Annotated in this window: 52 protein-coding genes, 1 pseudogene and 1 riboswitch (2 of these 54 only partly in view); of the genes and pseudogenes, 19 read left to right on the top strand and 34 right to left on the bottom strand. The window is 71.2% G+C overall.

The annotated features are described in order from the left end of the window. The 4 genes from ABT154_RS06220 to ABT154_RS06205 form a co-directional block, all read left to right on the top strand. A protein-coding gene (locus ABT154_RS06220) for a thiazole synthase (protein ID WP_351853509.1) crosses the window boundary here: on the top strand, positions 1–643 show its 3' portion. It extends 152 nt beyond the left edge of the window; 643 of the gene's 795 nt are visible here — the last part of the coding sequence; its start codon lies beyond the left edge, outside the window; the stop codon is at positions 641–643. Positions 644–775: 132 nt separating this feature from the next. Then, entirely contained in the window at positions 776–2683 is a 1908-nt protein-coding gene (gene pknB, locus ABT154_RS06215) for a Stk1 family PASTA domain-containing Ser/Thr kinase (protein WP_351853507.1), read from the top strand. A 6-nt stretch (positions 2684–2689) separates the two neighbouring features. Then, positions 2690–3541 carry a deoxyribonuclease IV gene (locus ABT154_RS06210; RefSeq protein WP_351853505.1) on the top strand — a complete coding sequence of 284 codons (852 nt, stop codon included), beginning with the start codon at positions 2690–2692 and terminating at the stop codon, positions 3539–3541. Positions 3542–3626: 85 nt separating this feature from the next. Next, positions 3627–4232, top strand: a complete 606-nt coding sequence (locus ABT154_RS06205; protein WP_351853502.1) for a DUF4396 domain-containing protein — start codon at positions 3627–3629, stop codon at positions 4230–4232. A 48-nt stretch (positions 4233–4280) separates the two neighbouring features. On the opposite strand, the gene ABT154_RS06200 is transcribed toward ABT154_RS06205, so the two are convergent. Then, positions 4281–4925 (bottom strand): sulfite oxidase-like oxidoreductase, encoded by a 645-nt coding sequence (locus tag ABT154_RS06200; protein ID WP_351853499.1) that lies wholly within the window; start codon positions 4923–4925, stop codon positions 4281–4283. Between the two features lie 177 nt (positions 4926–5102). On the opposite strand from ABT154_RS06200, the gene bfr reads away from it, so the two are divergent. Next, positions 5103–5579, top strand: a complete 477-nt coding sequence (bfr, locus tag ABT154_RS06195) for a bacterioferritin (protein WP_317876746.1) — start codon at positions 5103–5105, stop codon at positions 5577–5579. 42 nt (positions 5580–5621) lie between these two features. Here bfr and ABT154_RS06190 read toward each other — a convergent pair whose 3' ends face one another. Continuing rightward, positions 5622–5858, bottom strand: coding sequence for a (2Fe-2S)-binding protein (locus ABT154_RS06190; protein WP_351853496.1), 237 nt, complete (start codon positions 5856–5858; stop codon positions 5622–5624). 137 nt (positions 5859–5995) lie between these two features. Then, positions 5996–7348, bottom strand: coding sequence for a class II 3-deoxy-7-phosphoheptulonate synthase (locus ABT154_RS06185; RefSeq protein ID WP_351853494.1), 1353 nt, complete (start codon positions 7346–7348; stop codon positions 5996–5998). 154 nt (positions 7349–7502) lie between these two features. Between ABT154_RS06185 and ABT154_RS06180 the strand changes: the two genes are divergently transcribed. From ABT154_RS06180 to ABT154_RS06170, 3 genes are all read left to right on the top strand, one after another. Further along, positions 7503–10280 carry an N-acetylmuramoyl-L-alanine amidase gene (locus ABT154_RS06180; RefSeq protein WP_351853492.1) on the top strand — a complete coding sequence of 926 codons (2778 nt, stop codon included), beginning with the start codon at positions 7503–7505 and terminating at the stop codon, positions 10278–10280. A 105-nt stretch (positions 10281–10385) separates the two neighbouring features. Beyond that, positions 10386–10442: a trp operon leader peptide gene (locus ABT154_RS06175; protein ID WP_079044853.1), complete on the top strand. Its 57-nt coding sequence runs from the start codon at positions 10386–10388 to the stop codon at positions 10440–10442. A 98-nt stretch (positions 10443–10540) separates the two neighbouring features. Then, positions 10541–12463 (top strand): anthranilate synthase family protein, encoded by a 1923-nt coding sequence (locus ABT154_RS06170; protein ID WP_351853490.1) that lies wholly within the window; start codon positions 10541–10543, stop codon positions 12461–12463. Between the two features lie 28 nt (positions 12464–12491). Here ABT154_RS06170 and ABT154_RS06165 read toward each other — a convergent pair whose 3' ends face one another. The 5 genes from ABT154_RS06165 to ABT154_RS06145 all read right to left on the bottom strand — a co-directional run bounded on the left by ABT154_RS06165 (position 12492) and on the right by ABT154_RS06145 (position 17086). Continuing rightward, positions 12492–13274 carry a S1 family peptidase gene (locus ABT154_RS06165; protein WP_351853487.1) on the bottom strand — a complete coding sequence of 261 codons (783 nt, stop codon included), beginning with the start codon at positions 13272–13274 and terminating at the stop codon, positions 12492–12494. A gap of 50 nt (positions 13275–13324) precedes the next feature. Then, a complete protein-coding gene (locus ABT154_RS06160; RefSeq protein ID WP_351853484.1) occupies positions 13325–14350 on the bottom strand; it encodes a 2-hydroxyacid dehydrogenase in 1026 nt (341 codons plus the stop codon). A gap of 69 nt (positions 14351–14419) precedes the next feature. Then, entirely contained in the window at positions 14420–15067 is a 648-nt protein-coding gene (locus ABT154_RS06155; protein WP_351854229.1) for a response regulator, read from the bottom strand. Between the two features lie 20 nt (positions 15068–15087). Continuing rightward, positions 15088–16299, bottom strand: a complete 1212-nt coding sequence (gene macS / locus ABT154_RS06150; protein WP_351853482.1) for a MacS family sensor histidine kinase — start codon at positions 16297–16299, stop codon at positions 15088–15090. A 55-nt stretch (positions 16300–16354) separates the two neighbouring features. Then, entirely contained in the window at positions 16355–17086 is a 732-nt protein-coding gene (locus ABT154_RS06145) for a lysophospholipid acyltransferase family protein (RefSeq protein WP_442809816.1), read from the bottom strand. A gap of 189 nt (positions 17087–17275) precedes the next feature. Here ABT154_RS06145 and ABT154_RS06140 point away from each other — a divergent pair, with 189 nt between their 5' ends. Both ABT154_RS06140 and ABT154_RS06135 read left to right on the top strand, forming a co-directional pair. Beyond that, a complete protein-coding gene (locus tag ABT154_RS06140) occupies positions 17276–18058 on the top strand; it encodes an alpha/beta hydrolase (protein ID WP_332434507.1) in 783 nt (260 codons plus the stop codon). Beyond that, positions 18051–18779, top strand: coding sequence for a hypothetical protein (locus tag ABT154_RS06135; RefSeq protein WP_351853478.1), 729 nt, complete (start codon positions 18051–18053; stop codon positions 18777–18779). Before ABT154_RS06140 ends, ABT154_RS06135 begins: the two co-directional genes overlap by 8 nt. A gap of 48 nt (positions 18780–18827) precedes the next feature. On the opposite strand, the gene ABT154_RS06130 is transcribed toward ABT154_RS06135, so the two are convergent. From ABT154_RS06130 to ABT154_RS06105, 6 genes are all read right to left on the bottom strand, one after another. Further along, positions 18828–19574, bottom strand: a complete 747-nt coding sequence (locus ABT154_RS06130) for an endonuclease/exonuclease/phosphatase family protein (RefSeq protein WP_351853475.1) — start codon at positions 19572–19574, stop codon at positions 18828–18830. An 83-nt stretch (positions 19575–19657) separates the two neighbouring features. Then, positions 19658–20599 carry an ROK family glucokinase gene (locus ABT154_RS06125; RefSeq protein ID WP_317878682.1) on the bottom strand — a complete coding sequence of 314 codons (942 nt, stop codon included), beginning with the start codon at positions 20597–20599 and terminating at the stop codon, positions 19658–19660. A 66-nt stretch (positions 20600–20665) separates the two neighbouring features. Beyond that, complete coding sequence (locus ABT154_RS06120; RefSeq protein WP_351853471.1) at positions 20666–21163, bottom strand: DUF5304 domain-containing protein; 498 nt, start codon at positions 21161–21163, stop codon at positions 20666–20668. Between the two features lie 42 nt (positions 21164–21205). Beyond that, complete coding sequence (locus ABT154_RS06115; RefSeq protein WP_351853468.1) at positions 21206–22336, bottom strand: ArsA family ATPase; 1131 nt, start codon at positions 22334–22336, stop codon at positions 21206–21208. A 63-nt stretch (positions 22337–22399) separates the two neighbouring features. Continuing rightward, entirely contained in the window at positions 22400–22843 is a 444-nt protein-coding gene (locus ABT154_RS06110) for an SRPBCC family protein (protein ID WP_317878430.1), read from the bottom strand. A 90-nt stretch (positions 22844–22933) separates the two neighbouring features. Beyond that, positions 22934–23701, bottom strand: a complete 768-nt coding sequence (locus ABT154_RS06105; RefSeq protein ID WP_351853464.1) for a metallophosphoesterase family protein — start codon at positions 23699–23701, stop codon at positions 22934–22936. Positions 23702–23957: 256 nt separating this feature from the next. On the opposite strand from ABT154_RS06105, the gene ABT154_RS06100 reads away from it, so the two are divergent. Further along, positions 23958–25754 (top strand): AMP-dependent synthetase/ligase, encoded by a 1797-nt coding sequence (locus tag ABT154_RS06100; RefSeq protein WP_351853461.1) that lies wholly within the window; start codon positions 23958–23960, stop codon positions 25752–25754. A gap of 67 nt (positions 25755–25821) precedes the next feature. On the opposite strand, the gene ABT154_RS06095 is transcribed toward ABT154_RS06100, so the two are convergent. Beyond that, on the bottom strand, positions 25822–26964 hold the full coding sequence (locus ABT154_RS06095) for a glycosyltransferase family 4 protein (RefSeq protein ID WP_351853458.1): 1143 nt from the start codon (positions 26962–26964) through the stop codon (positions 25822–25824). An 88-nt stretch (positions 26965–27052) separates the two neighbouring features. Here ABT154_RS06095 and ABT154_RS06090 point away from each other — a divergent pair, with 88 nt between their 5' ends. Further along, entirely contained in the window at positions 27053–28327 is a 1275-nt protein-coding gene (locus ABT154_RS06090) for a glycosyltransferase 87 family protein (protein WP_351854226.1), read from the top strand. Between the two features lie 55 nt (positions 28328–28382). Here ABT154_RS06090 and ABT154_RS06085 read toward each other — a convergent pair whose 3' ends face one another. The 5 genes from ABT154_RS06085 to ABT154_RS06065 form a co-directional block, all read right to left on the bottom strand. After that, positions 28383–29606, bottom strand: coding sequence for a hypothetical protein (locus tag ABT154_RS06085; RefSeq protein ID WP_351853455.1), 1224 nt, complete (start codon positions 29604–29606; stop codon positions 28383–28385). Between the two features lie 47 nt (positions 29607–29653). Next, complete coding sequence (locus ABT154_RS06080) at positions 29654–30670, bottom strand: C40 family peptidase (protein ID WP_351853453.1); 1017 nt, start codon at positions 30668–30670, stop codon at positions 29654–29656. A 190-nt stretch (positions 30671–30860) separates the two neighbouring features. Then, complete coding sequence (locus tag ABT154_RS06075; RefSeq protein WP_317878567.1) at positions 30861–31898, bottom strand: C40 family peptidase; 1038 nt, start codon at positions 31896–31898, stop codon at positions 30861–30863. Positions 31899–32155: 257 nt separating this feature from the next. After that, entirely contained in the window at positions 32156–33520 is a 1365-nt protein-coding gene (locus ABT154_RS06070; protein ID WP_351853450.1) for an NYN domain-containing protein, read from the bottom strand. Positions 33521–33553: 33 nt separating this feature from the next. Beyond that, on the bottom strand, positions 33554–33796 hold the full coding sequence (locus ABT154_RS06065) for a hypothetical protein (protein ID WP_017238847.1): 243 nt from the start codon (positions 33794–33796) through the stop codon (positions 33554–33556). 159 nt (positions 33797–33955) lie between these two features. On the opposite strand from ABT154_RS06065, the gene ABT154_RS06060 reads away from it, so the two are divergent. Further along, positions 33956–34690 carry a rhomboid family intramembrane serine protease gene (locus ABT154_RS06060; protein WP_351853447.1) on the top strand — a complete coding sequence of 245 codons (735 nt, stop codon included), beginning with the start codon at positions 33956–33958 and terminating at the stop codon, positions 34688–34690. Further along, on the top strand, positions 34687–34968 hold the full coding sequence (locus tag ABT154_RS06055) for an Lrp/AsnC family transcriptional regulator (protein WP_030205672.1): 282 nt from the start codon (positions 34687–34689) through the stop codon (positions 34966–34968). The genes ABT154_RS06060 and ABT154_RS06055 overlap by 4 nt, the downstream gene beginning before the upstream one ends. 70 nt (positions 34969–35038) lie before the next feature. Here ABT154_RS06055 and ABT154_RS06050 read toward each other — a convergent pair whose 3' ends face one another. The 6 genes from ABT154_RS06050 to ctaE all read right to left on the bottom strand — a co-directional run bounded on the left by ABT154_RS06050 (position 35039) and on the right by ctaE (position 42384). Continuing rightward, on the bottom strand, positions 35039–36520 hold the full coding sequence (locus ABT154_RS06050) for an aminotransferase class V-fold PLP-dependent enzyme (RefSeq protein ID WP_351853444.1): 1482 nt from the start codon (positions 36518–36520) through the stop codon (positions 35039–35041). A gap of 246 nt (positions 36521–36766) precedes the next feature. Further along, a riboswitch (SAM riboswitch) is annotated at positions 36767–36883 on the bottom strand. Positions 36884–36991: 108 nt separating this feature from the next. Next, a complete protein-coding gene (trpD, locus tag ABT154_RS06045) occupies positions 36992–38056 on the bottom strand; it encodes an anthranilate phosphoribosyltransferase (RefSeq protein WP_351853441.1) in 1065 nt (354 codons plus the stop codon). Between the two features lie 131 nt (positions 38057–38187). Then, complete coding sequence (gene qcrB / locus ABT154_RS06040; protein WP_351853438.1) at positions 38188–39834, bottom strand: cytochrome bc1 complex cytochrome b subunit; 1647 nt, start codon at positions 39832–39834, stop codon at positions 38188–38190. Further along, on the bottom strand, positions 39831–40883 hold the full coding sequence (qcrA, locus tag ABT154_RS06035) for a cytochrome bc1 complex Rieske iron-sulfur subunit (protein WP_351853436.1): 1053 nt from the start codon (positions 40881–40883) through the stop codon (positions 39831–39833). The genes qcrB and qcrA overlap by 4 nt, the downstream gene beginning before the upstream one ends. Continuing rightward, positions 40880–41689 carry a cytochrome bc1 complex diheme cytochrome c subunit gene (qcrC, locus tag ABT154_RS06030; protein ID WP_351853435.1) on the bottom strand — a complete coding sequence of 270 codons (810 nt, stop codon included), beginning with the start codon at positions 41687–41689 and terminating at the stop codon, positions 40880–40882. Before qcrC ends, qcrA begins: the two co-directional genes overlap by 4 nt. 74 nt (positions 41690–41763) lie before the next feature. Continuing rightward, positions 41764–42384, bottom strand: coding sequence for an aa3-type cytochrome oxidase subunit III (gene ctaE / locus ABT154_RS06025; RefSeq protein ID WP_351853432.1), 621 nt, complete (start codon positions 42382–42384; stop codon positions 41764–41766). A gap of 202 nt (positions 42385–42586) precedes the next feature. Between ctaE and ABT154_RS06020 the strand changes: the two genes are divergently transcribed. Continuing rightward, positions 42587–42988, top strand: a complete 402-nt coding sequence (locus ABT154_RS06020; RefSeq protein ID WP_351853430.1) for a DNA-binding transcriptional response regulator — start codon at positions 42587–42589, stop codon at positions 42986–42988. A gap of 129 nt (positions 42989–43117) precedes the next feature. Here ABT154_RS06020 and ABT154_RS06015 read toward each other — a convergent pair whose 3' ends face one another. The 4 genes from ABT154_RS06015 to ctaC all read right to left on the bottom strand — a co-directional run bounded on the left by ABT154_RS06015 (position 43118) and on the right by ctaC (position 47587). After that, a complete protein-coding gene (locus tag ABT154_RS06015) occupies positions 43118–44371 on the bottom strand; it encodes a L,D-transpeptidase (RefSeq protein ID WP_351853428.1) in 1254 nt (417 codons plus the stop codon). A gap of 122 nt (positions 44372–44493) precedes the next feature. Then, entirely contained in the window at positions 44494–44892 is a 399-nt protein-coding gene (locus tag ABT154_RS06010; protein ID WP_351853426.1) for a cytochrome c oxidase subunit 4, read from the bottom strand. Next, positions 44889–46625: an aa3-type cytochrome oxidase subunit I gene (gene ctaD / locus ABT154_RS06005; RefSeq protein WP_351853424.1), complete on the bottom strand. Its 1737-nt coding sequence runs from the start codon at positions 46623–46625 to the stop codon at positions 44889–44891. The genes ABT154_RS06010 and ctaD overlap by 4 nt, the downstream gene beginning before the upstream one ends. Continuing rightward, positions 46622–47587: an aa3-type cytochrome oxidase subunit II gene (gene ctaC / locus ABT154_RS06000; RefSeq protein WP_351853421.1), complete on the bottom strand. Its 966-nt coding sequence runs from the start codon at positions 47585–47587 to the stop codon at positions 46622–46624. Before ctaC ends, ctaD begins: the two co-directional genes overlap by 4 nt. A 345-nt stretch (positions 47588–47932) precedes the next feature. Between ctaC and ABT154_RS05995 the strand changes: the two genes are divergently transcribed. Next, entirely contained in the window at positions 47933–49321 is a 1389-nt protein-coding gene (locus tag ABT154_RS05995) for a cysteine desulfurase/sulfurtransferase TusA family protein (RefSeq protein ID WP_351853419.1), read from the top strand. Positions 49322–49426: 105 nt separating this feature from the next. On the opposite strand, the gene ABT154_RS05990 is transcribed toward ABT154_RS05995, so the two are convergent. Continuing rightward, entirely contained in the window at positions 49427–50401 is a 975-nt protein-coding gene (locus tag ABT154_RS05990; protein ID WP_351853417.1) for a carbohydrate kinase family protein, read from the bottom strand. Between the two features lie 134 nt (positions 50402–50535). Here ABT154_RS05990 and ABT154_RS05985 point away from each other — a divergent pair, with 134 nt between their 5' ends. Next, complete coding sequence (locus ABT154_RS05985) at positions 50536–50742, top strand: hypothetical protein (protein WP_056560431.1); 207 nt, start codon at positions 50536–50538, stop codon at positions 50740–50742. Positions 50743–50808: 66 nt separating this feature from the next. After that, complete coding sequence (locus ABT154_RS05980; RefSeq protein WP_351853414.1) at positions 50809–52314, top strand: hypothetical protein; 1506 nt, start codon at positions 50809–50811, stop codon at positions 52312–52314. A gap of 89 nt (positions 52315–52403) precedes the next feature. Here ABT154_RS05980 and ABT154_RS05975 read toward each other — a convergent pair whose 3' ends face one another. Further along, positions 52404–52760 (bottom strand): HesB/IscA family protein, encoded by a 357-nt coding sequence (locus ABT154_RS05975; RefSeq protein ID WP_015033024.1) that lies wholly within the window; start codon positions 52758–52760, stop codon positions 52404–52406. 249 nt (positions 52761–53009) lie between these two features. Here ABT154_RS05975 and nadA point away from each other — a divergent pair, with 249 nt between their 5' ends. Then, on the top strand, positions 53010–54206 hold the full coding sequence (gene nadA / locus ABT154_RS05970) for a quinolinate synthase NadA (RefSeq protein WP_351853411.1): 1197 nt from the start codon (positions 53010–53012) through the stop codon (positions 54204–54206). Between the two features lie 74 nt (positions 54207–54280). On the opposite strand, the pseudogene ABT154_RS05965 reads toward nadA, so the two are convergent. Further along, positions 54281–57402, bottom strand: a pseudogene (locus ABT154_RS05965) (efflux RND transporter permease subunit). Between the two features lie 176 nt (positions 57403–57578). After that, positions 57579–57671 carry the 3' portion of a response regulator gene (locus tag ABT154_RS05960; protein ID WP_351853408.1) on the bottom strand. The gene runs 597 nt beyond the window's last position, so 93 of the gene's 690 nt are visible here — the last part of the coding sequence; its start codon lies off the right edge, out of view; it ends in the stop codon at positions 57579–57581.

The following is a 57671-nucleotide window of genomic DNA, read 5'->3' as shown; positions in this document are numbered from 1 at the left end:
GACCGTCCAGGGCTCGGTCCTCTCCGTCCTGGACCGGCTCGGCATCCGGGTCCTGCCGAACACGGCGGGCTGCTACACGGCGGGCGAGGCCGTCCTCACGGCCCGGCTGGCCCGGGAGGCGCTCGGCACCGACTGGATCAAGCTGGAGGTCGTCGCCGACGAGCGGACCCTCCTCCCCGACGGGGAGGAACTCCTCGCCGCCGCCGAGACCCTGGTCGACGACGGTTTCACCGTGCTCCCCTACACCAACGACGACCCGGTCCTCGCGCGCAAGCTGGAGGACGCGGGGTGCGCGGCGATCATGCCGCTCGGCTCCCCCATCGGCTCCGGCCTCGGCATCCGCAACCCGCACAACTTCCAGCTGATCGCGGAGCGGGCCGGGGTGCCGGTGATCCTCGACGCGGGCGCGGGCACCGCATCGGACGCGGCACTCGCGATGGAGCTGGGGTGCGCGGCGGTGATGCTGGCCTCGGCGGTGACCCGGGCGCAGGAGCCGGTCCTGATGGCCGCGGCGATGCGGCACGCGGTCGAGGCGGGCCGGCTGGCCCACCGGGCGGGCCGCATCCCCCGCCGCCACTTCGCCGAGGCGTCCTCGCCGGTGGCGGGCCGCGCCGCCCTGGACCCGGAACGCCCGGCGTTCTGATCCGGAGGGCCGCCGGGCCCGTACGCCCCCGCGCGGTGCTCGTACGGTGCCGGTGCGGCGCTCGTCACAGCTGCGCTGCAGTACCGGGGCATCCGCGCGGGGGCCGGGTCCACGGCTCGTAGACTCGACGCCGTGGACACGACCCTTCAGGACCCCCTCGTCGGGCGGCTGCTCGACGGCCGCTACCGCGTCGACGCGCGCATCGCCGTCGGCGGGATGGCCACGGTCTACCGGGCCGTCGACACCCGCCTCGACCGCGTCCTCGCGCTCAAGGTGATGCACCCGGCGCTCGCGACCGACGCCGCCTTCGTCGAGCGGTTCATCCGCGAGGCGAAGTCCGTCGCCCGGCTCTCCCACCCCAATGTCGTCGGGGTCTTCGACCAGGGCGCCGAGGGCGCGTACGTGTACCTGGCCATGGAGTACGTCGCCGGCTGCACCCTGCGGGACGTGCTGCGCGAGCGCGGGGCGCTCGCGCCCCGGGCCGCCCTGGACATCCTGGAGCCGGTGCTCGCCGCGCTCGGCGCCGCGCACCGGGCCGGGTTCGTCCACCGGGACATGAAGCCGGAGAACGTCCTGATAGGGGACGACGGCCGGGTGAAGGTCGCCGACTTCGGTCTCGTACGGGCGGTGGGCTCGGCGACCGCCACCACCGGCTCGGTCCTCGGGACCGTCTCCTATCTGGCGCCGGAGCAGATCGAGCACGGCACCGCCGACACCCGCGCCGACGTGTACGCCTGCGGTGTCGTCCTGTACGAGATGCTGACCGGCGGCAAGCCGCACTCCGGCGACACCCCCGCGCAGGTGCTCTACCAGCACCTCCACATGGATGTGCCCGCCCCCTCCGCCACCGTCCCCGGGCTCGCCCCGGAGCTGGACGGGCTGGTCGCGGCGGCCACCGCCCGCAACCCCGACGTCCGCCCGCACGACGCCGTCGCCCTGCTCGGCCTGGCCCGCGAGGCCCGCTCCCGGCTCGGCGACGCCCAGCTGGACGCCGTACCCCCGCAGGCGCGGTCCGAGGACCGGAGCACCACCGAGGACCGGACCAGTGTGATCGCCCGGGCCGTACCGGCCGAGGCGGACGCCCAGGAGGTGCTGCACACCAACCGGATGCCGGAGCCGGAGCCGCCCCCGGCGACCGCCCGCCGCCGCCGGCCGCCGCGCGGCCCGCTCCTCCTCGTCGTCGGCGTGCTGCTCGCCCTCGGCCTGGGCACCGGTGTCTGGTACATCAATTCCGGCCAGTTCACCCGCGTCCCCGCGGTGCTCGGCCAGACCGAGGCCGTCGCGACGAAGCGGATCGCCGACGCCGGCCTGGAGGTCGGCACGACGAAGCGCGCGTTCAGCGAGGTGTACGAGCGCGGCACCGTCATGGCCGTCGACCCGGCACCCGGCGAGCGCCTCCGGGGCGGCGGCGCGGTCACCCTGACCCTCTCCCGGGGCCCGGAGACCGTGAAGGTGCCCAACCTCAGGAACAAGCCGCTCGCCGAGGCCCGACGCACCCTTGAGCAGCAGGGCCTGGCGGTCGGGGTGATCACCAGCTCGTTCAGCGAGACCGTCGACCAGGGCTCCGTGATCGGTTCCGACCCGGAGCCCGGCACCGAGCGCGCACCCGACTCGGCCGTGGCCCTGGTGGTCAGCAAGGGCTCGCCGATCGATGTGCCGGACATGACGGGCGAGACGGTCGAGGACGCCACGGCGACGCTCCAGGAGGCCGGGCTCACCGTCCGGGTCGCCCCGGAGCGGGTCAACTCGCCCGAGGACGCCGGCGCCGTCGCGGCCCAGTCCCTCGCCGAGGGCAGCCGGGCCGCCGAGGGCGACACGATCACCCTGACCGTCTCCAAGGGCCCGAAGCTGGTCCCGGTCCCGGACGTCACCGGCAGTTCGACCGACGAGGCGCGGACGGCGCTGGAGGACGCGGGCTTCGAGGTGGAGGTCAAGAAGTCCTTCCCCTACCTCGGCGACACGGTCTCGGGCCAGTCCGTGGAGGGCGGCTCCACCGCGCCCGAGGGCTCCACCGTCACGATCACGATCAAGGGGCTGTAGGAACTGATGCGCAATCCCGTCGGCGGCCACGTCCCGGTGGCGGGTGGCCTCGCCACCGTCGGCCTCGGTTACGCCCGCGAGCTGGGCGCGGAGACCGTGCAGGTCTTCGCCGCCAATCCGCGCGGCTGGGCGACCCCGGCCGGCAGCCCGGCCCAGGACGAGCGGTTCCGGGCCGAGTGCGAGGCCGAGTCGATCTCGGCCTGGGTGCACGCCCCGTATCTGATCAATTTCGGCTCCCACACGGAGGCCACCGCCGAGAAGTCGGTCGAGTCGATGCGGCACTCGCTGCGGCGCGGCCGGGAGATCGGCGCGAAGGGCGTGGTGGTGCACACCGGCTCGGCGACCGGGGGCCGCACGCGCGCGGTGGCGCTCGCGCAGGTCCGGGAGCTGCTGCTGCCGCTGCTCGACGAGCTGACGCACGACGACGACCCGTTCCTGCTCCTCGAATCGACGGCGGGCCAGGGCTTCTCGCTCTGCTCGCGCGCGGAGGACTTCGGTCCGTACTTCGACGCGCTCGACCGGCACCCCAAGCTCGGGATCTGTCTGGACACCTGCCACATCTTCGCCGCGGGCCACGATCTGACCGGCCCGCACGGCGCCGCGCAGACGCTCGACCAGCTGGTGGAGACCGTGGGCGAGGGACGGCTGAAACTGATCCACGCCAACGACTCGCAGGACGTCGTCGGCGCGCGCAAGGACCGGCACGCCAACATCGGCGTGGGCCACATCGGCGAGGACGGCTTCCGGAACCTGCTCCGGCACCCGGCGACCGACGGCGTCCCCCTGATCATCGAGACGCCCGGCGGCAAGGCGGGTCACCTCGCGGACGTGGAGCTGCTCAAGAAGCTGAGGGACTGACCCCGATTTCGCGTTGAGGAATACCCCAGGGGGGTATACGGTTCCTGTAACGGCAGGAACCGCTACCCGACCTTGGGGGCACCCGATGCAGCACGACGCGCACGCCCATCACGAACACGGCACCGACACCACCGACCACGCGGGGCACACCGACCACACCAGCCACGCGGACCACAGCGGTCACATGGTGGGACACGAGGGGCACGCCGGCCACTCGGCGGGCGAGCAGCACGGCGCCCACCACGCCCCCGGCAAGGTCTCCTGGTCCATGGCCGCGAAGGCCACGCTGCACTGCCTCACCGGCTGCGCCATCGGCGAGATCCTCGGCATGATGATCGGCACCGCGCTCGTCTGGAGCAACACCCAGACGATGATCCTCGCGATCGTCCTGGCCTTCTTCTTCGGCTACGCGCTCACCCTGCGCGGCATCCTGACCGCCGGCGTCGACTTCAGGACGGCCTTCAAGGTCGCGCTGGCCGCCGACACCCTCTCCATCGCGGTCATGGAGATCATCGACAACGGCGTCATCGCCCTCTGGCCCGGCGCCATGGACGCGCACCTGGACGAGCCGCTCTTCTGGATCGTGCTCGCCATCGCGCTCGCCGCCGCCTTCGTGATCACCACCCCGGTCAACAAGTGGATGATCGGCCGCGGCAAGGGCCACGCGGTGGTCCACCAGTACCACCACTGAACGGCCCGCACGCCACCGGACGACGACCCCACCGCACGGCCCGGAGCGCTACAGCTCCGGGCCGTCGCCCGGTTCCTCCTGGTACGAGTAGCGCTGCTCCGCCCACGGGTCACCGAGGTTGTGGTAGCCGCGCTCCTCCCAGAAACCCCGGCGGTCGGCGGCCATGTACTCCACGCCCCGGACCCACTTGGGCCCCTTCCAGGCGTACAGGTGCGGGACGACGAGACGCAGCGGGAAGCCGTGCTCGGCGGTGAGCAGCTCCCCGTCCTTGTGGGTGGCGAAGATCGTGCCGTCGGCGGCGAAGTCGGCGAGCCGCATGTTGGCGCTGTAGCCGTACTCGGCCCAGACCATCACATGGGTCGCCGAGGGCGCGGGCGGGGCGAGCTCCAGTACCGTGCGGGCGGCCACGCCGCCCCACTCGGCGCCGAGCATGCTGAACTTCGTGACGCAGTGCAGATCGGCCACGACCGTGGAGAAGGGGAGGGCCGAGAACTCCTCGTGGTTCCAGCACCGCTTGTCACCGTCGGCCGTCGCGCCGAAGACGCGGAACTCCCAGCGGTCCGGCTTGAACTTGGGGACGGGCCCGTAATGGGTGACCGGCCAGCCGCGCTGGAGCCGCTGACCCGGCGGAAGGTCCGGCGAACGATCCGGCTGACCCGCTTCCCGGTGTGCTCCGCTCTCCGGCTGACCCATGTCATCCATGGTGACAGACCGCGAGGGGTGGTCATGACCAGGCTACCTTCCGGGCGTCATGATTCGGGCAACTCCCACTAAGCCTGCACTTACTGGACGCCCCCCATTCGGGGTGCGAGGATGCGGCCATCCCGCCCGGTGACGGCATAGACACGGAACGTGGAAGGAGCCTCTGCGATGCAGGGCGACCCCGAGGTCCTCGAGTTTCTCAACGAGCAGCTGACCGGCGAGCTGACGGCCATCAACCAGTACTGGCTGCACTACCGCATCCAGGACGACAAGGGCTGGACGAAGCTCGCCAAGTACACCCGCGAAGAGTCCATCGACGAGATGAAGCACGCGGACAAGCTGACCGAGCGCATCCTGATGCTCGACGGCCTGCCCAACTACCAGCGGCTCTTCCACGTACGGGTCGGCCAGACCCTCACCGAGATGTTCCAGGCGGACCGCCAGGTCGAGGTGGAGGCGATCGACCGGCTGCGGCGCGGGATCGAGGTCATGCGCGCCAAGGGGGACGTCACGTCCGCCAACCTCTTCGAGGAGATCCTGGCCGACGAGGAGCACCACATCGACTACCTGGACACCCAGCTGGAGCTGATCGAGTCCCTGGGTGAGGCGCTGTACATCTCGACCCTGATCGAGCAGCCCAGCTGACCGAGCGGACGGGCCGGGCCGACGCCGGCCGGGCGGTCGGGGCTAAGCGGCTTCCGGCAGTTCGACGGCCTCCGCCGTCAGGGCGGGCATCCCCTGGTCCACGAGTTCGCGGCGCGGGCAGTTGCCGCGTCCGAGAATGGCCTGAATGCGACGGACGCAGGATCCGCAGTCCGTACCGGCCTTGCAGGCCGAGGCGATCTGGCGGGGCGTGCAGGCGCCCGCGTCCGCATGGTCCTTGACCTGCTTCTCCGTCACGCCGAAGCACGAGCAGACGTACAACGCGGTTCACCTCCCGCCGTGATCGATTAGGCTAACCTAACCTAACCTTACCCGGCACGGCGGGAGCCGCAAAAGACCGGATACGACGATGGGGCGCGGATCACATCGATCCGCGCCCCGTCGTCGTAGGTATCCGCTTACTGATCGCGGTACATCTCCGCCACCAGGAACGCCAGGTCCAGGGACTGGCTGCGGTTGAGACGCGGGTCGCAGGCCGTCTCGTAGCGCTGGTGCAGGTCGTCGACGAAGATCTCGTCGCCGCCGCCCACGCACTCGGTGACATCGTCACCGGTGAGCTCGACGTGGATGCCGCCCGGGTGGGTGCCCAGCGCCTTGTGGACCTCGAAGAAGCCCTTCACCTCGTCGAGCACGTCGTCGAAGCGGCGGGTCTTGTGGCCGGAGGCGGCCTCGAAGGTGTTGCCGTGCATCGGGTCGGTGACCCAGACGACGGCCGCACCGGAGGCGGTGACCTTCTCGACCAGCTCGGGGAGCTTGTCGCGGACCTTGTCGGCGCCCATGCGGACGATGAAGGTCAGCCGGCCCGGCTCGCGGTCCGGGTCGAGACGGTCGATGTACGTCAGCGCCTCGTCCACCGAGGTGGTCGGGCCCAGCTTGATGCCGATCGGGTTCGCGATGCGCGAGGCGAACTCGATGTGGGCGTGGTCGAGCTGGCGGGTGCGCTCACCGATCCAGACCATGTGGCCGGAGGTGTCGTACAGCTTGCCGGTGCGCGAGTCCGTACGGGTGAGGGCGCCCTCGTAGTCGAGCAGCAGCGCCTCGTGGGAGGCGTAGAACTCGACGGCCTTGAACTCGGCCGGGTCGGTGCCACAGGCCTTCATGAAGTTCAGCGCGTTGTCGATCTCGCGGGCGAGCGCCTCGTAGCGCTGGCCCGAGGGGGACGACTTCACGAAGTCCTGGTTCCAGGCGTGCACCTGGCGCAGGTCGGCGTAGCCACCGGTGGTGAAGGCGCGCACCAGGTTGAGCGTGGAGGCGGACGCGTTGTACATCCGCTTCAGGCGCTCGGGGTCCGGGATGCGGGACTTCTCGTCGAAGGCGAAGCCGTTGACCGAGTCGCCCCGGTAGGTCGGCAGGGTCACGCCGTCGCGGGTCTCGGTGCCCTTGGAGCGGGGCTTCGAGTACTGGCCGGCGATGCGCCCGACCTTTACCACGGGCACGGAGGCCGCGTAGGTGAGGACGGCGCTCATCTGGAGCAGCGTCTTGAGCTTGGCCCTGATGTGGTCGGCGGACACGGCGTCGAAGGCCTCGGCGCAGTCGCCGCCCTGGAGCAGGAACGCCTCGCCACGGGCGACGGCTCCCATCCGGGCGCGCAGCTGGTCGCACTCGCCGGCGAAGACGAGCGGAGGATACGACTCGAGGTCCGCGATCACATCGCGCAGAGCCTCGGCATCGGGGTACTCGGGCTGCTGCGCCGCGGGCAGGTCTCGCCAGGTCGCCTCGGCGACGGCGTGGGAATCAGCGTTCACGGTCACGTGCACCACATTACGGGGTTCTTCGTCCAGTCCTGTCCGTCTGCCCAGTGACTGAGACGCGCGCCCGGTATGTCCCCCGCCGATCTTCATGCCATCGAGTGGTGTTACCCTCTGGCCCGTTTCACAACACAACAGTCGAACCACAGGGGTGGGCGTGACCCAGAGGCACCGCAGGGACCGCAAGAAGAAACGACTCCTGTACGGAGCGGCGGCGGCTGTCGTCGCCACCGCCACGATCGGCACCATCGCGGTCGCCTCACCGGGCCTCCTCGGCGCGGCGGGCGACAAGACGTCCGCGAGTGACGCTTCCCTCCAGGCGCAGTTCGCAAACGCGGCGCGTGAGTTCGACGTGCCGCAGAGCGTGCTGATGGCGGTGTCGTACCAGCAGACCCGCTGGGAGTCGCACGACGGAGAGCCCAGCACCACCGGCGCGTACAACGTCATGGGTCTGACGAAGGTCGACCCGGACGACGTGGCCCAGAAGGTCACGGACGAGCAGATCGACCACTTCAACGGCTCCGGGCGCCCGGAGATCGAGAAGAAGTTCGACCGCGCGCTGGTCCGCCGCATCCTGGAGAAGGCCGTCGTCGACACCGACGACCCGCGGCTGCACACTCTGGACAGGGGCGCCGAGCTGATCGACAGCTCCACGGAGACCGTGCAGAACGACACCGCGGCCTCCATCCGCGCCGGTGCCGCGCTGCTCGCCGACTACCAGAAGCAGGCCGGCGCCGAGCTGTCCGACGACCCGGGCGACTGGTACCCGGCCGTGGCCCGGTACAGCCAGTCCCCGGAGCGGAAGGGCGCCGACCTCTTCGCGAAGCGCGTCTTCGCGTCGATCAAGAAGGGCGAGCGGGCGCTCACCCTGGACGGCGAGCAGGTCGCGCTGCCGGCCGACCCGTCGGCCGAGCCGGTCAAGCCCTCGAACGTCCCGCTGGCGGCCACCTTCGCCGCCACGACGGCGACCCCGACCCCCGAGTGCCCGACGAGTCTGAACTGCTCCTTCGTGCCGGTCCGCACGGACCCGGGCGGCGCGCGCAACTACACGCCCGCCGACCGCCCCAACCAGGGCGTCGACATCCGGCAGATCGTCATCCACGACACCGAGGGCCCCTTCCAGGGCTCGCTGGACACGCTGACCGACCCGAAGGGCGCGGGCAGCGCGCACTACCTGATCCGGGCCCAGGACGGCCAGGTCACCCAGATGCTGGAGAACAAGCAGCTGGCGTGGCACGCGGGCAACTGGACGCTCAACATGCACGCCATCGGCGTGGAGCACGAGGGCTTCGCCATGAAGGAGGGGAGCTGGTTCACCGAGCCCCAGTACCGCTCCTCCGCCGAGCTGGTGAAGTTCCTGGCGAGCAGGTTCGGCGTCCCGATCGACCGCGAGCACATCATCGGTCACGACGAGGTGGCGCTCCAGACCGACAACCGGGTCGCGAGCCTCCACTGGGACGCGGGCCCGTACTGGGACTGGAACTACTACATGTCCCTCCTGGGCGCCCCGCAGGGCGACAAGGGCGCGGGCGGTCTGCTCCGGGCCGGCCAGGTGGTCCGCGTGGTGCCGCCGTTCACCACGGCCAACCAGCCGAAGCTGACCACGGGCACCACCACCGCCACCCCGCGTCCGGCCAACTTCGGCTACCTCTACACCTCGCCGTCGACGAGCGCGACGACGCTGAAGGACCCGTACTTCACCTCGCTGTGGTCCGAGGGCTCCAACTACGGCAACAAGGTCCGCGCGGGCGGCTCGTACGTGGTCGCCGAGTCCCGGACCGACTGGACCGCGATCTGGTACGCGGGCCAGAAGGCCTGGTTCTACAACCCGGGCGGCCAGTACACCGTGCCCGTGAGCGGCGCCACGACCGTGAAGGTCAAGGCCGGGCTGAACTCGACCGCCGTCTTCGGCCGCGCCTTCCCCGACACCGCCGCCTACACGGCCGCCGGCCTCGCCGCCCCGGGCGACGAGAACGCCTTCCTGACGAAGTTCACCTTCGCCGCCGGCCAGTCCTATGTGAAGGCCGGCCCCGCCGTGAAGGGCGACGACTGGTTCGGCTCCGCCCAGCGGAACGTCGTCGGCAGCACGCTGTTCGTGCCGATCCGCTTCCACCACAAGATCACCTGGGTGAAGCAGAGCGACATCGTGGAGGCGGCCGGCACCGCCCCCGTCGCCACGAACAACCGCTACAACCTGCTGGCCCGTGACACCTCCGGTGTCCTCTGGCAGTACCAGGGCAACGGCACCGGCGCGTTCCTCTCCCGCTACCGCGTCGGCGGCGGCTGGAACGCGTACGACACCATCACGCCCCTGACCGCGCTGCGCGCCGACGGCACCGGTGACGCGGTGGCCCGCGAGGCCGCCGGCACGCTCTGGTACTACCAGGGCAGCGGCAACCCCGCCTCGCCGTTCAAGGCCCGGCTCAGGACCGGTGGCGGCTGGCAGGTCTACGACCGGATCCTCGGCATCCGCGACCTGAACGGCGACTCCAAGCCGGATCTGATCGCCCGGGAGAAGTCGGGCGTGCTCTGGTACTACCAGGGCACCGGCAACCCGGCCGTCCCGTTCGCCACCCGGCTCCGGGTCGGCGGTGGCTGGCAGACGTACAACCAGCTCATCAGCACCGGTGACCTGAACGGTGACGGCAGGGCCGACATGGTCGCCCGCGACACCACCGGCGTGCTCTGGTACTACCAGGGCACCGGCAAGCCCGCCACGCCGTTCGCACCCCGCGTCAGGGTCGGCGGCGGCTGGGGCGCCTACAACAGCATGGTGGGTCCGAGCGACCTGGACGCCGACGGCAAGGTCGACCTCGTCGCCCGGGAGTCCAACGGCGCGATGTGGTTCTACAAGGGCACCGGCAAGCCCACCGCCCCCTTCGCCGCCCGAGTGCAGGTCGGCCCCGGCTGGCAGATCTACAACATGATCTTCTGATCGGATCGGGTACCGCAGCAGTCGAACGGCTCACGGGGCCCGGCTCGCACCGTCCACGGTGCGGACCGGGCCCCGTTCCGCGTGCCGCTGGGCTACAGTGCTCGCATGTTCGCGCCTCAGATCCAGAACTGGTGGTGGACCGCTCCCCCGGCGGCCCACTGATCGCGCGTACACCGAACGCACAGGCCGCCCCGAGAGGGCGGCCTTTCTCGTACCCGGGGCCGTTCCTCTCCGCACACCGACGGAAGGAACGACGGACCATGGACCTCTCCCGTCTCCTCGACGACTCCTGCCCGCCCTTCGCCCTGCTGCGCCGCCGCACCCCCGGCCGCGACCACGACACCGTCGAGATCCTGATCGGCCGGGTCCACGAGGCCGAGCGCCTCGCGGACCTGCCCGTGGGCACCCGGCCGACACTCGCCCTGGTGCCCTTCCGACAGATCAGGGAGCGCGGCTTCGACGTCCGCGACGACGGCACCCCGCTCTCCGTCCTGGTCGCCGACGAGACCCACGAACTGCCGCTCGCCGAGGCCCTCGCGCAGCTTCCGGCGCACGACGTGACCGTCGAGGACGGCGGCTTCGACATCAGTGACGAGGAGTACGCCGGGATCGTGCGGCGGGTCATCGACGAGGAGATCGGCTCGGGCGAGGGCGCCAACTTCGTCATCCGGCGCACCTACACCGGGCAGATCCCCGGCTTCGGCCGCGCCGACGCGCTCGCCCTCTTCCGGCGGCTGCTCTCCGGCGAGCGGGGCGCGTACTGGACCTTCGTCGTGCACACCGGCGACCGGACGCTCGTCGGGGCCAGCCCCGAGGTGCACGTCCGGATGACCGGCGGCACCGTCGTGATGAACCCGATCAGCGGCACGTACCGCTACCCGGCCGGGTCCGCCCCGACCGCCGACGGCCTGCTCGCCTTCCTCGCCGACCGCAAGGAGACCGAGGAGCTGTCGATGGTGGTCGACGAGGAACTCAAGATGATGTGCACGGTCGGCGACATGGGCGGGGTGGTGATCGGACCGCGGCTCAAGGAGATGGCCCATCTCGCCCACACCGAGTACGAGCTGCGCGGACGCTCCAGCCTGGATGTGCGCGAGGTGCTGCGCGAGACGATGTTCGCGGCGACCGTCACCGGCTCGCCGGTGCAGAACGCCTGCCGTGTGATCGAGCGTCACGAAGCGGGCGGGCGCGGCTACTACGCCGGGGCCCTCGCCCTCCTCGGCACCGACGCGAACGGCGCCCAGACCCTGGACTCCCCCATCCTGATCCGTACCGCCGACATCGCCCCCGACGGGGGCCTGCGGGTGCCGGTCGGTGCCACGCTCGTCCGGCACTCGGACCCGGCGGGCGAGGTCGCCGAGACCCACGCCAAGGCGGCGGGGGTGCTCACCGCGCTCGGGGTCCGGGAGGGCCGCCCGGCCGGCGGGGCGGCACCGGCCGCCGCCGCGCTCGCCGACGATCCGCGGGTACGGGCCGCCCTGGACGCGCGCCGGGCGGACCTCGCGCCGTTCTGGCTGCGGATGCAGGCCCGGTCGGCCGAACTGTCGGGCCACGCACTGGTCATCGACGCCGAGGACACCTTCACGGCGATGCTGGCGCACGTGCTGCGCTCCTCGGGCCTGGAGGTGTCGGTGCTCCGCTACGACGAGCCGGGGCTGCGCGAGCTGGCGCTCGCCCACGAGGGGCCGGTGGTGCTGGGCCCCGGGCCCGGCGACCCCTCGGACGCCGCCGACCCGAAGATGCGCTTCCTGCGCGGCCTGACGGCCGAGCTGGTGCGGGAGCACCAAGGGCCCACCGGTCGCCCGACCACCGCCCCTCATCGAGGCCCTGCGGGCCGCCCCTGTCTGTTGGGCGTCTGCCTCGGCCATGAGCTGATCGCCGCCGAACTGGGCCTGGAGATCGTCCGCAAGCGCACCCCGTTCCAGGGGGCCCAGCTGCGGATCGACCTCTTCGGGCAGGAGCGGACGGTGGGCTTCTACAACAGCTTCACCGCCCGCTGCGACGACCGGACGGCGACGGAGCTGGCGCTGCACCGGATCGAGGTGAGCCGGGACGCGGAGACCGGCGAGGTGCACGCGCTGCGCGGGCCGGGCTTCGCGGGGGTGCAGTTCCACCCCGAGTCGGTGCTGACGACGGAGGGCGCGGCGCTGACGGCCGCGCTGCTCGCGGGCGTACTGGTCTGAACGTCCGACGGTGTCCTGGGCCGCCGGCTCAGGACACCGTCAGGCCCAGGTCCTTCGCGACCGCGCTGACCCGGGTGAAGACGGAGACCGGGAACTGGTCGTCGCAGTACTTGTTGCCGGTGGAGACGACACCGATGAGCTTGCCCCCGGCGGCCAGCGGGCCGCCGGAGTCGCCCTTGCAGACGCTGTCGCGGGTGCCGGGGGCGGCGGCCCCGCAGACCTTCAGCGCTCCGCTGTCGGTGGGGAAGGTGAAGGGGTCGCAGCTCTTGAGCGGCGCGAGGCGGAGCTCGGCGGCCTTGAGCCGGGTGGCGAGGCTGTCGCGGCCGGTACGGCCCCAGCCGGTGGTCGTCGCCCTGGTGCCGGAGGCGTAGAGCGCCTTGTCCTTCGGTCCCGCGACCGGCAGCGGCTTGTAGGGCATGGGCCGGTCCAGGGTGAGGACGGCCGCGTCGTAGGTGAGCGTGGACTGCTCGAACCGGGGGTGGACCTTGATCGAGGCGATGTGCCGGACCGTGCCCTTGGTGCTGTCCAGGGCGGTGCGCCCGCCGATGACGAGGAGCTCGCGGGGGGCCTCGGCGTCGGCCACGCAGTGCGCGGCGGTGAGGACCTTGGTGGGCGCGACCAGGGTGCCGCCGCAGAACTGGGTGCCGTCCGGGGTCTCGACGAGCATGGCGTACGGGTGGTCCGTCACGGTGGTGGAGCGCCCGCCGTGGACGGCGGCGGCCGGGGTCGCCACGGCCGCCACGCCCCCGGCGGCGGCGAGGACGGAGGCGGTGAGCGCGGCGGCGGTACGGCGCCGGACGGACGAGAACATGTGATCCCCCACGGATGAGCGGCGCGCGGTCCGGTGACCGCGCCGCCTGGTCACGCTGGAGGATGCGCGGACCGGCCGGCGGGTTCCCTGGGGACGAGGACGTTCTCGCTGCGCCGTCCCTCGGTGTAGTCGAGGACGTTGCGGACGGTGGTGTCGATGATCTGGCCGACCGCGTCCACCGTGTAGTACGCCTGGTGGGAGGTGACCACCACGTTCGGGAAGGTCACCAGCCGGGCGAGCGTGTCGTCCTCGACGACCTCCAGGGACTTGTCGAGGAAGAAGAGCCCGGCCTCCGCCTCGTACACGTCGAGGCCGACGCCGGCGAAGCGGCCGGCCCGGAGTTCGGTGACGAGCGCCTCGGTGTCGATGAGCCCGCCCCGGCTGGAGTTCACCAGGATGACGTCGTCCTTCATGGCCTTGAGGGCGGCGGCGTCGATGACGTGCTGGGTGGACGGCAGCAGCGGTACGTGGAGGCTGATGAGGTCGGACTCGGCGAAGAGCCGCTCCTTCTCGACGTACCGCATGCCGAGGGCGAGGCAGGTGGGGTTCTCGGCGACGTCCCAGCCGAGCAGGTTCATGCCGAAGCCGTGGGCGATCCGGGTGAACGCCTCGCCGATCTTGCCGGTGCCGAGGACCCCGACGGTACGGCCGCGCAGGTCACGGCCCATCAGTCCGTCGAGCCGGAAGTCGAAGTCACGGGTCCGGTTGGAGGCGCGGACGATCCGCCGGTTGACGGCGGTGGCGAGGGTCCAGGCGAACTCCGCGACGGAGTACGGCGAGTAGTACGAGACCCGGGCGACGGTGATGCCGAGCCGCTCGGCGACCTCCAGGTCGATGTTGTTGAAGCCCGTGGAGCGCTGGGCGATCATCTGGGTCCCGCCGGCGGCGAGGGTCTGGAGGACCCGGTTGTCCAGGCTGGCGTTGACGCTGGTGGAGATGACCTCGTAGCCGGCCGCGATGGGGGCGGTGTCCTCGGTGAGGAAGACGCCCAGACAGCGGACGTCGTGGTGTCCCGCGAACGCCTTCTCGATCAGTGGCTTCTCGTCCGCCTGCACGCCGAATGCCAGGATTTCCACGCGTTTCCCCTCAACAGGACGATGGGCCGTATACGCGTGAATATACGACCCATCGTCCCGGGCGGCCGCCTAGGCGTCGTCGAGGCCGCGCTCGATGGCGTATCTGACCAGCTCCACCCGGTTGTGCAGCTGGAGCTTGCCGAGGGTGTTCTGCACATGGTTCTGCACCGTGCGGTGCGAGATGACCAGGCGCTCGGCGATCTGCTTGTAGCTGAGCCCCTTGGCGACGAGCCGCAGGACCTCCGTCTCGCGCTCGGTCAGCTCCGGGGCCTTCGGCTCGTCGGCGCCGGAGGCCGGAGCGGGTTCGGAGGCGAGGCGGCGGTACTCGCCGAGGACGAGCCCGGCGAGGCCCGGGGTGAAGACGGGGTCGCCGACCGCGGTCCGCCGCACGGCGTCGATCAGCTCCTCGGTGCTCGCGGACTTGAGGAGGTAGCCGGTGGCGCCCGACTTCACGGCCTCCAGGACGTCGGCGTGCTCGCCGCTCGCGGAGAGCACCAGGACCCGCAGCTGCGGCCGGCCGCCGACGAGTTCCTTGCACACCTGGACGCCCGGCTTCACCGGCAGGTTCAGGTCCAGGACGAGGACGTCGGGCCCGGCCGCGACGGCGCGGCGCACCGCCTGCTCCCCGTCGCCGGCGGTGGCGACGACGTCGAAGCCCGCCTCCGCCAGGTCGCGGGCGACCGCGTCCCGCCACATCGGGTGGTCGTCGACCACCATCACCTTGATCGGCTGCTCGCTCACTTCTCCCCTGCCTTCCCCCGTGGGACCTTCAACTCGACTTCCGTGCCCTGTCCGGGGACCGAGATCAGTTCGGCCTCGCCGCCCAGATCCCGCAGTCTCCCCCGGATGGAGAGGGCGACGCCCATCCGGCCCTCGCCCTCGGCCTGCGCGAGGCGGCCCTCCGGGATGCCGGGGCCGTCGTCCCGGACGGTGACGATCACCTCGTCCGGCCAGTCCTCGACGAGGATCCAGGCCTGCGCCTCCTCGCCCGCGTGCACCCGTACGTTGTCCAGGGCGGCGCCGACGGCGGCGGCCAGCTCGCGCGCGGCGGGCGGCGGGAGCAGCACGGGCGCGCCCGGCTCGGAGAGGGTGATCCGGGCCCCGGCGCGGGGGGCGAGCAGCAGCCTGAGGTCCACGGGCGTGTCGTCGTCCGGTCCCTCGTCCACCTCGACGACCCGGACGACGGCCCCCTCGGACTCGTCCTCGGAGACCAGGCTGGGCCGGGCGAGGCCGCCCGCGACGAGGGTGCGGAGGGCCACTTCCTGGTCGCCCGCCATCCGGCCGAGTTCGGCGGCCTCGCCGCCGAGGGCGGTGCCGCGCCGCTGCACCATGGCGAGGACCTGGAGGACGCTGTCGTGGATGTCGCGGGCGAGCCGCTCCCGTTCCCGGGTGGCGGCCTCGATCTCCAGGGCGCGGGCGAGGGTGCGCTCGGAGGCGCGGGCGACCTCGACGACGTAGCCGATGGCGATGGAGGCGACCCAGACGAGGAGGACGTTGTGGAAGGTGTCCCGGCTGGGGTGGCCGCGCTCGACGATGTTGGCGACGGCGACGACGGAGGAGGCCACACCGGCCCAGCGCCAGCCGCCCTTGATCGCGTACGCCAGGACGGCGCCGGCGGTCCATATCGACGGCAGGGTGGGGCCGTCGACGCTCTGGGCGTGGGCGTCGGCCAGCGGGGTGAGGAGGATGCCGACGACGGCCATGGTGAGGTCGGCTCCGAGGAAGCGCCGGGTGCAGCTGGCCGCGTTCGCCACCTTGGGGAGGGTGGCGAGGGTCCAGACGCACATCACCGCCAGATACGCGACGGCGACCCAGGGCCGCTCGAACCGGTCCCTGCCGAAGACGAACAGCAGGACCGCGTAGACCATGGTCAGAAGTCGGTAGCCGGTCAGGGCCCGCCACAACGGCTGCTCGACCGACATGCGCACGACACGCTCGCGCCTGGCCATCTCCCCCACCCCCGGACGTCCCTCACGGGACGCCTTCTCCACCGGACCCCCGGTGTTACGCGCCGGACTCTTCCCGAGCGGCGATCTCGGCCTTGACGGCCTCCTTGGCCGCCTTCTCCGCGTCCGCCATCTGCCGCTTGGCGGCCGTCGCGTAGATGTCGACGTACTCCTGGCCGGACAGCTTCATGATCTCGTACATGACCTCGTCGGTCACCGAACGGAGGATGAAGCGGTCGCCCTCCATGCCCTGGTAGCGGGTGAAGTCCAGCGGCTTGCCGATCCGGATGCCCGGCCGCATCAGCTTGGGGACCACCTTGCCGGGCGGCTGGATCTTCTCGGTGTCGATCATCGCGACCGGGATCACCGGCGCGCCGGTGGCCAGGGCCACCCGGGCCAGACCGCCGGGCTTGCCCCGGTAGAGACGGCCGTCGGGCGAGCGGGTGCCCTCGGGGTAGATCCCGAAGAGCCCGCCCTTCTCGATGACCTCGATGCCGGCCTTGATCGCCGCCTCGCCCGCGCCCCGGGCTCCCGATCGGTCCACCGGAAGCTGTCCGACGCCCTTGAAGAAGGCGGCGGTGAGCTTGCCCTTCACACCCGGCGAGGTGAAGTACTCCGCCTTGGCGATGAAGGTGACCTTGCGGTCGAGGACGGCGGGCAGGAAGAAGGAGTCGGAGAACGACAGGTGGTTGCTCGCCAGGATCGCGGGCCCCTCGGCGGGAATGTTCTCCAGACCCTCCACCCAGGGCCGGAAGGCAAGCTTCAGGGACCCTCCGAGGGAGAACTTCATTGCGCCGTAGATCAACTCGTCATGCCTTCCGTGTGCCGTCGCGACGACTTTATCCCGTACCGGCGTACGCCCCCCGCTAAGGCCCTGGTCGGTGTCGGTCCGGTCGCGTACCGTGAAGGTCCTTCCCCATGTTCCGTCGCTTCGGCGCACCCGAAGACGGACGCGAAGCCGAGCGAACAGGAGACCCCGGTGACGGTCCTTCCCGGAGCCGAGCCGTACCGCCACGAGGGCGGAGAGGTCGGCGTCCTTCTCTGTCACGGATTCACCGGTTCCCCGCAGTCGATGCGCCCGTGGGCCGAGTATCTGGCCGAGCGCGGTCTGACCGTCTCGGTGCCGCTGCTGCCGGGCCACGGCACCCGCTGGCAGGACATGCAGCTCACCACCTGGCACGACTGGTACGCGGAGGTGGACCGGGCCCTGCGCGAGCTCCTGGAGCGGTGCACGACCGTCTTCGTCTTCGGCCTCTCGATGGGCGGGGCGCTGACCCTGCGGCTGGCCGCCCAGCACGGGGACGCCGTGAAGGGCGTCGTCCTGGTCAACCCGGGCAACAAGGTGCACGGCCTGGCCGCGCACGCGCTGCCGGTCGCCCGTCATCTGCTCCCCTCCACCAAGGGCATCGCCAGCGACATCGCCAAGGAGGGCGTCACCGAGGTCGGCTACGACCGGGTGCCGCTGCACGCCGCGCACTCCCTGCGCGCCTTCTTCCGGCTCGTCGACGCGGAGCTTCCGCAGGTCACGCAGCCGGTCGTCCTGCTCCACAGCCCGCAGGACCATGTCGTGCCGCCGGTCGACTCGGCCCGGATCCTCTCCCGGATCTCCTCGACGGACGTCCGCGAGATCCTGCTGGAACAGAGCTACCACGTGGCGACGTTGGACCATGACGCGGAGCGGATCTTCGACGAGAGCCTGGCCTTCGTCGAGCGTCTCGCCCCGGGGCTGGTCGACGAACAGGGGAGCAGGAGCGGTGGCTGAGCAGCAGGACGGCGGCGAGCGGGAGCCGCAGCCCATCGACGAGGAGGCGGCCTGGGCCGCGATCGTCGCCGGGTACGGCGAGGAGCCCGTGGACCCTCCGGGGGCTAAGCCGTACCGGCCGATCGAGAACCTGGCCCTGCCGGAGCCGGAGGACGAGGCCGGGGACGACGGGGAGGGGACGTCCGGGGAGACCCGGCCGCCGCTGAGACCGAGGCCGACGGTCGGCGAGGGCACGCCCTGGAAGCCGAGGCCGACGGCGGGGAAGACCCCGCCGGAGGGATCCGAGGCGGCTGAGGCCGCCGACGACTCAGCGGGCTCCGAGGCGGACGGGGACTCCGATGCGGGCCCCGAGCGGCCCGCGCTCGGCAGCTCGATCGTCTTCGCGCCCGGCGTCGGCGTGCGGCCCCCCGGGCCCCGGGACTACTCCCCCGCCGAGCCTGACGACGCCACGGGCGGCTCCGACGAGGGGCACTTCGTGCCGCCGGAGCCGCCTCCGCTGCCGGAGGCGGACACCACGACCAAGTTCGCCTGGCTGGCCGTGGTCGGCGGCCCGGTCCTGATGCTGGTGGCCGTGCTGCTCCAGTGGGACATGACCTGGTGGCTGACGACGCTCAGCATCGGCGGCTTCCTGGGCGGCTTCGCCACCCTGGTGGGGCGGATGAAGCACGACGACGAGGATGACGACGGCTTCGACGACCCGGGCCGCGGGGCGGTCGTCTAGTCCGGACGCGGGCCGTGCCGGGATCTTCCCGGCACGGCCCCGGCCGGTTCAGCCGGCCGCCGGTACGCGGACCGCCGCCAGTACCGGAAGGTGGTCGGTGGCGGCCCGCAGGTCGGCAGGATCGAGGCCGGCCGGCACCCCGCAGCCGAGGAACTCGACGCCCGGGGTGGCCAGGATCGCGTCGATCCGCTGGTGCGGGTCCCCGGAGGTCGAGGTGTACTCGCCGTCCCGGGGGCTGGTCTCCCAGCCGTCCCGGAGTGCCGTCGTCAGTCGGCGGAAGGCGGCGCCGTCGGGCCGTTCGTTGAGGTCCCCGCCGACCAGGGCGTACGGGGTCCCCAGGGCGGCGACCCGGTCGAGGACCATGCCCGCCTGGGCGTACCGCTCGTCCTTCCGCAGGCTCAGATGGCAGCTGACGACGCCGACCCGGGCGTCGGCGAAGCGGACGACGGCGGTCGCGAGGCCGCGCCGGTGCAGGCCGGGGGTGAGCGGCAGCAGCACGTCCTCGGTGTGTTCGACGGTGGCCCGCAGCGAGCAGAGCAGCATCGGCCCCGCCGCGGTGGCACCCCCGCTCAGCAGGACGAGTTCGCTCTTCGCGGCGAGCCGGGCGGCGTGCTTGCGCCAGCGGAAGAAGCGTGGGGCCTCCTGGACCATGACGAGGTCCGGGGCGCAGGCCCGGATGACCCGGGCGAGGGCGTCCTCGTCGTCGCGCATCGAGCGCACGTTGTAGCTGAGGACCCGGAGGACGGCCGAACCGTCCTCCTCGGTGCGGGAGTTGGGCAGCTCACTGATCGCCATGGCACGTAACGTACGGCAGCCGCCCGCCGCGTCCGGTGCGGACGCGGCGGGCGGCTGCCGTGATCAGTCCTTCTGCGGGCCGTTCAGCCCTGGCGGGCGAGGTCGGCCGCGCCGACGAGTCCGGCCTTGTTGCCCAGCTGGGCGGCCAGGACCTGGGCGTGTGGCCGCCACTGGCCGCCGATCAGCCAGCGCCGGAAGGACTTGCGGATCGGGTCGAGGACCAGGTCGCCCTCGTCCGAGACGCCGCCGCCGACGATGAACGCCGAGGGGTCGAAGAGCGAGGCCAGGTCGGCGAGACCGGCGCCCGCCCAGCGGGCCAGCTCGCGGAAGGAGTCGACGGCCACCGGGTCGCCCGCGCGGGCGGCCTGGCTGACGTGCTTGCCCTCGATGCCCTCAGGGGTGCCGTCGCCGAGGCCGAGGAGGATCTCCGCGCGCTCCGGGGTGGCGTTGGCGCGCTGCCTGGCGTAGCGGACGAGCGCGCGCCCGGAGGCGTACTGCTCCCAGCAGCCCTGGCTGCCGCAGCCGCAGAGCAGACCGTCCGGGACGACCCGGATGTGGCCGAACTCGGCGGCCACGCCGAAGCGTCCGCGGCGCAGCTTGTTGCCGATGATGATGCCGCCGCCGAGGCCGGTGCCGAGGGTGATGCAGATGACGTCCTCGTGGCCCTGGCCGGCGCCGAACCGGTACTCGCCCCAGGCCGCCGCGTTGGCGTCGTTCTCGACGACGACGGGCAGGCCGACCCGCTGCTCGACCTTGTCCTTGAGCGGCTCGTGGCGCCAGTCGATGTTCGGCGCGAAGAGGACGGTGGCACGCTTGTCGTCGACGTAGCCCGCGGCGCCGATGCCGACGGCCTCGATCGAGTGGCCCTTGCCGGCCTCGGAGACGGCGGCGCTGATCGCGTCGACGATGCCCTCGGGGGTCGGCGGGGTGGGCACCTTGTGCGTGTCGAGGATCTTGCCGTCCTCGTCGACCACGCCGGCCGCGATCTTCGTGCCGCCGATGTCGACGCCGATGGTGAGTCCCATGTGTCCCTCAGTTTTCGGTCGAGCCCCGCTACGGCCCACCGTACCCGAGGGGGGCTCGCCCGTTGATCAGTCGAGGTCGATGTGCTGGCCGGTTCCCGGCCCTTCGTCGCCCTTGCGCTCGTCCTTGTGATCGTCCTCGGGGCCGGCCTCGTGATCGCCCTCGCGCGGCGGCTCCGGGTCGGCGTCCCTGCGCGGGTCGTCGGCCTCGGGCACGGATCCTCCGCGGGTCCAGCGGGTCTCGTGGCTCTCGACGGCGGAGCGGTAGGCGGCGAGCAGTTCGTTCCCGGCGGCGGCGAGGTGGTCGAAGACCTGCGGGTTGCGCTCGATGACGGGCTCGACGACGGACTTCGCCTGGCTGACGAGCTGCTGCACGGTCTGTACGGCCTGGCCGCCGAGCTGCGGATTCCCGAGTCCGCCGGCGACCTTGTCGGCGACGGCCTCGAAGAGCTTGCGGAACTCCTCGGCGGCGGAGCCGGGCTCCGTCCCGCGCTCGGCCCTGCGACGGGCCTTCTCCGCCTCCAGGTCCTCGGCGCACGCCTTGGCCCAGGCGTCCGAATCGCTCATGGCGTACTCCTCAGTGGTGGTACTTCGACGGTACACGCCCTCTCAGGAGGTACGGGGCCAGAGCCCGGGGTCGGGGGTGAAGCGGACCCGGAGGTCCCCCTCGACGAGCCCTGCGCCGGTGACGGTGCAGCGGCGCAGGGCGGCGGGCAGGGGCAGGTTGCGGCGGAAGGCTCCGACGGTGAGCAGCAGTTCATCACCCCTGCGGACGAGGGACAGCTCGTCCTTGACGGCGCCGGGCAGACCGATGTGCCAGACGAGGACGCCGTCCTCCGCCCGCCGGTCCTCGACACTCCACTCCGGTACGGGGACGGGCTCGGCGGCGGGCCGGGCGGGCGCCAGCAGGGCCAGGTCCTCGGGTCCGCGCGGGTCCCGGCCGAGGTGCGGCAGCTCGTCGAGGGTCTCGCCGGCGGTACGGAGCTCCGCCAGGTGCCGGTGCTGCTGGGCGGTGAGTCCGGCGAGCCAGGGGTCCTCGGACGTGGCGGGCAGCAGCCGGTTGGCGACGACGGCGTCGAGGGCGAGGCCCTGGAGGGCGAGGCCGAGGCGGGCGGTGCGCAGGACGTCCGCGGCGGCGGGGCCGGGTTCGAGGACGAGCCGGACGCTGGTGGCGGGGGCGTCGACGACGGCCTGGACGGCGGCCAGCTCGGCTTCCCAGCGCGCGGTGGTCGCGTACAGCCACTGCGCGGGCATGGGGACCCCGGCGAGCTGGGCGAGCATCGGACGCAGGGCGCGGGCGGCCTGCCGTTCCGGGGGCAGGAGGCGGCGCAGATAGCGGCGGAGCTGCTCGGGCAGGGCGAGGATGGCGAGCGCCTCGGGGAGCGGCGGCAGGTCGACGACGGCCAGGTCGTGGTCTCCGGCGGCGGCGTCGCGCAGGGAGCGCAGCAGGGCGAAGTGACGGCTGCCGGGGAGTTCGGTGAGTTCGGCGTCCTCGAAGGGCGCGGCGCCCAGCAGGTCGAGGGCGGCGGCGGAGCGCTCCTGGAGGGCGAGGAACTCGCGGCGGAAGTCCGCGGCGGGTGCGGGCCGCAGGACCCGGAGGCCGTCGCCGCCCAGCAGCGGATCGGCGCCCTCGGAGACGAGCAGGACCCGGCGCCCGGCCCGCGCCTCGGCGAGCGCGGTGGCGGCGGCGACGGTGGTACGCCCGGCGCCGCCGAGCCCGGTGACAAGAATGATCCGCATACGAAGGACGTTACCGGGCCGTGTCGTGGGCGATCGTTCCGCCGGTCGCGACGGCGGGAGCGCCTACGCGCCCGATTCCACCCGCTGCTTGAGGCCCGCGAGGGCGCGGTCGATGATGACCTTCTCCGCCTTGCGCTTGATCATGCCGAGCATCGGGATCTTGACGTCGACGGTCAGCTGGTAGGTGACCTCGGTGTGGGCGCCGCCGGCGACCGGGGCGAGCCGGTAGGAGCCGTCGAGGGAGCGGAGCATCTGGGACTTGACCAGGGTCCAGCTGACCTCGTCGGCGCCGGTCCAGGTGTACGCGAGGGTGTGGTCGTCCTTGATCGCGCCGGCGTCGAGGAGCAGCCGGACCTTCTCGGCGCGGCCGGCGGCGTCGGTCTCCAGGACCTCGGCCTCCTTCACCTCGCCCGTCCACTCGGGGTAGCGGGCGAAGTCGGCGATCACGCCCATGACGTCGGCCGGTGCCGCCTCGATCGTGATGCTCGAGCTGGTGTGTTCGGCCATCGTGGTGGCTCCTCCACTGTGCGGTCCGGCGGAAGTCAAAGGGGCACAGACGTGCCGACGGAAGGCTATCGCGCCGCGAAGCGGGGCCCGTCACCACTCCAGCGCGAAGGGCCTGCCCGTCGAGGCGAAGTGTCCGACGTTCACGCACTCGGTGGAGCCGATCCGCATCCGCCGGGTCAGCGGCTGGTGGACGTGGCCGAAGAGGGCGTACCGGGGCCGGGTGCGGCGGATCGCGTCGAGCAGGGCACGGCTGCCGCGCTCGAAGCGGCGGGCGACGGTGTCGTAGGTCAGCTCGGGGACGTCCGGCGGGATGTGGGAGCAGAGGACGTCGACCTCGCCGAGGGCCTCGACCTTGGCGGCGTACTCCTCGTCGGAGATCTCGTACGGGGTGCGCATCGGGGTACGCAGCCCGCCGCCGACGAAGCCGACGACGAGGCCGCCGAGCTCGATCCGCTCGCCGTCGAGGACGGTGGTCCCGGGCCGGGCGAACTCGGGCCACATCCGGGGGATGTCGACATTGCCGTAGGTGGCGTACGTGGGGGTGGGGAAGGCGGCGAAGAGCGCGGCGTACTGGCGGCGGACCGCGGTCTCGATGGCGGTGTCGCGGTCGACGTCGAGCCCGGCCCAGAGGCGGCGTCCCAGGTCGCGGGCCTCGTCGAAGCGTCGGGCGGTGCGCAGCTCCACGAGCCGGCCGGCGTTCTCGGCGCCGAAGAGCTCGGGGAAGATGCCCCGGCCGTGGTCGGCGTAGTCGAGGAAGAGGACCAGGTCACCGAGGCATATGAGGGCGTCGGCGCCCTCGCCCGCTCGGGCCAGGTCTTCGGCGTTGCCGTGCACGTCACTGACCACATGGACTCGCATGGACCCCACCTTAGGGGGTGTCACCTGCGGTTACTTCCGAGTCGGGAAACCTGTGGATTACTGTGCGCAGAGCACCGTCATGTGTGTGTGACGCACCGAACATCTGGCCGGGACCCCCTATCGGGAACCCTGTACTGGTGGGTAACGTCCGGGCAGTCCAGTCGTGCTCACCCCCACGGAGCACCTGCCAGTTCTTGGACTACACCGGTGCATCACACAGAGCCGTGGCGCCGGCGCCCGATGAGGAGCAGCAGTCTTGCGCGAGTTCAGCCTTCCGGCCCTGTACGAGGTCCCCGCGGACGGCAACCTGACGGATCTCATCCGCCGCAACGCCTCCCAGCACCCAGACGTGGCCGTGATGGGCCGCAAGGTCGACGGCGTCTGGACCGACGTGACCGCCACGGAGTTCCTCGCGGAGGTCCGCGGGGCCGCGAAGGGCCTGATCGCCGCCGGTGTCGAGCCGGGCGACCGGGTCGCGCTGCTCTCCCGTACGCGCTACGAGTGGGTCCTCCTCGACTTCGCGATCTGGAGCGCCGGCGGCGTGACCGTCCCGGTGTACGAGACCAGCTCGCCGGAGCAGATCCAGTGGATCCTCGGCGACTCGGGCGCGAAGCTGGCGCTGGTGGAGAGCGCGGCGCACCGGGAGTCCGTGGAGTCGGTGCGCGCGAACCTGCCGGAGCTCAAGGAGCTGTGGCAGATCGAGGACGACGCGGTCGGGCGGCTCACGGTCTCGGGCGCGGACGTCTCCGACGAGCTGCTGGACGCGCGGATGTCGGCGGCGACCGCCGACGACCCGGCGACGATCGTCTACACCTCGGGCACGACCGGCCGCCCCAAGGGCTGCGTCCTGTCCCACCGGGCCTTCTTCGCCGAGTGCGGCAACATCGTGGAGAGGCTGAAGCCCCTCTTCCGTACCGGCGAGTGCTCGGTGCTGCTCTTCCTGCCGGCCGCGCACGTCTTCGGGCGGCTCGTCGAGGTCGCGTCCGTGATGGCCCCGATCCGGCTGGGCTGCGTCCCGGACATCAAGAACCTCACGGACGAGCTGGCCTCGTTCCGGCCGACGCTGATCCTGGGCGTGCCCCGGGTCTTCGAGAAGGTCTACAACTCGGCGCGGGCCAAGGCGCAGGCCGACGGCAAGGGCAAGATCTTCGACAGGGCCGCGCACACGGCCATCGCGTACAGCCGGGCGCTGAGCACCCCGCAGGGCCCGTCCTTCGGCCTCAAGCTCAAGCACAAGGTCTTCGACAAGCTGGTCTTCGGCAAGCTGCGGGCGGTCCTCGGCGGGCGCGGCGAGTACGCGATCTCGGGCGGCGCGCCGCTGGGCGAGCGCCTCGGCCACTTCTTCCGGGGCATCGGCTTCACGGTCCTGGAGGGCTACGGCCTGACGGAGTCGTGCGCGGCGACGGCGTTCAACCCCTGGGACCGGCAGAAGATCGGCACGGTCGGGCAGCCGCTGCCGGGCTCCGTGGTGCGGATCGCCGACGACGGCGAGGTGCTGCTGCACGGCGAGCACATCTTCTCGCGGTACTGGAACAACGAGGCGGCGACGGCCGAGGCGCTGGCGGACGGCTGGTTCCACACCGGTGACATCGGCACCCTCGACGAGGACGGCTACCTGGCGATCACCGGCCGGAAGAAGGAGATCCTGGTGACGGCGGGCGGCAAGAACGTCGCCCCGGCGGTCATCGAGGACCGGATCCGGGCGCACGCGCTGGTCGCGGAGTGCATGGTGGTCGGCGACGGCCGCCCGTTCGTGGGCGCGCTCGTCACGATCGACGAGGAGTTCCTCGGCCGCTGGGCGGCCGAGCACGGCAAGCCGGCGGGCTCGACGGCGGCCGACCTCCGCGAGGACGCGGACCTGGTGGCGGAGGTCCAGCGGGCGATCGACGACGGCAACGCGGCGGTCTCCAAGGCGGAGTCGGTCCGCAAGTTCCGCATCCTCCCGGCCCAGTTCACGGAGGAGGCGGGCCACATCACCCCGTCGCTGAAGCTGAAGCGGAACGTGGTGGCGAAGGACTTCGCGGACGAGATCGAGGCGATCTACTCGGCGTGAGCCGGGAGCGGTGCACGAAGGGGCCCGAGGCGGACGGATCGCCTCGGGCCCCTTCGTGCGCCGTCCGTCAGAGCAGCTCGCGCAGCCGCTCCGCGAGCAGGTCCCAGCGCCACTTCTCCTCGACCCAGTCGCGCCCCCGCTCCCCCATGCGGGCCCGGAGCTCCGGGTCCAGGAGGAGGGTGGTGACGCGGTCGGCGGTGTCCTCGGCGGACTCGCCCCGGACGACCCAGCCGGTCTCACCGTCGAGGACGGCGTCGGGGGCGCCGCCGGAGTCGCCCGCGACGACCGGGAGGCCGGTCGCGGAGGCCTCCAGGTAGACGATGCCGAGGCCCTCGACGTCCAGGCCGCCGCGGCGGGTCCGGCAGGGCATGGCGAAGACGTCGCCGGCGCCGTAGTGGGCGGGCAGCTCCGACCAGGGGACGGCGCCGGTGAAGCGTACGGATCCGGCCACGCCGGTCTCGTCGGCGAGCCGGTGCAGGTCCTTCTCGTACGGGCCGCCGCCGACGATCAGGAGGACCGCGTCCGGCACCCGGCGCAGGATCTCGGGCATGGCCCTGATCAGGGTGTCCTGGCCCTTGCGCGGGACCAGCCGGGAGACGCAGACGACGACCGGCCGGTCGCTGAGGCCGAGCCGGGCGCGGACCTCGGCGCCGCCCGAGTCCGGATGGAAGGTCTTCTCGTCCACGCCGGGCGGGAGCTGCACCATGCGTCCGGCGGCGGCCGGGGTGAGGGCCCCCGCGATCCGGGAGCGGGTGTACTCGCCGAGGTGGGTGATCGTGTCCGTGCCCTCGCCGATCCGCCGCAGCAGTTGCCGGGCGGCGGGCAGCTGGGCCCAGCCCGCCTCGTGACCGTGCGTGGTGGCGACGAGCCGCCGGGCGCCGGCCCTGCGCAGGGCGGGCCCCATCAGGCCGAGCGGCGCGGCGGCGCCGAACCAGACGGACTCGCAGCCGTGCTCGCGGAGCAGGGCGGTGGCGCGGGCGGTGACCCGAGGTGTGGGCAGCAGCATGGTGGTGCGATCACGGACAACCGTGAAAGGCTGCTCGGCGTCGAACGCGGCCGTCGCCTCGATCCCCTCGCGGCTGCGCTTCCAGGTGGAGGCGTAGACCACGATCCCCTCGGGGTCCAGGCGGAGGGCCATGTTGTGCAGGAAGGCCTGGATTCCGCCGGGGCGTGGCGGGAAGTCGTTGGTTACGATCAGGGTCTTGTGCATCGTGGCCGACAGTACCGCGAGCGCACCCACCGCCCAGCACCACCACTCCCCCGCGCGAGCGGGCCGACCGGAGAAGGACGAGACAGTGATGACGGGCGCAGTGGGGAAGTGGGCACGCACAGGTCTTCGGCTGCCGGTCGGCCTCTGGGGTCTGACCCGGGTCATCCTGCTGGTCTGCGTGTTCAAGATCGTGGTCATCCCCGGCCCCGACGTCACCAGTGACGTCGAGGACATCTACCAGGCCTGGTTCGAGGTCCTCCGGAACGGCACGTATCCGCAGGACGACGTGACCTGGCAGTACCCGCCGGCCGCCGCGTTCGCGATCCTCGCCCCCGGGCTGCTGCCCTTCCTCGACTACTCGGCCGCCTTCTTCGTCCTCGCCTTCCTCTGTGACGCACTCGTCTTCGGGCTGCTCACCTACACGGGCCGCCGGGCGGGGCGTTCGCTGCGCGGTGCCTGGATCTGGATAGCGGCCGTCCCGCTGCTCGGCCCGACCGCGTACGCCCGGTACGACGTGATGGTGACCGCCGTCGCGGTGGCGGCGGTGCTCGCGGCGGGCCGCAGCCCGCGCGTCCTCGGCGCGCTCGCCGGGTTCGGCGCGGTCCTGAAGGTGTGGCCGGTGCTGGTGCTCGCGGGCACGGCCAAGGGCCGGGCGACCTTCCGTTCCTGGTCGACGGCGGTGGGCGCGGCGGCTGCTGTGCTGCTGTTCTGCGTGCTGTGGATGCCGGGGGCGCTCGCCTTCCTCTCCTTCCAGAAGGACCGCGGCACGGAGGTCGAGTCGCTGGGTTCGATGGTCTTCCACGTGGCCCGGCACTTCGGCTGGGGCGGCGAGGTGCGGATGAACTACGGCTCGATCGAGTTCCTCGGCCCGTACGTCTCCGCCGTCTCGACGGCCGCGATGCTGCTCACCTTCGCCGCCTTCGGCTGGCTGCTGCTCTGGCGCTTCAAGGCCCGCCGCTTCACCTCCTCGACCGTGGCGGACGCGGCCTTCGTGGCGGTGCTGCTGTTCACGACGACGAGCCGGGTGCTCTCCCCGCAGTACATGCTGTGGCTGGTCGGCCTGGCGGCGGTGTGCCTGGCGTACCGGTCGAGCCGGATGCAGCGGCCCGTCCATCTGATCGTGTGGGCGACGGCGGTGACGCAGTTCGAGTTCCCGGTGTGGTTCTCGCACGTGACGCGGAGCGACCCGCTGGGCATCGCGCTGCTGTTCACCAGGAACGGTCTCCTGATCGCCGCCACCCTCATCGCCTGCCGCATCCTGTGGCGCCAGACGGTGACGGAGCCGCGCCTCGCGGAGTCGGTGGTCGTGCCCGCGCAGGCGGTGCGCACGGAGCGCGAGAAGACCCTCTCCGGCTCCCGCTGAGGGGCCGCCGGGCCAGGGGTTGCCGGCCGGGGCCCACGGGGTCCGGCCCGGGCCCCTACCCCAGCCGCTCCTCCAGATACGTCCGCCAGTCCGCCGTGAACTGTTCCGGTGTGGTGTCCAGCACCTCGCGCAGTGCCTGTTCCACCGCGCCGTCCCGGGCCGGGTGGGCGCCCACCGCTCGGTAGAAGGCCGTCAGCTTCGTCTCGCCCCAGCGGTCCGCGATCAGCGCGCAGGCCAGCCAGCCGCCCTCGTACGCCCGCGCCAGCGCCTCCGCGTCGCCGCCGAAGGCGAAGTCCCCGTCCACCGGGAGCCGGGCCGGCAGCTCGCCCGCGCGGACCGCGCGGCGCAGCTCGGGGGCCGCCTGCGCGGGGGTGCGGTCGGTGCCCCGGTAGGCGACCCAGTCGGCGAAGCCCTCGGAGAGCCAGACCGGGGTCGACGGGGTGGTGGCGGAGCGGGTGGCGACGTGGACGGTCTCGTGGGTGAGGACCAGCTGCCTGCCGAAGCCGCCCAGCACCCCGTACGCGTCGGGGTTCACGATCACCCGGTCCGCGGGCGCGTCCGGGCCGCCCCGGGTCTCCCCCGTGGTGACGGCCGCGATCCCCCGGTAGGAGGCGCCGGGCGCCCCCAGCAGCTCCCCCATCCCTCCGAGGGAGCCGGGGACGAGGACGACCACCTGCCGGGCCCAGTCGCCGGGCCAGGCGGCGGTGACCGCGGGGACCGCCCGGTCGGCCGCCGCGGCGATCTCCCGGAGCCGTGCGGTGGTCGTGCCGACACCGAGGACGAGTGAGCGGGTGCCCCGGACGGTCACGACGTCGCCCTGCTCCCACAGCTGCCGGGGCGCGCCCTCGGCGGGGCGGTCCCCGGTCACGTACCAGCGGCCGTCCCGCCGGACGAGGTCGAGGACGCGGGCGCCGGTGACGGGCCGCCGGTCGTGGCCGCGGAGCCGGTAGCCGAGGTCGGCGCGGGCGGTGAGCCGGTCGGTGCCGGTGGGGTCGACGCCGGTGACCCGGTACGTCCAGCCGTCGAGCGGTACCGCGGCGAGCCGCCGGTAGACGGTGAGCGCGGCCGGCGCGTACGAGGGGTCGAGGGCGGCCAGGTAGCCGGGCTCGTCACGGTCGAGGAGGGCGCGGGCGTGCCGGTCGAGAAGTTCCTGCGCCTGCCGGGAGGCCGGCTCGGCGGGCGCCTTCGCCCCGCAGCCGACGAGGCCCGTGAGGGCGAGCAGCAGGGCCAGCAGGCAGGCCGTCGCCGATCGCCGCGCTCCACACCCCTGGCCTGCCACGCCCCCGATCGTACGGTCGGAGGGACGGGCCCCGCTCCCGGTACGGCTCAGACCCGGGTGACCGTGATGTGCGACATCATGTTCACCGGGTCGTAGCGGACCCGGGCGCCGGGGTAGGGGGCGTGGATGACCTGCCCGTTGCCCGCGTAGATCGCGACGTGGCTGGCGTCTCCCCGGTAGGTGACGAGGTCCCCGGGCTGTGCCTGCGAGAGCGGCACCCGCCGCCCCGCGTTCCGCTGCGCCGACGAGGTGCGCGGGAGGCTGATCCCCGCCTGCCGGTACGACCAGACCATCAGGCCCGAGCAGTCGAAGGCGGACGGTCCTGTCGCCCCCCACACGTACGGCCTGCCGATCGCGCTGCGGGCGGCGATCACCGCGGCGGCGGCCCGTGAGGAGGCCGGGCCGAGGTCGGCCAGGGGCGGCAGCTCCCCGGCGTCCGCACGGCCTCCGGAGCGGGAGGACCGGTCGTAGTCGGCGCGCTCCTCGACGGTGAGGGTCGCGAGCACCCGGCGGGCCTCGGCGAGCTTGCGTTCGACGGTGCGCTTGTGGCGGGCGACCTCGGCGCGGCTGCGCTCCAGTTCGGTGAGGGCCGTGCGGGCCTCGGCGCGCTTCTGGTCCAGCCGGCGCTGTTCCCGGCGGAGTTCGCCGAGCGCGGCGCTCTGGCGGGCGGTGGCCCGGTCGAGGGCGGAGGCCCGTTCGAGGTAGGTGTCGGGGTCGGAGGAGAGCAGCAGGGCGAGGGCGGGGTCCATGCCGCCGGAGCGGTACTGGGCGCCTGCGACCGAACCGAGGGCGCCCCGCATGCGGTTGATGCGTTCCTGGCCCCGGGCCAGGCCGTCCTGGGCCTGGGAGACCGTCCTGCGCAGCGCGTCCGCCTTCTCGTCCGCCCGGTTGTAGCCCTCCGTGGCCTTCTCGGCCTCCTCGAAGAGGCGGTCGACCGTGGCGCGGCCGGCCGCGGGTCCGGCCCCGGGGTCGGCGCTCGCGGGGACGGCCCCGAGGGAGGCCGCCGCGGTGGCCGCGGCGGCGGTGAGGACGGTGACCCTGGCGGGTCGGCGGTGGGACGCCACGAATCGCGCTCCGTTCGGCTCGACGCAGACTGGCGCGGCAGACAGTAGCCGCTGATCACTCCGCGTCCAACGAAGCCGGTGGACACACAAAGTGACGCCCCGCCGGAGATCACAGGTCACCGGCGGGGCGTCAGGTCAGCTCGCGTCGCGGCGAACCACCCGTTCGGGCGGCATACCGCGGGTCGCGGGGTCAGCCGGCGATGCGGACGCCGAACTGGAAGGACCCCATCGTGTTCATCGACTCGTAGCGCACGTAGGCGCCCGAGTAGGGGGCGTGCAGGACGGTGTTGTTGCCCGCGTACAGGCCCACGTGCTGGAGCCCGTTGAAGAAGACCAGGTCGCCCGGCTTGAGCTGGCTGCGGCCGATCTTCGTGCCGTCGTTCTGCTGGGTGAAGGTGGTGCGGGTGAGCGTGACGCCGGCCTGGCGGTAGGACCACTGGGTCAGACCCGAGCAGTCGAACGAGCCGGGGCCCTCGTGACCGGAGGCGTACGGCATGCCGACGCGGGTGTCGGCGGCGGCCAGCGCCGCGGCGCCGAAGCCGCTCGCGGGGGCCTCGTTGCCCAGGTCGACACGCTCGCTGGCGGCGCGGCTGGCGCGCTGCTCCTTCTCCTCCATCTTGGCCCGCTCGGCGGCGGTCAGGGTGTTGAGGAGCTGGCGCGCCTCGGCCAGCTTGCCCTGGAACTTCTTCTTCTTCGCGCCGAGGGTCTTGCGGACGTCCTCGAGGTCGGCCAGCTTCGTGGTGGCCTCGGCCCGCTGCTGGGCGAGCGTGCGCTGCTTGGCCTGGATCGAGGTGAGCACGTCGGCCTGCTGGGCGCTCAACTGGTCGATCGCGGACGCCTTGTCGAGGTAGGTGTCCGGGTCGGCGGAGAGGAAGAGCTGGAGCGCCGGGTCGATGCCGCCGGAGCGGTACTGGGCGCTGGCGACCGAACCGATCTGGTCCCGCAGGGTGTTGAGCTCCTGCTGACCGCGGGCCACCTTGTCCTGGAGGTTGCCGATCTCCTTCTGGAGCGTGCCGCGGCGCTCGTCGGCGAGGTTGTACTGCTCCGTGGCCTCTTCGGCCTCGTGGTGGAGCTTGTCGACCTTGGACTTGACCTCGTCGATGCTGGGCTTGGCGGGGGCCGCCTGGGCTCCGGACTGGGCGGTGAGCGCGACGGCCGCGGCCGCGGTCACGGTGAGCACGGTCACGCGGGTTCGGCTCGGCTGCTTGAGTCGACGGTGGGACGCCACGAAGGCGAGCTCCTTCTTCCTCAGAGCCGCCCAACCGGTCACGGGCAGGCGGTTCCTCCGCCGCCACCCCGGATGGGTGATCAACCGCGCGAAGGTTCGAAGCCCGACCCTAGTGACCAAGTTGTGATCAGTTCAAATCCCACCGGCAAAAATATCGCTCACGCACCACTTTATTTACATACATCACACAGGCAGTGATGAGCACTTGACGGTCCGCCATCCAGAAATCGGTCAAAAGACCCAGGAGTTGCGATGCGTCACTGAAGCCGCGAAAGCCGCTTCAGCAACAAGGCGGACGCCACCGGTCGCGCACCCGCCTTGGCCACTCCGTCGGCGACCTCACGGTCCGTGGAGACCACCACGACCGGCCGGCCCGGCGGCTCCGCCCGTACCAGCTGACGGATCAACTCGTCGGCCGTCACACCGGGCTTGGAGAACAGCACCCGCACCCCGCGCGGCGGCGCCAGCAGCACCGGTGCCGCCAGCTCCGCGCCGTCGAAGACACAGGTGACCTCGGCGCCCGAGCGGGCCGCCAGGGCGGACAGGCTGCCCAGCAGCCGCAGCCGCTGCTTCTCCAGCGGCATCGTGGGATAGCCGGTCTTGGTGACGTTGTAGCCGTCGACGACCAGATGCGCCTGCGGCAGCGCCAACAGCTGGTCGAGCAGCGCCGGATCGGTCTCGGAGAGCGCCCGCGCCGCGATGTCCTTCGGGGACATCCGCCCCGGCTCCACCGCGTCCACGGTGTCGGCCGGGTGCACGGAGACGGGTGGCAGCGCGAGTTCGCGGCGAAGCCCCTGAGCGGCGTCGAGGACGGTGTCGAGAAGCAGCCGCAGCCGCATGTCCTCCACCGAACGCCCCTCGCGGGCGGTCCTGCGGCTCGCTTCGAGCGCCGACTCCACCTCGGCGAGCCGGGCCTTGAGCCGCCGGGTCTCGCTCTCGGCGGAGGACACCTGGGCCGCCGCGTCGGCGCGCACGGCCTCGATCTCGCCCTGGACCTTGCGCAGCGCGGCCTCACCGCGCTTCACGTCGCTCTGGGCGCTGCGCAGCTTGCGGTGCAGCGACTCCGCTTCCTTGCGGGCCGCTTCGAGGTCGTGGCGCAGCTGCTCGGTCTCGGTCCGGGTGCGGTCCCGGGCGGCGGTGAGCTCCTCGCGCAGCCGGTCCAGCTCGCGGCGGCCGGCCTCGTCGGCCCGCTCGGCGTCGGCCCGTTGGGCCTCCTCGCCCGCGGCGGCGACCAGCTTCACCCAGCCGGGCGGGCGCAGCACATAGGCGGCGGCGGCCACGTCCACGGGGTCGGCGGCGGCGGGCGGGGTGCCGGTCTCCACGGCACCGGCCAGCTCGGGCTGGCCCAGCTTGAACCGTTCGCCGATCCGCTGCCGGAACAGCGGGTCGCTCTCCAGGGCCGCCGCCATCGCGTTGCCGGCGAACTTGGCCCGCCGGCTCGCGGTGAAACGGGCGTACTGCCTCAGGGGTGCGGGCAGCTCCGCGACGGTCAGCCCGCCGAAGGCGTCGGCGACCAGCGCGACGACCCGCCGTCGTACGCCTTCCGGCAGTGGGTGGTCGAGCGTCTCGGCAGCGTCACCTGCCGCGCCGGCCGGCTCTCCACCGTGCGCGGGCTGCTCCACGATCCGTCACCCCTATGTCGTCCGCGCCGTCCCTCAGGAGGCGGCGCCCGGCCTGTCCACCAGTTCGATCTGGTCCACCGCGTTGCACCAGCGGCAGCGGACCGACTCGATGGTCTCACTGACCACCTGCCGCTCCTCGACCGTGGGATCGCCCGCGAGGTCCAGATGGACGTACTCGACCACCTTGGAGGAGCGCGTCACGTCGAAGCGGGTGAGGTTGCCGCAGAGCGTGCAGCGCCAGCGGGTCTCGGCGGTCGGCAGGGGAACCGTCGTCATCGAGCCGTCCTTCTTCCTGTCTGTGTGGTACCAGGTGCGGGAGCCGCGGTGCGCCGTCGAACTGCGGTTGTACTGCCTGCAACCCTACGGCCTCACCGGTACCCGGAGGCACGGCGAGGCACTCTGTCCAGTTCGGCCCCGGTACGCCATGATCTGTCCATGATCGACTGGCGAGGCTCGGCCCTCGGTGCCTGGCGCGGCACCCGCAGCGGCCCCACGGTGACGTACGGACTGATCGCCGCCTGCTGCCTGTTCTTCGTGATCAGCCCGATCTCCGGGCTGAACCCGGTGTACGGCTCCGGGGACCAGCTCCTCGCGGCGCAGGGCGCGTACTTCCGCCGATGGGGCGTCGTCCCCGCCGAGCTGATGAGCGGCGAGCCCCGCGCCCTGCTCACCCCGCTCACCGCGCTCTTCGTGCACGGCAGCTGGCTCCACCTGCTGGGGAACATGCTCTTCCTGTACGTCTTCGGCGCGATGGCCGAAGAGCGCATGGGACCGGTCGAGTTCGCCCTCTTCTACCTGGGCACCGGCTACCTCGCCCTCCTCGGGTACGCGGTGGCGCACGCGAACAGCGAGCAGACCCTCGTGGGGGCGTCCGGGGCGATCTCCGGGGTGCTGGGGGCCTTCCTCTTCCTCTTCCCGCGCTCCCGGGTCACCAGCCTCTTCCCCTTCCTCTTCTTCCTGCCGCTGCGCTTCCCCGCCTGGATCGTGCTGATCTTCTGGTTCGCGCTCCAGTGGATGGCCGCCCGGGCGGCGGGGGCCGGCCCCGGCGTCGCCTATCTGGCCCACGTCGTCGGCTTCTCCGTCGGCTTCCTCTACGCCTGGGGGCGCCACCGGGGTGGGGATAGAGTGAAAGCCCAAGCCGCGGCGACCGAGGGAGAAAGCCAGCCGTGATCACCGCGATCGTGCTCATCAAGACCAGCGTGGACCGCATCCCCGAGATCGCCGAGTCGATCGCCGCGCTCGACAGCGTCAGCGAGGTCTTCTCGGTGACCGGCACCTACGACCTCATCGCGATGGTCCGCGTGCCCCGCCACGACGACCTGGCGGACGTCATCCCCGGCAGCATCAGCAAGATCCCGGGCGTGGAGGCGACGGACACCCACGTCGCGTTCCGCACGTACTCCCAGCACGACCTGGAGGCGGCCTTCGCCATCGGCCTGGAGTCCTGAGACCCCGTACGCGGCATGCTGAAGGGGGCCTCCCGGTCGGGAGGCCCCCTTCACCCGTACGAGTGAGTGCTCAGCCGCGGTCGGGGACGCAGCGGCCGTCCTCGGTGCGGTACTTCCACTGCGCGCCGTCGCGGACGAGCGCCTTCACGGCGCCGACGAACCGCTCCACGTGCTCGTCCGGCGTACCGGCGCCGAAGCTCACCCGGATGGCGTTGAGGGACCGCCCCCAGCCTTCGGCCGGGGGGACCCCCACCTCGCTTCGCTCGCCGGGCGCCGCCTCGGGGGCACCGCACTCGCCCGGGTCCTGCGGGTCGCTGCCGAGCAGGGTGCGGACCAGCGGGTGGGCGCAGAAGAGTCCGTCGCGGACGCCGATGCCGTACTCGGCGGAGAGCGCGGCGGCGAAGTGGGAGCTGTTCCAGCCGTCCACCACGAAGGAGATGACGCCGACCCGGGGCGCGTCGTCGCCGAACAGCGACAGCACCTTGACCTCGGGGACCTCGGCGAGGCCCTCGCGGACCGTGGCGATCAGGTGCCGCTCACGGGCGACGAGCCCCTCGAAGCCCGCCTCGGTGAGCGCCTTGCAGGCGGAGGCGATGGAGTACACGCCGATGACGTTCGGGGAGCCGGCCTCGTGGCGGGCCGCGGTGGTGTGCCACTCCACGTCCACTCCGCCGTCGGCCCGGCGCGCCACCTTGCGTGAGGCGCCGCCGCCCGCGAGGTAGGGCTCGGAGTCCTGGAGCCAGTCGGCGCGGCCGGCGAGGACGCCGGAGCCGAAGGGCGCGTACAGCTTGTGCCCGGAGAAGGCGATCCAGTCCACGTCGAGGTCCTGGACGGAGACCGGGTGGTGGGGCGCCAACTGGGCGGCGTCGAGCACGATCCGGGCGCCGTGGGCGTGCGCGGCGGCGGCGAGTTCCCTCACCGGCCACAGCTCGCCGGTGACGTTGGAGGCGCCGGTGACGCAGACCAGGGCGGGACCGTAGGGGTCACGGTCGGCGAGGGCGCGCTCCAGGGTCTCGACGGCCTGCTGCGGGGTGCGGGGCGCGTTGAGGTAGGTGACGCGGGCGTCGCTCCCCCTGCGCCCAGGGGCGTCGGGGGACCCCCAGGGCAGCAGCGAGGCGTGGTGCTCGGTCTCGAAGACGAAGACCTCGCAGTCGGCGGGGACGACGGCGGCGAGCAGGTTCAGCGAGTCGGTGGTCGAGCGGGTGAAGACGACCTGGTCGTCGGCGCGGCAGTCGAGGAACTCGGCGACGGTGACGCGGCTGCTCTCGAAGAGGTCGGTGGAGAGCTGGGAGAGGTAGCCGGCGCCGCGGTGGACGCTGCCGTAGTAGGGGGCGTACGCGGCGACGTCGTCCCAGACCCGCTGGAGGGCGGGCGCGCTGGCCGCGTAGTCGAGCGCCGCGTAGGTCACCTCGCCGCCGGTGACGAGCGGGACGGTGACGTCCCGGCCGAGGACGGGCAGCGGCGCGGCGCAGCAGGGGTCGGCGGACTCGACGGCGGCGACGGTCTCGACGGCGGCGGTGGCGGTGGCGACGGCGTCAGGGCGTGCGGACATGGCGGTATCTCCCGGCGGGCGGTGCTGAATGGCTTCGGTGATCCCGTACGCGGCCGGACACGGCGGGGTACGGGTGATGCCTCGGGGACATGGGAGGACACGGCGGTACACGGCGGTACACACGGGTACGCGGAAATGACCCTGATCCGATGATCCGAGGGTGAAGTAGGGGCGGACTCGCCCTATCGCATTCGCTTGCTCACGGAAAACGCTCCTCGAGAGACCAGGACCCCTGGTGTGTCGAGGGGTCCGCGCTTGCCGTAGACCTCGCTGCCTACGGCCTGGTCATCACCCGGGGCACCCCGCCACGGACGGAGGGTTGCCGGACAGCAAGCCGGGGCCAAAACGCTGTCACTCGTGACCTAGGGAGCATCGTGCCACATGATCGACGAACCGCAAGACCCCGGTCCGCATGCTGGACCGGGGTCGTGGGGCGGTGTCGCGAGCCCGGCATGATCCGAAAGTCAGACCCTAGGCGTTGCTGGCGGCGATCCAGCGTTCGAGGGCCCGGCGGGCCTCCCCGGAGTCGATCGACTCCGCGGCCTGCCCGATGCCGGCGCGGATCTGCTCCGCGAGGGTGCCCTCCCCCGGCGCCAGCGCGGTCAGCGCCGCCGCGGAGTTGAGCAGGACCGCGTCGCGTACCGGACCCGTCTCCCCCGCGAGCAGCCGACGGGCGACGTCGGCGTTGTACGAGGCGTCGGCGCCGCGCAGGGCCTCCACCGGTACGAGGTCGATGCCGACGTCCCTGGGGTCGAAGGCCTCCTCCCGCACCGAGCCGTCCCGGACGACCCAGACCCGCGAGGTGGCCGTGGTGGTCAGCTCGTCGAGTCCGTCGTCGCCGCGGAAGACCAGGGCGGAGGAACCGCGCTCGGCCAGCACGCCGGCGACGATGGGGGCCACCCGGGCGTCCGCGACACCGGTCGCCTGGGCCTGCACCCGGGCCGGATTGGTGAGCGGGCCCAGAAAGTTGAAGACGGTCCGGATACCGAGCTCCTTGCGGGCCGTCGCCACGTGCCGCAGCGCCGGGTGGAACTTCACCGCGAAGCAGAAGGTGATCCCGGCCTCCTCGGCGACCTCGACGACCCGCTTCGGGGTCAGGTTGAGGTTGACGCCGAGCTTCTCCAGGACGTCGGAGGCACCGGAGGCGGAGGACGCGGCACGGTTGCCGTGCTTGACGACCTTGGCGCCCGTGCCCGCGACGACGATCGCGGACATGGTGGAGATGTTGACGGTCTTGGCGCCGTCGCCGCCGGTACCGACGATGTCGACGGACGGGCCGGGCACGTCGATCGTGTTGGCGTGCTCGTACATGGTGCGGACGAGGCCGGTGATCTCCTCGACGGTCTCGCCCTTGGCGCGCAGGGCGACCACGAATCCGGCGATCTGGGCGTCGGTGGCCTCTCCGCACAGGATGCGGTCCATCGCCCAGGCGGTGTCCTCGGCGCTCTGGTCGCGGCCGGACAGCAGACCGTCCAGTACGGCGGGCCAGGAGCGGCCCGCCGACGTAGGTCCTCCAGCGGGGGTCGCAGCGCTCATGGCAGCTCCTGGTCAGTCCGTAGGGAATACGGCTCCACCCTATCGACCCCCGGGGACGGCGAAGAGCCCCGTCCATCGAATGGACGGGGCTCTCGCCGTGGCGACTTGTCTCACATCATGAGTTCAGGCGATCAGTGGTGGCCGTGGCCGCTCTGGATCTCCTGGAACTCGTCGACCGTGGGCTTGGCGATCTGGCTGTCGTCGCCGTAGTAGCCCTTGTTGAGCTTGACCCGGAGCTTCTCGATGCTCCCGACCTTGCGCTCCACGCCGTTCTCGTCGACGGCCGGCGGAAGCTCCGCCGCGTCGTACTGCTCGTGTGCCGTGAGGCGGTGCAGCTCGCCCTGGCTGAGCGGCTGGTGGACCTCGACGAACTCACCGTGCGGCAGGCGCTTGATGATGCCGGACTCGCGTCCGTGCAGCACCTTGTCCTTGTCGCGGCGCTGGAGGCCGAGGCAGATCCGCTTGGTGGCGATGAACGCGATGATCGGGCCGAGGAAGAAGAAGATCCGCACGAACCAGGTGATCGAGTTCAGCGACAGGTGGAAGTGGGTCGCCCAGAGGTCGTTTCCACCACCCACGAGCATGACCATGTACGCGGTGATCCAGGCGACACCGAAGGCGGTGCGCGTCGGAGCGTTGCGCGGGCGCTGCGCGATGTGGTGCTCGCGCTTGTCGCCCGTGATCCACGACTCGATGAACGGGTAGACACCGATCGCCGCGAGGACCGCCGGGAAGATCGCCAGCGGGATCATCACACCGAGGACCAGCGTGTGGCCCCACAGGTTGATCTCCCAGCCCGGCATCACTCGGATCAGACCCTCGGCGAAGCCCATGTACCAGTCGGGCTGGGCGCCGGTGGACACCTGGTCCGGCCGGTACGGGCCGATGGCCCAGATCGGGTTGATCGAGGCGATGGCCGCGATGACCGCGATGACACCGAAGACCAGGAAGAAGAAGCCTCCGGCCTTGGCCATGTAGACCGGCAGCAGCGGCATGCCCACGACGTTCTTGTTCGTACGGCCGGGGCCGGCGAACTGCGTGTGCTTGTGGAAGAACACCAGGATGAGGTGGGCGACCACGAGGCCGAGCATGATGCCGGGCAGCAGCAGGATGTGGGCCGAGTAGAACCGGGCCACGAAGTCGCCGCCGGGGAACTCCCCGCCGAACAGGAACATCGACAGGTACGTGCCGATGACCGGCACGGACAGGATCGCGCCCTGCATGAAGCGGACACCGGTGCCGGAGAGCAGGTCGTCCGGGAGCGAGTAACCGGTGAAGCCGGTGAACATGCCCAGGAAGAACAGCAGGAAGCCGAACAGCCAGTTGATCTCACGCGGCTTGCGGAACGCGCCCGTGAAGAACACGCGCATCATGTGCACGAACATGCCGGCGAGGAAGATCAGCGCCGCCCAGTGGTGGATCTGCCGGATGAGCAGACCACCGCGCACCTCGAACGAGATGTACATGGTCGAGTTGAACGCCTCGGACATCAGCTGTCCCTGGAGCGGGACGTACGGTCCGACGTACTCCACCTCGTTCATCGACGGGTGGAAGAACAGCGTCAGATAGACACCCGTCAGGATGATGATGAGGAAGCTGTAGAGGCAGATCTCGCCCAGCATGAAGGACCAGTGGTCCGGGAAGATCTTCCGCATGTTGGCCTTGGCCAGCGTGTAGATCCCCAGGCGACCGTCGGCCCAGTCGGCGACCCGCTCACCGGCGGGTGCCTTCTTGCCCGCCGCGCCAGCGGCTGATGTATTCGTCGTCACAGTGTTCATCCGCGCTCCCAGAAGGCAGGACCGACGGGCTCGTCGAAGTCGCCGAGCGCCTCCAGGAAGCCCTTGTCGTTCACGCCGATCCGCAGCTGCGGGAGGGCGTGACCGGCCGGGCCGAAGATGACGCGGGCGCCGTCGGAGAGGTCGAAGGTGGACTGGTGGCACGGGCAGAGGACGTGGTGCGTCTGCTGCTCGTACAGGGAGATCGGGCAGCCCACGTGGGTGCAGATCTTCGAGAAGGCGACGATGCCCTCGTGCGACCACTCGAGCTCGCGCTTGTCCTTGATGTCGTCCGGCTGGATCCGGACGATCATCAGGGCGGCCTTGGCGATCTCGGTCTGGAAGTGCTCGTCGTGCTCCGACAGGCCTTCCGGCATCGCGAAGGTCAGCGAACCGACCGCGACGTCCTCGGGACGCAGCGGCTCGTGCGTGTTCATGTTGATGAGCTGAAGGCCCTTGGTCCACAGCGTGGTCCGGAGCTTCTTCTCGGGCAGCGGGCCCATGTCACGCAGCAGCACGATGCCGGAGAGCGGTACGAGCGACAGCGCGCCGAACATCGTGTTGCGGATGAGCTTGCGGCGCCCCATGCCGGACTCGGCGGCACCGGCCGCGAAGTCCGACATGACCTTCGCCTTGGTCTCGGCGTCGGCCTGGATCGGGTGCCGCTCGTCCGCGATCTCGACGTCGGACATCAGGGTGCGGGCCCAGTGGACCGCGCCCGCGCCGATGAAGAAGAGGGCGAGGCCGAGGGTCCAGCCGAGCGAGAAGTTGAGCGCGGACACCCGGCCGAAGGGCCAGATGTACACGATCTTGTCGACCGGGAAGATCACGTACGCGGCGATGAAGCCGACAGTGGCCAGCATCGACAGCGTGAACATGAAGGCGACCGCGCGCTCGGACCGACGGGCGGCCCGCTCGTCGATGTCCTGGATGCGGGGCTTGTGGGGCGGGAGGCCCGGGTCGGCGAACGGGTCGTCGGCGACCATCACCGCGCCGTGCGCGGTGTCCTGCCCTGCCGGCAGGTTCTCTTCTGGAATCTCTTGGCTACTCATGACTTCTTGGCCTTAGCGGTGTGGGCCGCGACCCAGATGGCAACTGCGATCAGCGCGCCCAGACCGAAGATCCAGGCGAACAGGCCCTCACTGACGGGGCCGAGGCCACCGAGCGAGAGACCGCCCGGGTTGTCGGCCTTCTCGCCGTTGACGGACTTGACGTACGCGATGATGTCCTTCTTCTCCTTCTCCGGCATGGTCGTGTCCGGGAAGGAGGGCATGTTCTGCGGGCCGGTCTGCATGGCCTCGTAGAGGTGCTTCGGGCTCACGCCTTCGAGGCCGGGGGCGTACTTGCCATGGGTCAGCGCGCCACCTTCACCGGTGAAGTTGTGGCACTGGGCACAGTTGGTGCGGAACAGCTCGCCACCGCGGGCGGCGTCGGCACCGACCGGGCTGTACTGGCCCTCGGTGGGCGTGATCGCACCGGCACCGAGAGAGGCGACGTACGCCGCGAGCTGATCGATCTCAGCCTGCGAGTAGATGACCTTCTTCTTCGGGACCTGGGCGCCCGGCTGCTGGGCCGGCATGCGACCCGTGCCGACCTGGAAGTCGACGGCGGCCGAACCGACGCCGACGAGGGACGGGCCGTCAGTGGTGCCCTGACCCCCGGTTCCGTGGCAGCTGGCGCAGCCGACGGAGTAGAGCTTCTTCCCCTCCTCGATGGCGAGGGACTGGGCGGTTTCATCGGCCTTCGCCGTGCCCGCGGGCGCGAACGCGGCGTACAGCCCCCCAGTGGCCGCCAGCGCGAGAAGTAGGACGACGACCGCCGCCAGCGGATGGCGTCGTCGTGCGGAGAGCTTATTCACGGATTACCCCGGTGTCAGGATCTTCTGCGTCGATGCTTGCTGGATGTCTCGGTCCGCCATGGAGGCGGCGCCGATTACTTGATCATGTAGATCGTGGCGAAGAGGCCGATCCAGACGACATCGACGAAGTGCCAGTAGTAGGACACGACGATGGCGGCGGTTGCCTGCTCGTGGGTGAACCTCTTGGCGGCGTACGTCCGGCCGAGGACCAGCAGGAAGGCGATGAGACCGCCCGTCACGTGCAGGCCGTGGAAGCCGGTGGTCAGGTAGAACACGGAGCCGTACGGGTCGGAGGACAGCGAGAGGCCGTCCTTCTTCACCAGCTCGGTGTACTCGAAGACCTGGCCGCCGATGAAGATCGAACCCATCACGAACGTGAGGATGAACCACGTCCTGAGCTTCTTCACGTCGCCGCGCTCCGCGGCGAAGACGCCGAGCTGGCAGGTGAGTGAGGAGAGCACCAGGATCGTGGTGTTGGTAGCCGAGAACGGGAAGTTCAAGGCATCGGCCTTTTCCGCCCAGAAGTCGGCTCCCATCACCGATCGCAGGGTGAAGTACATCGCGAAGAGGGCCGCGAAGAACATCAGCTCGGAGCTCAACCAGATGATGGTTCCGACGCTGGTGAGGTTCGGTCGATTGACCGACGGGTGCGCGTGCCCTGTTTCTACTGTCGTTACTGTCGCCACGACCGACATTATGTCGGTCGCTTATCCCGCCCTCACCCCGGGGGGTGCCGTTCGGAGTGTCCGAGGGGTGTGTCCAGCCCGAACGGCCCAGTGCGAGGGCCTCCGAGCACCCTTCGAACAGGTGTTGAACGGGTGTTGACGGGGTGTGGACCGGAGTAGCATCCGCGCATCGGTCGACGACGACCCACCCGCCTTCCCAGCCGGAGGAACGATGCAGTCGAGTGCCACGGTCCTGGTCTACAGCGACGACGCGAACACCCGCGAGCAGGTACGGCTGGCGGCGGGGCGCAGGCCCGCGTCGGACGTGCCCCCGGTGGAGTTCGTGGAGTGCGCGACGCTGCACGCGGTGCTGAAGCGCCTGGACGAGGGCGGCATCGACGTGTGCGTCCTGGACGGCGAGGCGGTGCCCGCGGGCGGCATGGGGGTCTGCCGGCAGATCAAGGACGAGGTCTTCCGGTGCCCGCCGGTGCTGCTGCTCATCGGCCGCCCGCAGGACGCCTGGCTGGCCACCTGGAGCCGCGCGGACGCCGCGGTCACCCTTCCGGTGGAACCGGTCGAGTTCGCGGCGTCCCTCGCGGCCCTGCTGCGCTCGCGCCTGTCGATCGCCTCTTAACGGGCTCGGTTCGCCTCCGGGCGCCTTCAGCGGGCGTCGACGGTCGACCGTGCTCGGCCCTCGTTCCTCGGGCCTCCGCGCGCTCCCCCCTTTCGACACCCGCGGCGCCCTTCGGCTCACTCGCCCTGATCAGATCGAGGGCCTGAGACGGGCCTTCTCCGTGGAGGTCACCGGGCTGTCGGTGGCCTCCACCAGGGCGCTGCCCGTGCGCCACTTGTCCCACGGCATGTTCCAGTCGCCGAAGCCGTTGCCGAAGGTGTCCATCGTGTCGCCGTAGCTGTTGACGACGCGGACGAGGTCGCCGGGGCGGACGGTCTCGTAGAACCAGGCCGCGTTCCCCGTCGACATCCCGACACAGCCGTGGCTGACGTTCGCGACGCCCTGCGAACCCACGGACCAGGGCGCGGCGTGCACGTACTCGCCGCTCCAGGTGACCCGGGTGGCGTAGTAGACCGGCAGGTCGTACGAGTCGGAGCTGCCCTCCGAGATGCCGATGCTGGTGCCGCGCATCCGGACGTAGTACTCCTTCCCGAGCACGACTTTGATGCCGTTTCGGGTGGAGAAGCCCGGTTTGCCGGTGGTCACCGGAATGGTGTTGATCACTTCTCCGTTGCGCTTCACCGTCATGTAGTGGGTCTCGGCGTCCGTCTCCGCCTCGATCCGGTCGCCGATCGTGAGCTTCAGCGGCTTGGACGCGCCGCCGTAGAGCTTGTCGCCGACCTTGAGGCCGTCCAGGTTCCCGGTGACCGTGACGAGCGTCCCCGCGGGCCAGTACTCCTTCGGGCGGAAGTGCAGCTTCTTGTCGTCCACCCAGTACCAGGCGCCCTCGACGGAGGGCGTGGAGCGGACCTTGAGGGCCCGTTCGACGACCGCGCGGGCCTTGCGGTCCTTGACGGGGAGGCTGAGGTCGGCCGTGATGGGCTGTCCGACGCCGTACGTGCCCGCCTCCGGGCCGAAGGTCGCCGTCAGGGCCCGTTTCGCCGGAGCCGTCTCGAAGGTGAACGTACGGGCCCCTGGGGCGCCGTCCTCGTCCTCCATGGCCACCCGGACCGTGTAGCGGGCGCCGGCCGCCAGCGCGGCCGTGGAGCGCCAGCGCTGCCCGTCCGCGGTGAGTTCGCCCGCCAGGTGGTGTCCCGCGGCGTCGATGGCGGTCACGTCGGTGATCCGCCCGTCGTCGTCCTTGGCGGTGATCTCCAGGGGCTTCTCGGGATCCGCCTTGGCGCCGTCGGCGGGGGCGTTGACCGCGAGCTGTCCGGACGCGTCGTAGGCCCGCGCCGACAGCGGATGTCCGTCGGAGCCCGCACACGCGGTGGCGCCCGCGGTGACGGTGACGGTCAGGAGGGTGCAGCTCAGAACAGTCCGAATGCGCGGCGTGTCGTTCATGACTTCACGCTAAGGACAATCCTCGCGGCCAGCGCGCCGAGTGCTGCAAAAGAGGGGCCCGGACGCTTCGGTGACGAAGCGTCCGGGCCCCTCGGGGTGCTCCGGTACGGAGCGGGGTACCGCTACTGGTTCTGGTTCTCGCCCCGGTAGAACTCGAAGACCCAGCCGAAGAGGCCGATCAGGATCATCGGGAAGGAGAAGTAGAGCAGCCACCAGCCCATCGCGATGGCGAGGAAGGCGAGCGCACCACCGATGGCCAGCGACAGCGGCTGCCAGCTGTGGGGGGCGAAGAAGCCCACCTCACCGGCCTCGTCCGCGACGTCGGCCTCCTTGTCGTCCTGCGCCATCGCGTCGACACGCTTGGCCGTGAACGCCAGGTAGTAGCCGATCATGATGGACAGGCCGAAGGCCAGGAAGAGCGCCGTCGTACCGACCGGCTCCTTGGACCAGACGCCGTACAGGATCGCGACGGCAAGGATGAAGACGCTCAGCCAGATGAACATCTTGCCCTGGATCTTCACTTGCCGGCCTCCTTGGCGCCCGTGAGGGCCTCGGCCTCGTGACCCTTGTTCTCCAGCTGATCGACAGCGGCGATCTCAGGGTGGTGCAGGTCGAACGCCGGGGACTCGGAACGGATCCGCGGCAGGGTGAGGAAGTTGTGCCTCGGCGGCGGGCAGGACGTCGCCCATTCGAGCGAACGGCCGTAGCCCCACGGGTCGTCGACCTCGACCTTCTTGCCGTACTTGGCGGTCTTCCAGACGTTGTAGAAGAACGGCAGGATCGACAGACCGAGCAGGAAGGAGGAGATCGTCGAGATCGTGTTCAGCGCGGTGAAGCCGTCGGCGTCGAGGTAGTCCGCGTAACGACGCGGCATGCCCTCGGCACCCAGCCAGTGCTGCACCAGGAACGTGCCGTGGAAGCCCACGAACAGCGTCCAGAACGTGATCTTGCCGAGGCGCTCGTCGAGCATCTTGCCGGTGAACTTCGGCCACCAGAAGTGGAAGCCGGAGAACATCGCGAAGACGACGGTGCCGAAGATCACGTAGTGGAAGTGCGCCACGACGAAGTACGAGTCGGAGACGTGGAAGTCCATCGGGGGCGAGGCCAGGATGACGCCGGTCAGACCACCGAAGGTGAAGGTGATCAGGAAGCCGACGGCCCAGAGCATCGGTGTCTCGAAGGACAGTGAGCCCTTCCACATCGTTCCGATCCAGTTGAAGAACTTCACGCCTGTCGGTACGGCGATGAGGAACGTCATGAAGGAGAAGAACGGGAGGAGCACGCCACCGGTGACGTACATGTGGTGCGCCCACACGGTCACGGAGAGACCGGCGATCGCGATGGTCGCGGCCACCAGACCGATGTAGCCGAACATCGGCTTGCGGCTGAAGACCGGGATGACCTCGGAGATGATGCCGAAGAAGGGCAAGGCGATGATGTACACCTCTGGGTGTCCGAAGAACCAGAAGAGGTGTTGCCAGAGCAAGGCTCCGCCATTGGCCGCGTCGAAGACGTGGGCACCGAACTTGCGGTCCGCCTCAAGGGCGAACAGCGCGGCGGCCAGCACCGGGAAGGCGAGCAGGACCAGGACACCGGTCAGCAGCACGTTCCAGGTGAAGATCGGCATGCGGAACATCGTCATGCCCGGAGCGCGCATGCAGATGATCGTGGTGATGAAGTTGACCGAACCGAGGATCGTGCCGAAGCCGGAGAAGGCCAGACCCATGATCCACATGTCGGCGCCGACACCCGGCGAGCGGACGGCGTCCGACAGCGGGGAGTAGGCGAACCAGCCGAAGTCCGCCGCACCCTGCGGGGTGAGGAAGCCGGCCACCGCGATGATCGAGCCGAACAGGTAGAGCCAGTAGGCGAACATGTTCAGCCGCGGGAACGCCACGTCGGGCGCGCCGATCTGCAGCGGCATGATCCAGTTCGCGAATCCGGCGAAGAGCGGCGTCGCGAACATCAGCAGCATGATCGTGCCGTGCATCGTGAACGCCTGGTTGAACTGCTCGTTCGACATGATCTGCGTACCCGGACGGGCCAGCTCGGCGCGCATGAAGAGCGCCATGAGTCCGCCGATGCAGAAGAAGACGAACGACGTGACCAGGTACATCGTCCCGATCGTCTTGTGATCGGTGGTGGTCAGCCACTTGATCACGACGTTACCGGGCTGCTTGCGCCGTACGGGCAGCTCGTTCTCGTACGAGTCCTCAGCTGCGGCGGCACCCTGGGTTTCGTTGTGGATGCTCACAGTTGGTTCTTCTCCGCATTCCTGGCCGGGTCCGTCTGCTCGATGCCAGACGGGATGTAGCCGGTCTGCCCCTTCTCGGCCAGCTCCTTCAGGTGCGCCTGGTAGCGCTCCGGGGAGACCACCTTGACGTTGAAGAGCATCCGGGAGTGGTCGACACCGCACAGCTCGGCACACTTGCCGAGGAACGTGCCTTCCTGCGTCGGAATCACCTCGAAGGCGTTGGTGTGCCCCGGGATGACGTCCTGCTTCATCAGGAAGGGGACGACCCAGAAGGAGTGGATGACGTCACGCGAGGTCAGGACGAACCTGACCTTCTCGCCCTTGGGCAGCCACAGGGTCGGACCCGGGTTGCCCGTCTGCGGGTTCCGGTCGCCGGGGATACCGGCGTCGTAGACACCGCCGGCGTTCTCCGGGAACGCCTCCAGGAACTTGTCCGGGATCGAGGCGAGGTTCTTGTCCGTCTTGGCGTCACCCTTCACACCGGGCACGTTCTCGACGTAGTTGAAGCCCCAGCTCCACTGGTAGCCGACCACGTTGACCGTGTGGGCCGGCTTCGGGGAGAGCTCGAGGAGCTTCGACTCGTCGCGCGCGGTGAAGTAGAAGAGCACCGAGACGATGATGAGCGGAGTGACCGTGTACAGCGCCTCGATGGGCATGTTGTAACGGGTCTGCGGAGGTACCTCGACCTTGGTCCGGCTGCGCCGGTGGAAGATGGTGGCCCAGAGGATCAGGCCCCACACCAGGACGCCGGTAATGAGCGCGGCAGCCCAGGAGCCCTGCCACAGGGAGAGGATCCGAGGCGCCTCTTCCGTGACTGGGGTGGGCATACCGAGGCGGGGGAAGTCTTCCCAGTTGTACGAGCAGCCCGTGGCTGTCGCCAGGATCAGGCCCGCAGTCAGCACCTGCGGCAGCTTCCGCCGCATCGGGCGCCGCGACGAGCGGTCGGAGCCGTTGGGACTCACGTAGCGCCTTCCCGAGAGTCTCGGCCCGCGTTGGTCGGCCACGGCCGTCCGTCTCGCTGGTCGGTCGCCGCCCCGGCCGCGGGCAGGGGTTTGGATGTTTATGCGGACCAAACCCTACTGGACGCTATTTGGGGTCGCGCGGGGAGGGTGCCCAACGCGCCGTCCGAGTCCCCGAAGGGGTGGACTCCGGGGTTCCGGAGGGGGGTGGAACGCGTCCGTTCGGCGGTCTGCCGGTGCGCCGCCGCCCGCTTCTGACGAGGGCTCACCGGGGCCGGACGAAGATCACCCCGGGCCCCGCCGCGACCGGGCCGTCCGGCCGGTTCCCACAGGCCCTACGGTGGGCGGATGCCGTACTTCGACGCCGCGTCCGCCGCCCCGCCGCACCCCGTCGCCCGTCAGGCGCTGCTCGCCTCCCTGGACGAGGGCTGGGCCGATCCGGCCCGGCTGTACCGGGAGGGGAGGCGGGCCCGGCTGCTCCTCGACGCCGCCCGGGAGGCCGCGGCGGAGGCCGTGGGGTGTCGCCCGGACGAGCTCGTGTTCACTCCTTCGGGGACGCGCGCGGTTCACGCGGGAATCTCCGGCACTCTCGCGGGGCGTCGGCGTGTCGGGAACCGGCTCCTGTTCTCCGCGGTCGAACACTCCTCCGTGCTCCATGCGGCCGAGTCGCACGCGGCGGCGGGCGGGGCGGTGGCCGAGGTGCCGGTGGGCCGGTCCGGCGCGGTGGACGCCGCCGGGTTCGCGGCGGCGCTCGACGCCGGTACGGCCCTGGCGTGTCTCCAGTCGGCCAACCACGAGGTGGGGACCGAGCAGCCGGTGGCGGAGGTGGCCGAGGCCTGCCGGGCGGCGGGGGTGCCGCTCCTGGTGGACGCGGCCCAGTCGCTCGGCTGGGGGCCGGTGGCGGACGGCTGGTCGCTGCTCACGGCGAGCGCGCACAAATGGGGCGGCCCGGCGGGGGTGGGGCTGCTCGCCGTGCGCAAGGGAATCAGGTTCGCGCCCCAAGGCCCTTCGGACGAGAGGGAGTCGGGCCGATCGCCCGGTTTCGAGAATCTGCCGGGGATCGTGGCGGCGGCGGCCTCGCTGCGGGCGGTGCGGGCGGAGGCGGCGGCCGAGGGGGCGCGGCTGCGAGCGCTCGTGGACCGGATCCGGGCGCGGGTGCCGGAGCTGGTGCCCGAGGTGGAGGTGGTGGGCGACCCGGTGCGCCGGCTGCCCCATCTGGTGACGTTCTCCTGTCTCTATGTCGATGGGGAGACACTGCTGCACGAGCTGGACCGGGAGGGTTTCTCCGTTTCATCCGGTTCGTCGTGCACGAGTTCGACGCTGACGCCCAGCCATGTGCTGCGGGCGATGGGGGTGCTGAGCGAGGGGAACGTCCGGGTGTCCCTGCCGGCGGGCACGACGGCCGAGGACGTGGACCGCTTCCTTGAGGTGCTGCCGGGGGTGGTGGCGGGCGTACGGGAGCGGCTGGGCGCCCCGGTGGCCCCGGTGGCCGCCCCGGCGGCGGAGGCGGGCCCGCTGGTGGTGGACGCGCTCGGCCGGCGCTGCCCGATCCCGGTGATCGAGCTGGCGAAGGTGATCGGTGACGTCCCGGTGGGCGGCACGGTGACGGTCCTGGCGGACGACGCGGCGGCGCGGCTGGACATCCCGGCCTGGTGCGAGATGCGCGGCCAGGAGTACGTGGGCGAGGAGCCCTCGGAGCGCGGCGGCGTGGCGTACGTGGTGCGCCGGGTGGCGTAGACCCGCCGACGGCGCGGATGCGCCACGGGGCCCGCGCGCGTGCGCGGGCCCCGGTGTGCCCGGACATGCCGCGGGGCCGCGCGTGCGGGCCCCGGGCGGGTGGTGTCAGGCCAGGTGCGACTGGACCTCGGCGGCGGCGTCCTCGCCGTACGCCTTGGTGAAGCGCTCCATGAAGTTGGCGCGGCGCAGGGTGTACTCCTGGGTGCCGAGGGTCTCGATGACCAGGGTGGCCAGCATGCAGCCGACCTGCGCGGCGCGCTCCAGGCCGACGCCCCAGGACAGGCCGGTGAGGAAGCCGGCGCGGAAGGCGTCGCCGACGCCGGTCGGATCGACCTTGGCGGTCTCCTCGGGGCAGCCGACCTCGATCGGGGTGTCACCGACGCGCTCGATGCGCACACCGCGCGAGCCGAGGGTGGTGACCCGGTGGCCGACGCGGGCGAGGATCTCGGCGTCGGTCCAGCCGGTCTTGGACTCGATGAGGCCCTTCTCGTACTCGTTGGAGAAGAGGTAGGTCGACCCGTCGAGGAGCGTGCGGATCTCCTCGCCGGCCATGCGGGCGATCTGCTGCGAGAAGTCGGCGGCGAAGGGGATGCCGCGCGTCTTGCACTCCTCGGTGTGGCGGAGCATCGCCTCGGGGTCGTCGGCGCCGATCAGGACCAGGTCGAGCCCGCCGACGCGGTCGGCGACGGCCTTGAGCTCGATCAGCCGGGCCTCGCTCATCGCGCCCGTGTAGAAGGAGCCGATCTGGTTGTGGTCCCTGTCCGTGGTGCAGACGAAGCGGGCGGTGTGCAGGACCTCGGAGATCCGCACCGAGCCGGTGTCGACGCCGTGCCGGTCGAGCCAGCCCCGGTACTCGTCGAAGTCGTAGCCGGCCGCGCCCACCAGGACCGGGCTGCCGCCGAGCTGGCCCATGCCGAAGCAGATGTTGGGGCCGACACCGCCCCGCCGGACGTCGAGGTTGTCGACGAGGAAGGAGAGCGACACCGTGTGGAGCTGGTCGGCCACGAGCTGGTCGGCGAACCGGCCGGGGAAGGTCATGAGGTGGTCGGTGGCGATGGAGCCGGTGACTGCGATACGCACGGCGGGGTGCTCCTGCGGGAAGGCGGCAATGACAGACAGTTCACGCTACCGGGTGGGGGCGCGCCTGCCGAACAGTGGAAACTACCCCAGAGTAGGCCTTTTCCCCGGGGGCGTACGGTGCTTACGGTGCGCCCATGACCCTCTACCCCGCTTCACGTGAGCGACACGAGTCCGAGTTGAGCCTCGCCGACCTGCGGGGCGACAGCGCTCGGATGGCTCCGCACTGGGTGACCCCCGCCTCCCCCGTACCCGCCCCGGTCTCCCCGGCGTTGATCCACGGGGTCGTCGTACCGGCGGCATCGGCACGGCTGATCGACGCCACGGCCGAATACGGGGGCTGACGGACGGAACCGTCCGCCCGCCCGCTCCGTCCCATCGGCGTCCGGTCGAGACGAGGGAGCTTTGCGGTGAGCGGTACGGAGAACGTACGGAGGCGACGGAACGTCCTGGCCGCCTCGGTGGCGGCGGGTGTGCTGCTCGCCGGGGGCGGCGGGGTCTACCTGGCCGGCGCGGCGTCCGGTGACGACACCGGACCGGCGGGCCGGGCCGCCGACGCGGCCGGGCCCCCACCCCCGCTGCGGCTCGGAGGCGGCGGTACGGGCACCGGCGGCGAGACGGCCACCCGGGGCGGTCCCGGGATCGCGCCCGGCGAGCCCGACCCCGGCGGCGGTCCGAACGGGACCGTCTACACAGCCAAGGGCCCACTCCCCCAAGGGCCCTCCTCGGCCGCGGTCCACCGGCCCGAGGGCCTGGTCACCTCCGCGGAGGTGACCAGGCTGGCCGGGGCGCTGGGCGTCTCCGGCCGTCCGGCCCTGGTGGGGGACGTCTGGACCATCCGGCCCGAGAAGGACGGTGCGGGGCCGCGGCTCGACGTGGCGAAGCAGGCACCGGGGAACTGGACGTACTCCTGGTACGACGGCGGACCGGTCGGCGACACCTGTCTGAAGGGCAAGGCCTGCCCGCCGCCCGGAGAGCCCTCGAAGCAGTCGCCGGGCGGTACGCCGCTGAGCGAGGCGGCGGCGAAGGCGGCGGCGGCTCCGGTCCTGAAGGCGCTCGGCCAGGACGACGCGAAGGTCACCGCGAGCCAGGTGGTGAACGGTTCGGTTCGGGTGGTCAACGCCGATCCGGTGGTGGGCGGGCTGCCGACCTACGGCTGGTCGACGGGGCTGCACATCGGCCGGGACGGGAAGCCGGTCTCCGGGAGCGGGATGCTCAAGGTGCCGGTGCGCGGCGCCACGTATCCGGTGGTCGGGGCGTCGAAGGCGCTCGCCGCGCTGAACGAGGAGTCGAAGGGCGCCGGCCCCGTCGGTGTCGGGGGCTGCCCCACCGGGCCGCCCACCTCGCCGGGTGACGTCATCGGGAGCGGGCGGGTCGAGGGGAACGGGCAGACCGAGCCCGGCGGGCCCTGCCGGACGGTCGTGGACCGGGCGCAGCCGGAGCGGGTGGCGGTGACGGGCGCGGTGTTCGGTCTGGCCGCGCGCGATGTGGACGGCGAGCGGCTGCTCGTACCGTCCTGGCTGTTCACGGCGGACCCGGACGACGGGGCGCCGTACACGGTGCCGGAGACGGCGGTGGCCCAGGAGTACCTGGCGCCGCCCGCGAAGCCCTCGCCGACGCCTCCTCCCGGGGACGGCGGCACGGCGCCGGCACGGCAGGTCGAGTCCTACCGCTCGGAGGACGGCGGCCGGAAGCTCGCCGTCACCTTCTGGGGCGGGGTGTGCAGCACGTACGAGGTGACGGCCGAGGAGCGTCCGGAGCGGGTGTCGGTGCGGATCACCGAGGCGCCGGTCGACCCGGACCGGGTCTGCATCATGGTCGCCAAGGAGTTCACCCGGACCGTGACGCTCCAGGTGCCGCTGGGCTCCCGTCCGGTGGTCGACGCGGCGAGCGGCGAGGCGGTGCCGCGGCGCTGAGACGCCGGTGCGCCGGGGTCCGGCCGGGGCATACGTGAGGGCGGCGGCCCGGGATCACTCCCGGGCCGCCGCCCTCACGTACGTACGGCCTAGCTGAACGAGTCGCCGCAGGCGCAGGAGCCCGTGGCGTTCGGGTTGTCGATGGTGAAGCCCTGCTTCTCGATGGTGTCGACGAAGTCGATCGAGGCGCCACCCAGGTACGGGGCGCTCATGCGGTCGGTGACGACCTTGACGCCGTCGAAGTCCTTGACGACATCGCCGTCGAGCGAACGCTCGTCGAAGAACAGCTGGTAACGCAGGCCGGAGCAGCCGCCGGGCTGAACGGCGACGCGCAGGGCCAGGTCCTCGCGGCCTTCCTGGTCGAGGAGGGCCTTGACCTTGGCCGCGGCGGCGTCGGACAGGAGGATGCCGTCGCTGACAGTGGTCTTCTCGTCCGATACGGACATCTGCTTCTCTCCCGGTGTGTACGGAGACTGCTTGCCGACGGTTGCAACCGACGGTGCCCCGGATTCATTCCGGGCCGCGTGGGGTCTTTCCTCCTTCATGCTCGCACACCCTGTCCATCTGCGGGGACGACGAAGTCCAGGGACGGCGAAGGCGAATTCGTCACATCGACACTATGGACATCGTCAACGTGACGTGAAGGGGTTATGATAGATAGCGTCATTTCGACGAAAAGGTTCCCCGAAGAAAGGGTGCGTGACGTGACCACGGCCCAAACCCGTCCTGAGCTCGACGTACAGCCGACGCCGCTCGCCCTGCTCCTGCTCGGTCGCGAGGCCGACCCGAAGAGCGAGCGCGGCGTGGAGTGTCCCGGCGATCTGCCGTCTCCCTCCGACCCGGACCTGGTGGAGCGCGCCCGCGCCGCCAAGGAGAAGCTCGGGGACAAGGTCTTCGTCCTCGGCCACCACTACCAGCGCGACGAGGTCATCCAGTTCGCCGATGTCACCGGCGACTCCTTCAAGCTCGCGCGCGACGCCGCCGCCAAGCCGGAGGCCGAGTACATCGTCTTCTGCGGTGTCCACTTCATGGCGGAGTCGGCCGACATCCTCACCGGCGACGAGCAGAAGGTCGTCCTGCCCGACCTGGCGGCCGGCTGCTCGATGGCCGACATGGCCACCGCCGAGCAGGTCGCGGAGTGCTGGGACGTGCTGACCGAGGCCGGCATCGCCGAGCGGGTCGTGCCCGTCTCGTACATGAACTCCTCGGCCGACATCAAGGCCTTCACCGGCAAGCACGGGGGCACGATCTGCACCTCGTCCAACGCCGAGCGGGCGCTGAACTGGGCCTTCGAGCAGGGGGAGAAGGTGCTGTTCCTTCCGGACCAGCACCTGGGCCGCAACACCGCCGTCCGCGACATGGGCATGTCCCTGGACGACTGCGTGCTCTACAACCCGCACAAGCCCAACGGCGGACTGACCGTCGAGGAGCTGCGCGCCGCCAAGATGATCCTGTGGCGGGGCCACTGCTCGGTGCACGGCCGCTTCTCGGTGGACTCGGTGAACGACGTGCGCGCGCGCATCCCGGGCGTGAACGTGCTCGTCCACCCGGAGTGCAAGAACGAGGTCGTCGCCGCCGCCGACTACGTGGGCTCGACCGAGTACATCATCAACACCCTGGAGGCGGCCCCGGCCGGTTCCAAGTGGGCGATCGGCACCGAGCTGAACCTCGTCCGACGGCTGGCGAACCGTTTCGCCGACCAGGACAAGGAGGTCGTCTTCCTCGACAAGACGGTCTGCTTCTGCTCGACCATGAACCGCATCGACCTGCCGCACCTGGTGTGGACCCTGGAGTCGCTGGCGGAGGGCAACCTCGTCAACCGGATCCGGGTCGACAAGGAGACGGAGAGCTTCGCCAAGCTCGCGCTGGAGCGGATGCTGGCGCTGCCGTAACGGTTCTCCCGTACGTACGCCGGAAGGGGCGCCCCACCAGCTCGTGGGGCGCCCCTTCGTCATGCCGTACGGATTCAGACGCCGAGGACGTCCAAGACGTTGTTCACCCCGTCGACGACGTCGGCGGCGGCCTTCCCGGCCTTCTTCAGCCTCCGGCGCTCCTTGCGGAGCTCCACCATCGCGTAGAGCGTCGGGACGAGCAGCAGGGTCAGCAGCGTCGAGGTGATCAGACCGCCGATCACCACCACGGCCAGCGGCTGGGCGATGAAGCCGCCCTCGCCGGTGATGCCGAGCGCCATCGGCAGCAGGGCGAAGATCGTCGCCAGGGCGGTCATCAGGATCGGGCGGAGCCGGTGCCGGCCGCCCTCGATGACCGCTTCGACGACGCCGAGGCCCTGGGCCCGGTACTGGTTGATCAGGTCGATCAGGACGATGGCGTTGGTGACGACGATGCCGATCAGCATCAGCATGCCGATCATCGCCGGGACGCCCATCGCGGTGTCGGTGACCACCAGGAGACCGATCGCGCCGGTGGCCGCGAACGGGACCGAGACCAGCAGGATCAGCGGCTGGATCAGCGACCTGAAGGTCGCGACCAGGAGCATGAAGACGATCGCGACGGCCGCGAGCATCGCCAGGAACAGGTTGAGGAAGGCATCGGACTGGTCCTCGGAGACACCGCCGATGGTGGCGGAGGCACCCTCGGGCAGATCCAGGGACTTGATCTTCGACTGGAGGGTGGCGCTCACCGCGCCGGTGTTGTCACCGACCGGCTTGGCCGTGATCGTCGCGGCGCGGGCGCCGTCGATCCGGGTCATGGAGACCGGGCCGGGGACCAGCTCGACGGTGGCGATGTCACCCAGCTTCACCGGGCCGAGCGGCAGGGCCTTGAGCCCGGCCAGGGTGGTGACCGGACGCGCCGAGGTGATCAGGACGTCCCGCTCGCTGTCGTCGAGGATCGCCTTGGCGGCCGGGGTGCCCCGGACGGCCTGGGCGACGATCATGCCGAGCGAGGTGGAGTCGAAGCCCGCGTCGGCCGCCTTGGCGTTGGCCCTGACCGAGATCCGCGGCACGGACTGCGAGAGGTCGCTCTGCACGTCGGTGACGTCCTTGAGCCCGGCGACCGCCGCGCGGACCTGCTCGGAGGCCTTCTTGAGGACCTCGGCGTCACCGGCCTTGACGACCACGCTCAGGTTCTGGCTGCCGAAGCCGCCGCCGGCCGAGACGGTGGTGTCGCCGATGCCGTCGAGGGAGCCGAGGCCCTTCTCGACGGTCTCGCGGACCTTCTCGGAGGAGGCGGACTCCTCCAGGCTGACCTGGTAGGTGGCCTGGTTGGTGCCGGTGCCGCCGCCGAAGGCCGCCATGAAGCCGGACGAGCCGACGTTGACCTGGTAGTCCTTGACGCCCTCGGTGTCCGCGAGGAGCTTCTCGATCTTCTTCGCGGCGGCGTCGGAGGCGTCCAGGCCGGTGCCGGGCGCCAGCTCCTGCCGGATGCTGAGCACCTCCTGCTCGCCCTGGTCGAAGAAGTTCGTCTTCAGGAGCGGGGCCATGCCGAAGGTGACGACGAGGACGGCGAAAGCGATGGCGAGGCTGGTCAGCCGACGCCGGGTCGCGAACCGCAGGACCGGCACGTAGAGGCGCTGGAGACGGCTCTTCTCCTCCTTCTCCTCGGCCAGCCTGCGGGCCTCCGCCAGGTCGTCCGGGGTGCCCTTGGGGGCGCGCAGGAACCAGTACGAGAGGACCGGGACCACGGTCAGCGAGACGAGCAGCGAGGCGAGCAGGGCCGCCGTGACCGTCAGCGAGAACGAGCCGAACAGCTCGCCGATCATGCCGCCCGCCAGGCCGATCGGCAGGAAGACGGCGACGGTGGTGAGGGTCGAGGAGGTGACGGCGCCCGCCACCTCGCGGACGGCGGTGAGGATCGCGGTCTGGCGCTCCTCGCCGTAGCCCAGGTGCCGCTTGATGTTCTCCAGGACCACGATCGAGTCGTCGACGACCCGGCCGATGGCGATGGTGAGCGCGCCCAGCGTCAGCATGTTGAGCGAGAGGTCACGGGTCCACAGCACGATCAGCGCGAGGACGACCGAGAGCGGGATGGAGACGGCGGTCACCAGGGTCGAGCGGATCGACGCGAGGAAGACCAGGATCACCAGGACGGCCATGACGAGGCCGAGCGCGCCCTCGGTGGTCAGTCCGGAGACGGCCTTGGCGACGGCCGGGCCCTGGTCGGAGACCACGGTCAGCTCGGCGCCCGCGCCGAGGGCGGCGCGCAGCTCGGGCAGCTTCTCCTTGACGGCGTCGGAGATCGCGACGGCGCTGCCGTCCTTGTCCATGGTGGCCATCACGGCGAGGCTGGGCTTGCCGTTGGTCCGGGTCAGGGAGACGCGCGGCGACTCCTGCTGGCGGACGGTGGCGACGTCGCCGAGGCGGACCGCCTTGCCCTTGCCGGGGACGGCCGCGGGGATGCGCAGGTCCTCGATCTGGCGCAGCGAGGTGTAGCCGCCGCCGACCTGGATGGTGCGGTTCTTCCCGGCCTCGGAGAAGGAGCCGGCCGGGATCGTGCCGCCGCCGGAGCGGAGGGCCTCGGCGAGCTTCATGGAGTTGAGGCCGGCCCCGGCGAGCTTCGTGTCGTCCGGGGTGACGGAGACCTGGAGGTCCTGGACGCCGCTGACGGAGACCTGGCCGACGCCGTCGATGTCCTCGAGGGCGGGCACGACGGTCCGCTCCAGGAGGTCGGCGAGCGCCTGCGGGTCCTTGTCGGAGGCGGCGGCGAGGACGACGGTCGGTATGTCGTCCGTCGAGCCGGCGACGACCTGCGGGTCGACCGAGTCGGGCAGCTGGGCGCGGGCCCGGTTCACGGCCTGCTGGACGTCGGCGACGAGCTGCTTCGTCGACTCGTCGCCTAGTCGAAGGAGGCCATGACGAGGGCCATGCCCTCGGAGGCGGTGGAGGTGACGCCCTTCAGGCCGTCGACGGCCTTCAGGTTGTTCTCCAGGGGCTCCACGACCTGCTTCTCGACCACATCGGGAGAGGCGCCCTGGTAGGGGGCGAGGATCGAGACCATCGGCAGCTCGATCGAGGGGAACAACTGCTGCTTCAGCTGCGGGATCGCGATCGCGCCGAACACGATCGCGACGATGGAGATCAGCCCGATCAGGGCCCGTTGCGCGAGGCTGAATCTGGACAGCCAGGACATGGGTCTCTCTTCTGTGGCGTGCTCGTCGACAGGCGGGAGCAGCCAGGACCCCGGCCGGGATCCGCTGGATCCGCCGGGGGCGCCCCCCGTCTATACGATCTGCCATCGAGCGCCGGAAGTCCTCGGTCCCCGGGTCCAGATCCTTATCCGGCGCATACCGCGTCTGGAGTACGCGCTCACTCCACCCGGGGGCGTACGAGACCGGACTCGTACGCCGTGACCACCAGCTGGGCCCGGTCGCGGGCGCCGAGCTTGGCCATGGCCCGGTT

The sequence above is a fragment of the Streptomyces sp. NPDC001728 genome (assembly GCF_040297565.1).
Lineage (GTDB): Bacteria > Actinomycetota > Actinomycetes > Streptomycetales > Streptomycetaceae > Streptomyces.
Note: the sequence above shows the minus strand (reverse complement) of the source record. Positions and strands in the feature narration are given on the sequence as shown.

Coding starts and splice junctions, on each gene's coding strand:
- ABT154_RS06210 (WP_351853505.1), top strand. CDS start 2,690: ATGCGCAATCCCGTCGGCGGCCACGTCCCGGTGGCGGGTGGCCTCGCC.
- ABT154_RS06205 (WP_351853502.1), top strand. CDS start 3,627: ATGCAGCACGACGCGCACGCCCATCACGAACACGGCACCGACACCACC.
- ABT154_RS06200 (WP_351853499.1), bottom strand. CDS start 4,925: ATGGGTCAGCCGGAGAGCGGAGCACACCGGGAAGCGGGTCAGCCGGAT.
- bfr (WP_317876746.1), top strand. CDS start 5,103: ATGCAGGGCGACCCCGAGGTCCTCGAGTTTCTCAACGAGCAGCTGACC.
- ABT154_RS06170 (WP_351853490.1), top strand. CDS start 10,541: ATGGACCTCTCCCGTCTCCTCGACGACTCCTGCCCGCCCTTCGCCCTG.
- ABT154_RS06165 (WP_351853487.1), bottom strand. CDS start 13,274: ATGTTCTCGTCCGTCCGGCGCCGTACCGCCGCCGCGCTCACCGCCTCC.
- ABT154_RS06155 (WP_351854229.1), bottom strand. CDS start 15,067: ATGGTGGTCGACGACCACCCGATGTGGCGGGACGCGGTCGCCCGCGAC.
- macS (WP_351853482.1), bottom strand. CDS start 16,299: ATGGCCAGGCGCGAGCGTGTCGTGCGCATGTCGGTCGAGCAGCCGTTG.
- ABT154_RS06145 (WP_442809816.1), bottom strand. CDS start 17,086: ATGAAGTTCTCCCTCGGAGGGTCCCTGAAGCTTGCCTTCCGGCCCTGG.
- ABT154_RS06130 (WP_351853475.1), bottom strand. CDS start 19,574: ATGGCGATCAGTGAGCTGCCCAACTCCCGCACCGAGGAGGACGGTTCG.
- ABT154_RS06125 (WP_317878682.1), bottom strand. CDS start 20,599: ATGGGACTCACCATCGGCGTCGACATCGGCGGCACGAAGATCGCGGCC.
- ABT154_RS06120 (WP_351853471.1), bottom strand. CDS start 21,163: ATGAGCGATTCGGACGCCTGGGCCAAGGCGTGCGCCGAGGACCTGGAG.
- ABT154_RS06115 (WP_351853468.1), bottom strand. CDS start 22,336: ATGCGGATCATTCTTGTCACCGGGCTCGGCGGCGCCGGGCGTACCACC.
- ABT154_RS06110 (WP_317878430.1), bottom strand. CDS start 22,843: ATGGCCGAACACACCAGCTCGAGCATCACGATCGAGGCGGCACCGGCC.
- ABT154_RS06105 (WP_351853464.1), bottom strand. CDS start 23,701: ATGCGAGTCCATGTGGTCAGTGACGTGCACGGCAACGCCGAAGACCTG.
- ABT154_RS06095 (WP_351853458.1), bottom strand. CDS start 26,964: ATGCACAAGACCCTGATCGTAACCAACGACTTCCCGCCACGCCCCGGC.
- ABT154_RS06090 (WP_351854226.1), top strand. CDS start 27,053: ATGACGGGCGCAGTGGGGAAGTGGGCACGCACAGGTCTTCGGCTGCCG.
- ABT154_RS06065 (WP_017238847.1), bottom strand. CDS start 33,796: ATGACGACGGTTCCCCTGCCGACCGCCGAGACCCGCTGGCGCTGCACG.
- ABT154_RS06060 (WP_351853447.1), top strand. CDS start 33,956: ATGATCGACTGGCGAGGCTCGGCCCTCGGTGCCTGGCGCGGCACCCGC.
- ABT154_RS06050 (WP_351853444.1), bottom strand. CDS start 36,520: ATGTCCGCACGCCCTGACGCCGTCGCCACCGCCACCGCCGCCGTCGAG.
- trpD (WP_351853441.1), bottom strand. CDS start 38,056: ATGAGCGCTGCGACCCCCGCTGGAGGACCTACGTCGGCGGGCCGCTCC.
- qcrB (WP_351853438.1), bottom strand. CDS start 39,834: ATGAACACTGTGACGACGAATACATCAGCCGCTGGCGCGGCGGGCAAG.
- qcrA (WP_351853436.1), bottom strand. CDS start 40,883: ATGAGTAGCCAAGAGATTCCAGAAGAGAACCTGCCGGCAGGGCAGGAC.
- ctaE (WP_351853432.1), bottom strand. CDS start 42,384: ATGTCGGTCGTGGCGACAGTAACGACAGTAGAAACAGGGCACGCGCAC.
- ABT154_RS06020 (WP_351853430.1), top strand. CDS start 42,587: ATGCAGTCGAGTGCCACGGTCCTGGTCTACAGCGACGACGCGAACACC.
- ABT154_RS06015 (WP_351853428.1), bottom strand. CDS start 44,371: ATGAACGACACGCCGCGCATTCGGACTGTTCTGAGCTGCACCCTCCTG.
- ABT154_RS05995 (WP_351853419.1), top strand. CDS start 47,933: ATGCCGTACTTCGACGCCGCGTCCGCCGCCCCGCCGCACCCCGTCGCC.
- ABT154_RS05985 (WP_056560431.1), top strand. CDS start 50,536: ATGACCCTCTACCCCGCTTCACGTGAGCGACACGAGTCCGAGTTGAGC.
- ABT154_RS05975 (WP_015033024.1), bottom strand. CDS start 52,760: ATGTCCGTATCGGACGAGAAGACCACTGTCAGCGACGGCATCCTCCTG.